The 57,191-nt window shown below is 63.9% G+C and carries 45 protein-coding genes and 1 CRISPR repeat array (1 of these 46 only partly in view); of the genes, 20 read left to right on the forward strand and 25 right to left on the reverse strand.

Going from position 1 to position 57,191, the window contains the following annotated elements:
• Positions 1–49 precede the first annotated feature (49 nt).
• Positions 50–1,297: direct repeats of the CRISPR family, unit length 29 nt; unit sequence CGGTCCATCCCCACGTGCGTGGGGACTCC.
• Between the two features lie 70 nt (positions 1,298–1,367).
• From cas2e to EG19_RS07075, 10 genes are all read right to left on the reverse strand, one after another.
• Positions 1,368–1,712: a type I-E CRISPR-associated endoribonuclease Cas2e gene (cas2e, locus tag EG19_RS07030; RefSeq protein ID WP_038049090.1), complete on the reverse strand. Its 345-nt coding sequence runs from the start codon at positions 1,710–1,712 to the stop codon at positions 1,368–1,370.
• On the reverse strand, positions 1,666–2,643 hold the full coding sequence (cas1e, locus tag EG19_RS07035; RefSeq protein ID WP_038049092.1) for a type I-E CRISPR-associated endonuclease Cas1e: 978 nt from the start codon (positions 2,641–2,643) through the stop codon (positions 1,666–1,668). Before cas1e ends, cas2e begins: the two co-directional genes overlap by 47 nt.
• Positions 2,644–2,649: 6 nt before the next feature.
• Positions 2,650–3,267 (reverse strand): type I-E CRISPR-associated protein Cas6/Cse3/CasE, encoded by a 618-nt coding sequence (gene cas6e / locus EG19_RS07040; RefSeq protein WP_038049094.1) that lies wholly within the window; start codon positions 3,265–3,267, stop codon positions 2,650–2,652.
• Positions 3,257–3,931 carry a type I-E CRISPR-associated protein Cas5/CasD gene (gene cas5e, locus EG19_RS07045; RefSeq protein ID WP_038049096.1) on the reverse strand — a complete coding sequence of 225 codons (675 nt, stop codon included), beginning with the start codon at positions 3,929–3,931 and terminating at the stop codon, positions 3,257–3,259. The genes cas6e and cas5e overlap by 11 nt, the downstream gene beginning before the upstream one ends.
• Position 3,932: 1 nt before the next feature.
• Positions 3,933–5,051: a type I-E CRISPR-associated protein Cas7/Cse4/CasC gene (gene cas7e / locus EG19_RS07050; protein ID WP_038049098.1), complete on the reverse strand. Its 1,119-nt coding sequence runs from the start codon at positions 5,049–5,051 to the stop codon at positions 3,933–3,935.
• Positions 5,048–5,563 (reverse strand): type I-E CRISPR-associated protein Cse2/CasB, encoded by a 516-nt coding sequence (gene casB, locus EG19_RS07055; protein ID WP_038049100.1) that lies wholly within the window; start codon positions 5,561–5,563, stop codon positions 5,048–5,050. Before casB ends, cas7e begins: the two co-directional genes overlap by 4 nt.
• Entirely contained in the window at positions 5,560–7,020 is a 1,461-nt protein-coding gene (gene casA, locus EG19_RS07060; RefSeq protein ID WP_038049102.1) for a type I-E CRISPR-associated protein Cse1/CasA, read from the reverse strand. The genes casB and casA overlap by 4 nt, the downstream gene beginning before the upstream one ends.
• 45 nt (positions 7,021–7,065) lie before the next feature.
• On the reverse strand, positions 7,066–9,858 hold the full coding sequence (locus EG19_RS07065) for a CRISPR-associated endonuclease Cas3'' (protein WP_038049105.1): 2,793 nt from the start codon (positions 9,856–9,858) through the stop codon (positions 7,066–7,068).
• A gap of 393 nt (positions 9,859–10,251) precedes the next feature.
• Positions 10,252–11,397, reverse strand: a complete 1,146-nt coding sequence (locus EG19_RS07070) for a DUF4388 domain-containing protein (RefSeq protein WP_038049107.1) — start codon at positions 11,395–11,397, stop codon at positions 10,252–10,254.
• A gap of 64 nt (positions 11,398–11,461) precedes the next feature.
• A complete protein-coding gene (locus tag EG19_RS07075; RefSeq protein ID WP_053335041.1) occupies positions 11,462–13,093 on the reverse strand; it encodes a S41 family peptidase in 1,632 nt (543 codons plus the stop codon).
• 114 nt (positions 13,094–13,207) lie between these two features.
• On the opposite strand from EG19_RS07075, the gene tatB reads away from it, so the two are divergent.
• Both tatB and tatC read left to right on the forward strand, forming a co-directional pair.
• Positions 13,208–13,546, forward strand: coding sequence for a Sec-independent protein translocase protein TatB (gene tatB / locus EG19_RS07080; protein WP_038049109.1), 339 nt, complete (start codon positions 13,208–13,210; stop codon positions 13,544–13,546).
• Positions 13,543–14,295, forward strand: a complete 753-nt coding sequence (gene tatC, locus EG19_RS07085) for a twin-arginine translocase subunit TatC (RefSeq protein WP_038049111.1) — start codon at positions 13,543–13,545, stop codon at positions 14,293–14,295. The genes tatB and tatC overlap by 4 nt, the downstream gene beginning before the upstream one ends.
• Here the strand turns inward: tatC and EG19_RS07090 are convergent.
• Complete coding sequence (locus EG19_RS07090; protein ID WP_038049113.1) at positions 14,292–15,245, reverse strand: aminopeptidase; 954 nt, start codon at positions 15,243–15,245, stop codon at positions 14,292–14,294. The genes tatC and EG19_RS07090 overlap by 4 nt on opposite strands.
• Positions 15,246–15,288: 43 nt before the next feature.
• Here EG19_RS07090 and uvrC point away from each other — a divergent pair, with 43 nt between their 5' ends.
• The 5 genes from uvrC to EG19_RS07115 all read left to right on the forward strand — a co-directional run bounded on the left by uvrC (position 15,289) and on the right by EG19_RS07115 (position 23,545).
• Positions 15,289–17,100, forward strand: a complete 1,812-nt coding sequence (gene uvrC, locus EG19_RS07095) for an excinuclease ABC subunit UvrC (protein ID WP_161685464.1) — start codon at positions 15,289–15,291, stop codon at positions 17,098–17,100.
• Positions 17,101–17,401: 301 nt separating this feature from the next.
• Positions 17,402–20,305 (forward strand): Ig-like domain-containing protein, encoded by a 2,904-nt coding sequence (locus EG19_RS07100; protein ID WP_038049116.1) that lies wholly within the window; start codon positions 17,402–17,404, stop codon positions 20,303–20,305.
• A 225-nt stretch (positions 20,306–20,530) separates the two neighbouring features.
• Positions 20,531–21,577: a hypothetical protein gene (locus EG19_RS07105; protein WP_038049119.1), complete on the forward strand. Its 1,047-nt coding sequence runs from the start codon at positions 20,531–20,533 to the stop codon at positions 21,575–21,577.
• 33 nt (positions 21,578–21,610) lie between these two features.
• Complete coding sequence (locus EG19_RS07110) at positions 21,611–23,086, forward strand: J domain-containing protein (RefSeq protein ID WP_038049122.1); 1,476 nt, start codon at positions 21,611–21,613, stop codon at positions 23,084–23,086.
• Positions 23,087–23,089: 3 nt separating this feature from the next.
• Positions 23,090–23,545, forward strand: a complete 456-nt coding sequence (locus EG19_RS07115) for an NYN domain-containing protein (protein ID WP_038049125.1) — start codon at positions 23,090–23,092, stop codon at positions 23,543–23,545.
• 4 nt (positions 23,546–23,549) lie between these two features.
• On the opposite strand, the gene EG19_RS07120 is transcribed toward EG19_RS07115, so the two are convergent.
• The 9 genes from EG19_RS07120 to EG19_RS12620 are packed head-to-tail and all read right to left on the reverse strand — an operon-like array spanning position 23,550 to position 33,011.
• On the reverse strand, positions 23,550–24,815 hold the full coding sequence (locus EG19_RS07120; RefSeq protein ID WP_053335042.1) for an acetate/propionate family kinase: 1,266 nt from the start codon (positions 24,813–24,815) through the stop codon (positions 23,550–23,552).
• 50 nt (positions 24,816–24,865) lie between these two features.
• Positions 24,866–25,777: a 3-hydroxyacyl-CoA dehydrogenase family protein gene (locus EG19_RS07125; RefSeq protein ID WP_081800011.1), complete on the reverse strand. Its 912-nt coding sequence runs from the start codon at positions 25,775–25,777 to the stop codon at positions 24,866–24,868.
• Positions 25,778–25,822: 45 nt separating this feature from the next.
• Positions 25,823–26,677 carry a sigma-70 family RNA polymerase sigma factor gene (locus tag EG19_RS07130; RefSeq protein ID WP_038049127.1) on the reverse strand — a complete coding sequence of 285 codons (855 nt, stop codon included), beginning with the start codon at positions 26,675–26,677 and terminating at the stop codon, positions 25,823–25,825.
• Entirely contained in the window at positions 26,674–27,054 is a 381-nt protein-coding gene (locus EG19_RS14275) for a MerR family transcriptional regulator (RefSeq protein ID WP_038049129.1), read from the reverse strand. The genes EG19_RS07130 and EG19_RS14275 overlap by 4 nt, the downstream gene beginning before the upstream one ends.
• Entirely contained in the window at positions 27,051–27,491 is a 441-nt protein-coding gene (locus EG19_RS07140) for an Hsp20/alpha crystallin family protein (RefSeq protein ID WP_038049131.1), read from the reverse strand. The genes EG19_RS14275 and EG19_RS07140 overlap by 4 nt, the downstream gene beginning before the upstream one ends.
• Before the next feature lie 15 nt (positions 27,492–27,506).
• Positions 27,507–29,408 (reverse strand): molecular chaperone DnaK, encoded by a 1,902-nt coding sequence (dnaK, locus tag EG19_RS07145; RefSeq protein WP_038049133.1) that lies wholly within the window; start codon positions 29,406–29,408, stop codon positions 27,507–27,509.
• 60 nt (positions 29,409–29,468) lie between these two features.
• Complete coding sequence (locus EG19_RS07150; protein ID WP_038049135.1) at positions 29,469–30,755, reverse strand: DUF4388 domain-containing protein; 1,287 nt, start codon at positions 30,753–30,755, stop codon at positions 29,469–29,471.
• A 5-nt stretch (positions 30,756–30,760) separates the two neighbouring features.
• On the reverse strand, positions 30,761–32,593 hold the full coding sequence (locus EG19_RS07155; protein ID WP_038049138.1) for a tetratricopeptide repeat protein: 1,833 nt from the start codon (positions 32,591–32,593) through the stop codon (positions 30,761–30,763).
• Entirely contained in the window at positions 32,574–33,011 is a 438-nt protein-coding gene (locus EG19_RS12620) for a DUF1844 domain-containing protein (protein ID WP_053335044.1), read from the reverse strand. Before EG19_RS12620 ends, EG19_RS07155 begins: the two co-directional genes overlap by 20 nt.
• Before the next feature lie 143 nt (positions 33,012–33,154).
• Between EG19_RS12620 and EG19_RS12625 the strand changes: the two genes are divergently transcribed.
• Positions 33,155–34,273, forward strand: a complete 1,119-nt coding sequence (locus EG19_RS12625; protein WP_053335045.1) for a glycosyltransferase family 4 protein — start codon at positions 33,155–33,157, stop codon at positions 34,271–34,273.
• Here EG19_RS12625 and EG19_RS13115 read toward each other — a convergent pair.
• Positions 34,270–34,944: an XRE family transcriptional regulator gene (locus EG19_RS13115; protein WP_152543968.1), complete on the reverse strand. Its 675-nt coding sequence runs from the start codon at positions 34,942–34,944 to the stop codon at positions 34,270–34,272. The genes EG19_RS12625 and EG19_RS13115 overlap by 4 nt on opposite strands.
• A gap of 121 nt (positions 34,945–35,065) precedes the next feature.
• Here EG19_RS13115 and EG19_RS12630 point away from each other — a divergent pair, with 121 nt between their 5' ends.
• Genes EG19_RS12630 through EG19_RS07185 form a run of 3 tightly spaced genes read left to right on the forward strand, consistent with a single transcriptional unit; the run spans position 35,066 to position 40,367 of the window.
• Complete coding sequence (locus EG19_RS12630) at positions 35,066–35,770, forward strand: P-loop NTPase family protein (RefSeq protein ID WP_053335046.1); 705 nt, start codon at positions 35,066–35,068, stop codon at positions 35,768–35,770.
• Positions 35,771–37,240 carry a DNA polymerase Y family protein gene (locus EG19_RS07180; RefSeq protein ID WP_038049140.1) on the forward strand — a complete coding sequence of 490 codons (1,470 nt, stop codon included), beginning with the start codon at positions 35,771–35,773 and terminating at the stop codon, positions 37,238–37,240.
• Positions 37,233–40,367 (forward strand): DNA polymerase III subunit alpha, encoded by a 3,135-nt coding sequence (locus EG19_RS07185; protein ID WP_038049142.1) that lies wholly within the window; start codon positions 37,233–37,235, stop codon positions 40,365–40,367. The genes EG19_RS07180 and EG19_RS07185 overlap by 8 nt, the downstream gene beginning before the upstream one ends.
• A gap of 61 nt (positions 40,368–40,428) precedes the next feature.
• Here the strand turns inward: EG19_RS07185 and EG19_RS07190 are convergent, their stop codons facing one another.
• Positions 40,429–40,836, reverse strand: a complete 408-nt coding sequence (locus tag EG19_RS07190; RefSeq protein ID WP_053335047.1) for a carboxymuconolactone decarboxylase family protein — start codon at positions 40,834–40,836, stop codon at positions 40,429–40,431.
• Between EG19_RS07190 and EG19_RS07195 the strand changes: the two genes are divergently transcribed.
• The 4 genes from EG19_RS07195 (at position 40,835) to EG19_RS07210 (ending at position 47,173) form a co-directional block, all read left to right on the forward strand.
• Positions 40,835–42,148 carry a D-alanyl-D-alanine carboxypeptidase gene (locus tag EG19_RS07195; protein WP_081800015.1) on the forward strand — a complete coding sequence of 438 codons (1,314 nt, stop codon included), beginning with the start codon at positions 40,835–40,837 and terminating at the stop codon, positions 42,146–42,148. The genes EG19_RS07190 and EG19_RS07195 overlap by 2 nt on opposite strands.
• 16 nt (positions 42,149–42,164) lie before the next feature.
• A complete protein-coding gene (locus EG19_RS07200; protein WP_053335054.1) occupies positions 42,165–44,165 on the forward strand; it encodes a gluzincin family metallopeptidase in 2,001 nt (666 codons plus the stop codon).
• Positions 44,166–44,222: 57 nt separating this feature from the next.
• The gene (locus EG19_RS07205; protein ID WP_053335048.1) at positions 44,223–46,262 is read left to right on the forward strand and encodes an alpha-ketoacid dehydrogenase subunit alpha/beta; all 2,040 of its coding nucleotides are present in this window, start codon (positions 44,223–44,225) and stop codon (positions 46,260–46,262) included.
• A 68-nt stretch (positions 46,263–46,330) separates the two neighbouring features.
• The gene (locus EG19_RS07210; RefSeq protein WP_038049146.1) at positions 46,331–47,173 is read left to right on the forward strand and encodes a menaquinone biosynthesis family protein; all 843 of its coding nucleotides are present in this window, start codon (positions 46,331–46,333) and stop codon (positions 47,171–47,173) included.
• Positions 47,174–47,212: 39 nt separating this feature from the next.
• On the opposite strand, the gene mutL is transcribed toward EG19_RS07210, so the two are convergent.
• A complete protein-coding gene (gene mutL, locus EG19_RS07215) occupies positions 47,213–48,883 on the reverse strand; it encodes a DNA mismatch repair endonuclease MutL (protein ID WP_038049148.1) in 1,671 nt (556 codons plus the stop codon).
• 51 nt (positions 48,884–48,934) lie between these two features.
• Here mutL and EG19_RS07220 point away from each other — a divergent pair, with 51 nt between their 5' ends.
• From EG19_RS07220 to EG19_RS07230, 3 genes are read left to right on the forward strand one after another with little or no spacing between them, the layout of a single operon-like run.
• Complete coding sequence (locus EG19_RS07220) at positions 48,935–50,098, forward strand: acyl-CoA dehydrogenase family protein (RefSeq protein WP_038049150.1); 1,164 nt, start codon at positions 48,935–48,937, stop codon at positions 50,096–50,098.
• A 47-nt stretch (positions 50,099–50,145) separates the two neighbouring features.
• Entirely contained in the window at positions 50,146–51,591 is a 1,446-nt protein-coding gene (locus EG19_RS07225; protein ID WP_053335049.1) for an ABC transporter substrate-binding protein/permease, read from the forward strand.
• Positions 51,592–51,593: 2 nt separating this feature from the next.
• Complete coding sequence (locus tag EG19_RS07230; protein WP_038049152.1) at positions 51,594–52,334, forward strand: amino acid ABC transporter ATP-binding protein; 741 nt, start codon at positions 51,594–51,596, stop codon at positions 52,332–52,334.
• A gap of 139 nt (positions 52,335–52,473) precedes the next feature.
• Here the strand turns inward: EG19_RS07230 and EG19_RS07235 are convergent, their stop codons facing one another.
• Positions 52,474–52,932 (reverse strand): Hsp20/alpha crystallin family protein, encoded by a 459-nt coding sequence (locus EG19_RS07235; protein WP_038049154.1) that lies wholly within the window; start codon positions 52,930–52,932, stop codon positions 52,474–52,476.
• Positions 52,933–53,086: 154 nt separating this feature from the next.
• Here EG19_RS07235 and EG19_RS14280 point away from each other — a divergent pair, with 154 nt between their 5' ends.
• Both EG19_RS14280 and EG19_RS07245 read left to right on the forward strand, forming a co-directional pair.
• Positions 53,087–54,829, forward strand: coding sequence for a VWA domain-containing protein (locus EG19_RS14280; protein WP_161685467.1), 1,743 nt, complete (start codon positions 53,087–53,089; stop codon positions 54,827–54,829).
• Positions 54,830–54,873: 44 nt separating this feature from the next.
• Positions 54,874–56,754, forward strand: coding sequence for an HD family phosphohydrolase (locus tag EG19_RS07245; protein WP_053335050.1), 1,881 nt, complete (start codon positions 54,874–54,876; stop codon positions 56,752–56,754).
• Here the strand turns inward: EG19_RS07245 and EG19_RS07250 are convergent.
• Positions 56,751–57,191, reverse strand: partial view of a LysE family transporter gene (locus EG19_RS07250; RefSeq protein WP_038049158.1) — the 3' portion only. Its footprint extends 237 nt past the window's final position; only the last 441 of its 678 coding nucleotides appear in the window; the start codon falls outside the window, past its right edge; its stop codon occupies positions 56,751–56,753. The two genes, EG19_RS07245 and EG19_RS07250, sit on opposite strands and share 4 nt — an antisense overlap.

Below are 57,191 nucleotides of genomic sequence, written 5' to 3' on the forward strand. Positions count from 1 at the left end.
ACGTGCGTGGGGACTCCCTGCAGGACTGGTTCGACTCCCTTGACGAAATCGGTCCATCCCCACGTGCGTGGGGACTCCGCAATAGCCTGGACCGAGTACCGCACCCAGCCGGTCCATCCCCACGTGCGTGGGGACTCCTGACCCAGGGGGAGGAGCTGGACCCATTGCTCCGGTCCATCCCCACGTGCGTGGGGACTCCCCGCACCAGAACACGTTCGGCCTTAGCCCAATCGGTCCATCCCCACGTGCGTGGGGACTCCACCATGAGGGACGCGCTGCTTTTGGAGCTCCTCGGTCCATCCCCACGTGCGTGGGGACTCCTGACCCAGGGGGAGGAGCTGGACCCATTGCTCCGGTCCATCCCCACGTGCGTGGGGACTCCCTTCGGCGCTGCACGGAGGGCGCGTAGGTCATCGGTCCATCCCCACGTGCGTGGGGACTCCCGGGATCTTATCCGGGCTGGAAGGGCTGTTTACGGTCCATCCCCACGTGCGTGGGGACTCCGTACGTGTGCCTGACGGCTACGACTGGCTCGAAGGTCCATCCCCACGTGCGTGGGGACTCCTTCCGGCTGGTCCGCCTCGAGCTTCAGCTTGACGGTCCATCCCCACGTGCGTGGGGACTCCGGACACCACCTGAGCATCGGCCCGGCTCCACACGGTCCATCCCCACGTGCGTGGGGACTCCGTCAATGCAAATGCCAAGCATTTCTGCAACCTCGGTCCATCCCCACGTGCGTGGGGACTCGGAGCTATGAGAACGGAAAAGCGCTGCAAATCGACGGTCCATCCCCACGTGCGTGGGGACTCCATTTCTATTTTCCGCTTGCTTTGTTCCGGATGCGGTCCATCCCCACGTGCGTGGGGACTCCGCAGGCAGGTACGTCCCCTCCGCAACTTTTGCGGTCCATCCCCACGTGCGTGGGGACTCCGCTTTTATCATGACCGCTGGGGGAGCGGTTGGCGGTCCATCCCCACGTGCGTGGGGACTCCGCTCACGGTTCACCTCCCCTCGTAACGCTTTGGCGGTCCATCCCCACGTGCGTGGGGACTCCATTTCCCCCCGCCTGTGAGAAACGCATCGTCACGGTCCATCCCCACGTGCGTGGGGACTCCTTGGCGAACCGACGCGTGTTTTTCTAGATGAAGGTCCATCCCCACGTGCGTGGGGACTCCTAATCCGCCCCCACTGCAGGGCCGCTGCCATGCGGTCCATCCCCACGTGCGTGGGGACTCCGCCGGCAAAAGCCGGGGCCGAACCATCCGCACCGGTCCATCCCCACGTGCGTGGGGACTCCACTTGGTCGCCATTGCAAAAACCCACCCTAACCCGCCTCTATGTGTCGGGCTGGCCCTGAGAAGCGCATATCACCCTCCACCACCGGAACGGGAGCGTTGGGCAAGCCGCTGAAGCTTCTCCTTTTTTCTTATCGCTTCGGAGTTGCGCACGGCCACAAGCACCAGACCATCAAAGTCACGGGGAACCCTGTCCACATAGCCGTGGAGCCGAAGGGCAAAGCCCTGTTCGTTGTTGGTACCCCAAGCCATCGCGCAGCGGCCGCCCCCTGCTTTCTCCACAACCTTCTCCCAAAGAAGCTCCCGCACCAAGGCACTCACCCGCCCCACGAACACACCGGTATCCAGTTCCAGGAGCCAGCGGGTGAGTTCACCCCGAAGGCTCTTCGGTACCCTCTCCAGGATCAGCACCACCATAAGCCACACCGCCTTCCACTTCGCCCTCCAGGTCCCAAAGCCCCCCGGGCCGGCTTGGTTCTTCGTCCTCCACCTCGTCTTCCCCGGGAAGCCCGAGCCCGGAAAAGAGATCCAAAAGGTCTTCCACCATGCGCTCCAGAAGCCTGGCGCGGAGGATTTCGTCTCTGAGCTTGGTCCGTACCCTTCGCTCAACCTCGAGGTTGCCCTCTGCTGCCGTAAGAAAAGCGGCGGGAATCAAAACCTCGGTCTTGTAAAGGTCGGCTACGTCGTAAACGAACGAAAGGAGCTTTCCGGTATGGATAAAGCCCAGGGCCGGGCTAAAACCGCTGGAAACAATGGCCGCATGTGACAAGCCGTAGAGGTAGGCGGCACCCGCAGAGAGCGCCCGGTTCACGGGGTCAGAGGCGACCCAGTTGCGGCGGTCGTAGCTGCGGCCGTGCCACGGGACCCCTGTTTTCTCGCTCCAGCTGGCGTAAGCGGTGCGCACCCGCACGCCTTCCAGGCCACGCAGCCGCTCGAGGGAAAGATCGCTGGGCAAAGGTTCTCGAAAACGCTTGCGATAAAGGCGTAAAACCACCTCCAAATGTAACTTCGGGTCCGCCCAGGCCAGGGCTTGCCGCTGAAGCCGGCGAGCACTACGCGTATCCCCGAGACCTTGAGCGTAAAAGCGCGCCAGCCCTTCGCCCACCCAAGCCACTGTGCATCCGTTGTTGGCTAAGGCGCGGATCGCGGCATGGGTGATGCGGGTGCCCGGCCCGAGGAAAAGCACGCCTAAAGCCGCGACCGGCACCAGCGTGAGGCCCTCTTGGTCGTAAATGCCAATGCCTTGCGCCTCCTGCTCGATAAAGGCGTGCTCCACATAAAGGTAGGACAGGCCATCGCGAAATTTGGGAAGCTCCTTGAGATTGCGGGCGTTGGGGACTGGAGCCATGGCGTGCTAGGGGCACAGCGAGAGCAAGCCCAGGCCCAGGCCCTTGCCCGGGCCAATGCCGGTTTGCAGGGTTTTCAGGGCTTTTTCCGGGTCCACCACTTGAAGGGCGCCTTCAAAGAGCACAGCCTGGACCTGGATCAGGTGCCCGGATTTGCGCGTTTCTAAAAAGGTGTCCTGGCGAATGTGGGCCAGGTAGGCCCCGTCACCCGCCATCAGCCGGAAACCTCCGTCCGCCAGCTTGCGCGCCAACCAGGCGAGCTTTTCCTCGCGGCTTGCCAGCGCCACCCGCTTGCCCTTGTCGCGGGCCCGCTTGCTGGGGTTGGCCCGTAAGCGGAAGCGCAACACCTGCCCTTCGCGGAACAGCGGAAGGAAAGGCTTTGGCGGATAGACCCGGGCGTAGCCTTCTTCCAGGACGCTCCAATCCGGCTGGGTGAGGGTTTGCACCAAGACCACCGGTGGCTCGGTGCTGCGGGTGGGCTCGAGCCGCCATAAAAGCCGCTCCTGCCCTTGCTTGAGCGGTTGGGAAACCGCTCGGCAAAGGGTGCGGTGCATTTCGTAAGGGCTCGCCAGGTCTCTTCGCGCGGTGGGGGAGCGTAAGTCCAGCGCCAGCTTGCTAATCCACATGGTTTTCCTCCATGCTTTTCGCGGCCAACACCTTGACGGAGTCCTGGGGGAGCACCACCTCTTGAACGTAACGGACCCCAAACCGGCGTTGGGCGAAGGGGGCCAAAGGCTGGTCGTAAACCAGGCGCCCTTCCTGGCTCTCGATGACCAGGAGCAGCGGCTCTTTCGGTGTTTCGGGAAGGAGGTAGGGGTAGTGGCGCAGGGCTTCCTCCAACGGTTCCTCCCGCAGGCCGTCCTCCAGGTAAGGGGGAGGGCTGGGCACATACCCTTTGCGGCCCAGGTACAGCACGAAGCGGGGGTTGAGGAGGGCCCGGTGGGCTTCCGCGAGAAGCGAAGCAGGGCCCTCCAGCGCCACCAGGAAAGCGGCGTCGGCAAGGTAGTAGCGCCAACTTTGAACGTTGACCTTTGCCTTCAGGCTTGCCGCGAGGATCTCCCGGGCTGTTTGGTAGTCCACCTGCAGGACCCCCCTGCGGTCCACCCGCACGCCCATGCGCAGGGAAGCCAGGTCCGAAATGTCCTCCTGGCGGTCCCGGCCCAGCGCTGCGGCTAACAGGCCCAGGACCCCGCTTTTGGTGGGGTAAGGCCAGGTGTCGCGGTGGTCAAAACGGCTTCGGGTCCCCCAGGACTGCATTGGCCCCTGCAGCCGTAAAAGCAGCGTGGGCATCCTAGCCTCCCAAAAGCGCCATTAGAGCTTGGCCGGCTTTTTCCTTGAGCTGGGGCATTTGCTCCACCACTGGGATGCCGGGGACCTCCGCCTCGGTGAGGTTTAAAGCAGCTTTCCACTCGGGGTTTAAGGGCCCAAAGGCCCGGTCAAACTTGGCCCACTCCCGGGCCAGGGCCTCCACGGAGACCACGGAAAGGGCCTTGCCATCCTGAGGGCGAAGGGGGTTTTCAAAAGCCGTAGCGAGGTTGCGGGGCAAGCCCTTGCCGGCGCGGAAGGCCAGGAACAGCGGGGGGTTGTGGGCGGCAAAGGTGTTTTGCTTGCCCGACGGCAAAGTGAGCGCAAAGGCTTCAAAGAAAGCCAGGGCCCCTTTGAGGGCCAGCTCCTCATCCTCCTGAAGGTTGGCCACGAGCTGGTCCAGGTTGACCACGGCGTAGCGGTAAAGGGTGGCCGAGGAAAACTCTACGTCGCCCATCATTCCCGCACCGGTTTCTTCTTTGGGGTTGAGGTCGTCCACGGCGGTGTAGAAGTCAAACTCGCGGTCCACCTTGTGGGTGGAAAGGGCATGGGCTACCTGGGCGGCAGCGTCCACGCTGAGTTCGGGCCGGTCCGCCAGCATGCGCCCAAAGAGCGCCAAATCCACCGCTTTGCCGCCGTCCAGGACCTTTTCTAACGCTTCCTGAAGAGCCCCATCCAGCTCGGTCTTTTTCTTCCCCTTGGCGGGAGCCACCGTCAGCTTTTCCAGGTTGTCGCGGATACAGGCCGCAAGCTGTGAAAGCTCTTGGTTCCCCAAGAACAGCAGGTATTCGGTTTTGCCTTCTTGCACTGCAAAACCCAGGGCGTTGAGGGCGTTTTCCACCGCCAAACGGGCCTGGTCCTGGGGAAGGTCGGAGAGCCTTTCCAAAAGGGCGCTTACCAGGCGCTTGGTGCGCACCGCCCGCTCGTTTTCGTTGAGGAGCTGCTGCTGCTGAAAGGCCACCCGCACCGCGCGCTTTTGGGCTTGGCTGGAAATGCGGGCCCGCCGGTAGCCCCCAAAGAGTGCGTCCTTGGGGCTTCCCGTATCGTCCCTGTTTAAGTTGTTTGGACCCACCGTTTGAATGATGTGAATTTCCAAAAGCCTCATGATGTCACCTCCTCCTTTTCCTGTTGCTCGCTTTCTCTGTGCAGCCCGTAAAACTCCTTGGCCCAGCGGACCTGCACCGGCCTTTGGCGGTGAAACCAAAGGGTAAGGGCGTCGAGGAGCTCGGCAAAATCCAGGCCCCCATCCACCAAGTTCACGGCCTGGCGCAGGCGAAAGGCAATTTGGTCACGATCGGCGTCGAGCAGGGCCAGGAAACGCTTTTCCAGGCTTTCCGAACCGCGGCTTTGTTGTGCCTCCCAGAGGGCTTGGGACAACGTGCGACCCTGCTGATGGGCCCCGTCCTTCAGGGCGTACAGCCCCGCCACCAGGTAGTACGCCTCCCGCCTCCAGCCCTCCTCCCCCGCGCGTTGCACGAACGGCTCCACGTAGGGCATGGCAGGGGGGTAAGCCCCGGGGCCAAACGATAAGCTCCTCCTGAGGGCCGCTCGTGCTGGCGTCCAAGCCTTCTGGCCTTTCAAGGACTCCAGCCACTCCACGAACCTTTTGCCGTTCACGTGTTCACCTCCCTTTCCTTGAGCACGGCAAGCGCTCCGGCGAAAGCCCGTTCACCGGCGCCGAGGGCCTTGAGATGCCTTCCTTCCGTGCCGAGAAAACGACGGGTTTCTTCCCATGCACGCACCGCTGCTGTCCTGAGCTGTTCCCGCCAAAACCCCAGCGCCCCTCCCTGGCGAAGGCGCAAAAGGAAGCTTGGGAACTCTAGGTCGAGCTCGGACCAGTAAAGCCTCCGAAGCGGCAACGAGGCGGCAAAGTTCTGAAGCTGGTCTTTTTCTTTGCTGCCCAGGAGCGCTTGGGCGACATGCCAGCTGACGGTTCCCAGGCGCTTGCCGAGGTTTTCAGCGAGCTCCAGCCCTCTCTGCAAGATGATTTGCGCTTCGGCGGAAAAAAGCCCCTGGGGTAGGGGGTAGACCTCTCGGCGGATATCGAGCAGCTTCGCCTGGTCGGAAACCTGCCCCAAAACCCGCAGCGTGTACGAGCTCTCCCCGCGATCGGTAATACTGGAAGCCCATTGCAACGAGCCGGGCCATTGGCCACCGGCGGCGGGGAGCAGGGCGCCAAAGTCTCGCCAGAAGCTTTTCTCGGTGCTGAGCCGCAGGGGTAAGACGTTTCCCTTTGGGTCCTGGCGGTAGGCGGCCATGGGGTCGCGCCATAAAACGTCTAAAGGTTCCACCCCCGGGCCGTAAGCAATCCACCGGACGCCGCCGCCGGAGTCCAAAAGCAGCACCCCTCGGCTGGGCCAGGTAAAAACCCTGGCGCTGCCCTGCAAAGGCCACTTGGTGGCGTAACCGGTGACGTCCCTGGTGGTGAGCGGGGGAGTTTCCCAAATGGGGGGTTCCCTGCAATCGTCCGGCACCAGGTTCAGCACCAGAGTCTGAAAGAGGTTTTGCCCAACCGGCAGAAAGGCGGCCGGACGGGCCAGGGGTGCATCTTTCGCTGACCCCACCCCCAGCCTTCTCAGGAGGCCACCGGGAGCAAAATTTTGATGCACCAAGAGCGCCCGGGCAGCTTGGGCGTAGGACGCTACCGGAGGGTTTTCATCGGTGGTGTGGTCAAAAAGCGTAGGGTTGTTGCCACTGCTGAGCTCAGGCAACAGCTTGGACCAGGGCAGCGCCTCGTCTTGGGGCAAATCGGCAATTTGCCAAAAGGGATGGCGTTCGTGAAAAAGGTAAAAGCGGTCGTGGTAGCGGTCCAGGTAGGCGGCAATGGCACCCCGGTCGAACTCCCCCTTTTCCAGCACATCCATGGCGGCATAGACGTCTTGAACGGGAGGGAGAGCCCGGTATAGCACTGCCAAAAGCAAGCGGTGAAGGGCCGCCTCCTCCAATGGCGAAGCGACCTCTATGCGCTCGATGGTGTGGGCCTCAAGAAGCGCCGCTGCCAAACCGACTTCTGTCACCTTTCCGTCTTTGAAAACAGGGATCCAGGGCTCATCCAGCAGGTTGAACTTCGGCAAGGCGTCACCTCCCGCTTTCGTTTGCGAAGACCATTCCGTGCTCTTTTAGCGCGATTTTACAATTTTGTAAACCACCCCAAGTTCCGGATCGAGGCTCACGGTGATCCGGCCCCGCGCCCCGGGGAACTCCTGTCCCACTTCCAAAGGTCGAAGCCCCCGCAGCACCGCGCTCGCCTGCCATGCAGGGGGCGGGTCCTCTTGGAGCAGGACCTGGGGAATGGGGGGGCGAGAGATGCGGACCACCCGGCTCCAAAGGGCGAGGGTTTCTTCCTTTGTCAGGTTTCCCCTGAGCCTGGCCGGCTGCTGGCCCATGGCATCCAGGAACAACCCGTCGCCACGCCGGTACAGGGGAACCACAGGGACGGAAACATCCCCCAAGCGGGTCAAAAAGCGCTGGGTGCGGGCGTCCTCAGCTTCGTCGTCCAATCCAAAAGCTGCCGCAAGGTCGGTGGCATCGTATTGGCGGAGCAGTTTTTCCAAGCTGGAAAGCGCCAGGTTTTCTGCAGTTTTGCTCTCTTGGCGCCAGCGCTCCACAAGCTCCTTGTGGCTGCTCTCGGCCCTGTCCCTGTGGGCGTCGGGGAAGCGGCTTGGGTCCCGCTCGTAGACCTCCTCCAGCAGGGGCTCCAGGTCATCGGGCAGGTGCAGTTGCCTGCGGGCCTGAAGGGAAAGCCAGGTCGAGAGGAGTACGTAGTCCTCGTAAACCCTGTTCCAAAAGAGCTCGCCGCCAAAATCCGGCTCACCTTTGAGGCCGCCTACCAGCAACGTGGGCGCTCGGTGTCCCTCAGGTCGCTCCCGATGGTGGCGGTGCAGGCGGCCTGCCCGTTGGAACAGCAGGTCAATGGGCGCCAGGTCCGAATAGAGCAAGTCGAAATCCAGGTCCAGGCTTTGTTCGGCAACCTGGGTCGCCACAAGGATGGCCCTTTCCGGCCGCGGTCCGTGTTTGCCGAAAAGCGCCAGGACCACTGTTTCCCGAAGGCTGCGTTCCTCCGCCGGGAAGCGGGCATGGAGGAGAAACACCAGGGTCCCGTCGGGGAGGCGCTTGCCGACGACGAAACTGCCCTTTTGCTCCGGCAAGGAACGCAGCTCAGCCCAGGGTCCGCCGCCGGCATTTCCGTTTGCACTTTCCAGAAGCTTTCCTAGCTGAAGGGGCTCGCCTTCCCCCAGGGCAAGGTAGAGGGCCTGGGCCCGGTCCACGGTGTTGACGATGGCCCCCAGGGCACCGGGGAGGCGAGCGGTTAACAGCTGGGCCAGCCGAGAAACCTCCACCGGTGCATCCTCGATGTTCAGGGTTCGGCTTTGCAAGGGAAGGGTGTGTGCGCCAAGGAGCTTTTCACCCGCAAACACCGCAACCCTGGGGTAAGCAGGCAGGTTGACTCCCTCCGCTCCCCAGGCCGCCAACAGCTCCTGGCGTTTGGCTTGCGGCAGGGTAGCGGTCATGAGCACCACGCTGGAGCCCAAACTTCGAAGCCACAGGAGCAGGGCCCGCAAAAGCCCGGAGGTGTACGTGTCGTAGGCGTGCACCTCGTCCAGGACCACCACCCGGTTCATGAGACCCCAAAGGCGGATGAAGTGGTGTTTGACCTTCAGCACCCCCAGGAGGGCTTGGTCTACGGTGCCCACGCCGTGCCCGGAAAGCATGGCCCGCTTTCTGGCGGAAAACCAAGCCGATGCACCAACGCCTCCGGAGTCGTTGCCAGCTTGAGGCTCCCCGTCGGGGTCGTAAACGCCCGCCGGCTTCACCCGCTCGCAAAGGTCCTGGTAGAGCGGGTTCAGAACGGCGGTGCCGTGCTGGAGCTGCAGTTCCCACCGTTCTCCCTCTGCCAGGTTTTCCAGGAAGCCTTTTACCCTGGGGAACAACCCGTTGGCTGTGGCCTGGGTCGGCAAGGCCAGGTAAAGCCCCCGGTGAGCCAGCTTTTCCCGCAAGAGGTGGAAAGCGTGCAGGGCGGCTTCGGTCTTGCCCAGGCCCATAGGGGCTTCGATGAGGAGCAGGACCGGTCCGTCGTTGACTTGCGAAACCAAGAAAGAGACGGCTTGCTGAAGCGGGTTTGGGGGAAAGGGGAAAAGCCGGTCAAAGCTTTGGGGAGCCCTGGGCGTACGCGCACGCCAACCAACGCGGTTCAAGGCCTCCTGGGCCAGCGCCAGGGCGGAACGCCAGTAGTCTGGGGCCCGAGGATCCCGCCCCAGTGGAAAGAGCTGGGGGTCAGAGGCAATCCAGTCGGCAAACGAAGCAATGGCCATGACCCGCAGGATTGCCGGCGGCGAAACTTCGTTAACGGAAGGCTTCAACGTCGTGGGCATTTCCAACGTATGGAGGAACCGACTAACCAAGAGCTGCCTTACGCTTTTCCAGTTCCGGTCTTCGCATTGAACGTGCCACATTGCGGCGCGGCGTTCCTTTTGGTTGGCCACAAAGCCGTGGTGGGCCCCTAACCCTTGGGCGAGCTTGTCCGCCACCCGCCGGGGAAAACCGAGTTGCAACAAAGCCTCGCCAGCGTACAGCTCGGTAAACACGCCATGGGCCACCCACCCCGCGCCGACCACCTCTTGGTTCCACGCAAGGCCCAATTCGCGCAGCCGCGCGGCCCCCTCTTGCCAACTGGCCTGAAACACCGCGCTGGCCTTCCCCAAATCATGGAGCCCTGCCAGAAAGGCCACAAAGCGCAGGGCTTCCTCGTCATCCAGGCCCCAGTCGGCAGCGTAAAGCTCGCGCGTACGTTGAGGCTCCCGTCGAAGGATCTCCCAGGCCACCGCGGCGGTGTCCAGCATGTGAGCCAAAAGCGGGTGCCAGGGCGTTCCCGCCTTAGCCCAAAGGCTGACCAACGCCTGTTCTAAATCCACGCATTAGATGCTAGCAAATGTTTTCGAGCGCTGGTGTCTCTCAGCCTGGAAAAACACTGACCTGCGAGCTCTTAAAACCACAGTTTCTGACGAGCTTTTGTCAAAAAACGTGCTTGCGGGTTCTAAAGGGTAAAACCAGTCTCCTCGAACCTGCAGCTCCAGCGACGATGAATTCTTCTCGACAAAAAGCGCAACCACCTGGTTCTAATGGAAACGGGGCGTCTTCCAGGGGGGCAGTGCTTCTGCGAACGCCAAAAACGCAAGTGGCAAGCGTTAGCCTATTTTAGGAAAAACTTGACGGTGGAGTTAAAAAGTGGGGAGCGCTAGGAAAAGGCGGCCAACAAGAGATAACGGGTTCAAAGCGGGGGCGATTAACCCATCCCTTACTGCAATCTAGTTTTGCCGATCAATTCGGATTAGACCTTTGGCTTCAAGCTGGGAAAGGATCTCCAGGGCTTTGGCTTGTCCTTCGGGGAAAAGCCTGACGATGGACTTGACGTCCCAACTGCCGTTAATTCTGGAGAGCAGGTAACCCTCTTCCGGTGAAAGCTCCAGCCGCGTGACGGTGGAGAAGTCCACCGCCAAACGCGGTACGCCGTCTAAGGGCACCGTCTCGGCTGGCCGTGGAGAAAGTGGGGGGATGTTGAAGGCCGAGGGGTCGGCGGGGGTGAGGGAGCGCTCGCGCAGGGCGGTGAGGGCCTTGCGGGCTTGCACGTGCACGGGGTTGATGAGCAGCACTGCCTCGTAGGCTTCTTCCGCTTCCTCCAGCCTTCCCGCCAGCTCCGCGCTTTTGGCTTTAGCCAAAAGCTTCTTGACGGTACCCACGGTATCCCCGGGGCGTTCGGCGGCGCCCGGGCTTTTCACCTGCAGCACCTGCTTTTGGACCAGGGAAGCCAGCAGCGTGAAGGCGTCGAAGTCGGAGCAGTGCAGTTCGAAGCTGATGGCTGCGGCAGTGCGGCCTTCGGCCGCCAGCGACACCACGCGCGCTTCGGTAACGTCGGCAGGGGGCACCGGCCCTGGTGCAAAGGTTGTCCTGGGCGAGGGGATGACCTGGCGAATCCGCTCCCATTCGTCGGAGCGGCGGGCCCCTTCCAGGAGCACGCCCATAACGTCCAGGTTGAGCTGCACCGGAAGGTTTTCGGGGATGGGTTCTTCGTGGAAAACGAACTCCCCCTCGTCCCAGAGGAACAGGTCGTAAATGGTTTCTTCGGCCTTTTGTCGCAGCACCTTTTCCAGATCGTCAGGGGCAAGGAGGCCAAGCTCAATGAGGATGGCCCCTAAGGGACGGTGCTCCTGGTCCTGCTTGAGGAGGGCTTGAAAGAGGTGTTCCTCATCCACCAACCCCATGCGCAAGAGGTACTGGCCTAAAAACTCCCGGGGATCGTTGGAGGAAGAGGAGCAAATGGCCCCTTTCCGGAAGTACACGGCTTTTTCCACCTGACCGCGGCGAACCCGCAGGACCCCGGTCCCCCCCATGCGGGCCACCAACTGGATGACCTCAGGGAAGGGGAGGGTTCGCAGGTCGCCGGTAAGTGCCATGGTCCTTTAACTCAACGCCCAAGGGCGAGCGGGCTTTTTCAAGCTTATCACCGCGGGCGCACCCTCAGAAGGTGGCTTTCGGGGGAATGCGCGCGGCTTGCTGGGAGCTCCCCTGTACCCGCTGGTAGAGACGGCCTGCCTCCTCCAGGGCTGCCAGTGCCTCCTGCACCTGCTCGTCGTCCCGCACCAGGACCTTGTAACCCTCGCTGAGGGAAACGCCCACGTTGACCACCTCGGAAGTCAGCAGCACCGAGATGTCCTGCTTGTCAGCCGGCTTGGCTAAGGCCTCCGCCCACTCCTCGGCGGTCACCCACCCTTTTTCCACCGCGGTTTGCCCGAAAGCCTCCAGTTGCTGATCGTCGGCTCGAAAGGCGCGGGCCACAGTCTCTTTGTCCTGGTGCGGGGCGAGGTAGCTCACCGCGTACTGGAAGAACGCCGATTGCGCCAGGAGCTTGCTCACCGTGGCCGAGTACTCCCCGAGCCGGCGGAAGCGATCGGGGAAGATCCCGCCGTTGCCGTAAACCTTGCGGCCGCTGTCGGTGAAGTAAACCTCGCCCGGGGGTGGTGTGGGCGTGGCAAGCGGCTCCGGGCCACCGTTGGCCTTCAGCTCCTCGTGGCTCACGTAAGCAAAGTAGGAATCCCAATCCCGCTGGATGCACCGCCCCGAAGGGGTGTAGTACTTGGCGGTGGTGAGGGCCACACCGCAGTTCTTAACGGGAAAGATCGTTTGCACCACGCCCTTGCCGAAGGTGGGCTCCCCCACCACCAACCCGCGATCGTGGTCCTGAATGGCCCCCGCCACGATTTCTGCCGCCGAGGCGGTGGTCTGGTTGACCACCACCACCACCGGCCCCTCAAAGTGCTGGCCGTCCCGGGGCACCCGGTAGTCCTGGAAGGAGTCGGCGGTGCGCCCGCGGGTGGAAAACACCCTCTGCCCCGGCTGCAGGAGCAAACCGGCCACCTCCACCGCCGAATCCACCAGACCTCCTGGGTTGTCCCGCAGGTCCAGGATGAGGCGGGTGGCCCCCTGGTTGGTGAGGTTTTTCAGGGCGTTGGCCACCTCATGGCCGGTGGTGCGGGTGAACTCGCCAATGCGGATGTAGGCTGTGCGTTCGTCCAGGAGGAACGCGTAGCGGACCGAATCGGTGGGCACCCGGGCGCGGGTGACCTGAAACTCCAGGGGTTCGGGCAAGCCGGGGCGGATGATGGTGACCCGCACGGTGGTGCCCTCAGGCCCCCGCAAGCGGCGGGCAACCTCGTCCAGGTCCATGTCCTCGGTGGATTGCCCGTCCACCGCCTCGATGATGTCTCCGGCCCGCAAGCCCAAGCGGTAGGCCGGGGTGCCTTCAATGGGCGTGAGGATGGTGACCTTGCCACCGCGAATGCCAATTAACACGCCGATGCCGTAAAAGGAGCCCTGCTGGCGCTCCCGCATGGCGGCAAACGCTTCGGGGCGGAGGAAGTTGGAATGGGGGTCCAGGGTCTCCAGCATGCCATCCACGCTGCCGTAAACCAGCTCGCTGGCCGGGACCTCGAGCGGGGCGAGCTCCTGGGTTTTCTCGAGGATCTGGGTGTAACGGGCGAGAAAACCGGTGGCACCACCGTTGCCGGGAGCCTTTTCCCCCACGAGCGCTCCGGTGAGCGCTCCACCGCCCACGGTTACTGCCACCAACAGGGAAAACCCAAGCCGAGCCATGCGACCCTCCGCCAAAACTCTAACACACGAGCAAGACCCGGCTGGGGGCGGCGCGGCGCCGGCATCAGGAAGAGGGGTTGACTATAATCGCTCGGTGCGGCGCCGGGAGGGGTTATGTTTGGCTCAATAGGGTTTCCCGAGCTGGTGATGATTTTTATCGTGGCCCTGCTGTTGTTTGGGCCCAAGCAGCTCCCCCACCTGGGCCGGACCCTGGGTCGCGCTTTGGCGGAGTTCAAGAGGGCTTCCAACGACCTCCAGCGAACCCTGGAGGAAGAGGTAAGGGCGGAAGAGCTGCGGGAGGTGGGCAAGGAAGTAAAGGAAGCCACCCAGTTGCCCCAGGTGCTTTCGCCGGAAGAGCAGGCGCAGGTCATGGGCATGGGCGAGGCGCCAAAACTGGAAGGTGAAACCACGAGCGCGGAAGAGCAAACCAAGCCCCGAGGGGAAGGGCAATGAGCTGGCCCGAAGCAAGGGAAGAAGAGCTGCCGCGCATGACGCTTCTGGAGCACCTGGAAGAGCTCCGGAAGCGGCTTTTGGTTTCCATTGTGGCGTTGTTCGTGGGCTTTCTTTTGTGCTGGAACTGGGCCCGGGAGATCTTTGCCTTTCTTGCCAAGCCTTTGACCCAGTTTTTGCCCGAGGGTGAGAAGCTGGCGTTTACCGGCCTGGTGGACCCCTTCATGCTGTACATCAAGGTGGCGGCCTTAGCCGGTGTTTTCGTCGCGTCCCCGGTCATTCTTTACCAGCTCTGGCTTTTTGTGGCTCCGGCCCTCTACCGCCACGAAAGAAAAGTGGCCTCGCTTTTTCTGCTGGTGACCACCGTGTTTTTTGTTTTGGGCGGTTATTTTGGCTACGCCGTGGCTTTCCCGATGGTGTGCAAGTTCCTCCTGGAAATAGGCCGGGATTTCCGCCAGGTGCTCACCATCAACGAGTACTTCTCCATGGCCTCCAAGGTCATCCTGGGCCTGGGGTTGGTATTTGAGCTGCCGGTTTTGATTTTGTTTTTGGCGCGGCTGGGCGTGGTGACCCACCGCTTTCTCTTGAGGCACTTCCGCTATGCGGTGCTGGCGATCTTTATCGTCGCGGCCATCATTACCCCCACCCCCGACATCCCCACCCAAAGCGTTTTTGCCCTGCCGATGATAGCCCTTTACCTCCTGGGGGTGCTGGTGGCGTGGCTTTTTGGCAAGCGCCCGGAAACCAGCTAAAAGCGGGGTTGGCCGTTTTCCAAAAGCAGCTCACCATCCAGCCATAACGTGGGCTTTAAGAGGATGCCGTCCACGTGGAAGGGAACGTCCACCGTTCCCCCCATGGAAACGTTGTTGCCAAAGGCAATATGCACGGTGCCCAGGACCTTTTCGTCCTCCAGGATGGCGCCGGTGACCTTGGCCTTGGGGTTGGTGCCCACACCCAGCTCGGCCACGTTGCGGGCCAGAGGTCCTACCGCCTCCAGCTGCTGGGCAAACTCCCGGGCTTGCTCGCCCCCCTCCACGCTCACCACCTGACCGTTTTCCACCTGGATGCGCACCGGCTCCCGAAGCAGCCCGATGCCCGCTAGCGCTCCGTCCACCACGATGACGCCCTGGGTCTTGCCCTCCTCGGGCATGAGGTAAGCCTCACCGGAGGGGAGGTTCCCCCACTGCCCGGGTTCCCGGATCAAGCCGGTGGAGGCAATGGCGCGAATGCCGGTAATGGGGAGCGTTACGTCGGTGCCGGCGGGGGTCACCACCCTGGCCACGCTGGCTTTGGTGAGCAGCTCGGCCACGAAGCGGGTTTTCTCGGCAATGGCTTCGTAATCGGCGGTCATGGTGCGGATGAGCATGTCCTCGGTGATGCCCGGCATGGTGGCCACCCGCGCTCCAGCGGCGGTGGCGTCCCGGCGGGCTTTGGTGTGGGTGATGGAGCGGCTGGTGGCGGCCAGCACCGCGTCTACCTTTTGCATGAGGGTTGGAACCGGTTCTGGGGGTTCCTCGCCGTTGCGTGCTCGTTGCCCGTACTCCACGAAAATCACCTCTTTGGCGAGGGTTCTCCCGCCGCGCACAAAGGCGTAAGCGAGATCGTGGAGAGGGGGGTCGGCCAAAACCAAGAGCGTTTCCGAAGGCTTAAGCCCCAGGCAAACCGAGAGGGCCACGTGCACCGCATGCTCGAGCTCGTTCATGGCAGGAGTGTACCAGCCAAAGGGAGTGTGGTTGAATGGGTCCGTGAGCGAGCGGCATCCGTTGTGGGAGTTGGCCAGCCAGGCCCCGGAGCAGCCGGGCGTGTACCTGTTTTCCGACGGCCGCGGCAGGGTGCTGTACGTGGGCAAAGCTAAGGATCTCCGCCGGCGGGTGCTTTCCTACTTTGGCCGGGAGCAGCCGGTGAAAACCGCGCAGATGCTGGCCCGGGCCCGGGACCTCCAGTTTGTGGTGACGCGCACGGAAGTGGAAGCGCTCATCCTGGAAAACCAGCTCATCAAACAGCACCGCCCCCGCTACAACATCCTGCTGCGGGATGACAAGACCTACCCGTACATCAAGCTCACCACCTCAGAATACTGGCCCCGGGCGCTGTTGGTGAGGAAGGTGGAGGCCGACGGGAACGAGTACTTTGGCCCCTTCCTGGGCCACGGCACCGCTGCGCGCCTCATGGACCTCATCCGCATGTACAGCCAGGTGCGCACCTGCCACTGGGATTTAAAACCCGAGGGCACCTTGCCCCGCCCTTGCCTTTACTTTTCCATGGGCGCCTGTCTGGGGCCCTGCGTGGCCGGTCTCACCACCAGGGAAGCTTATCTGGACGCCGTGAGGGAAGTGCGCATGCTGCTTTCGGGCAAGACCGGGAAGCTGGGGAAGGTGCTCCAGCAGCGCATGTGGGAAGCGGCGGAACGGGAAGAGTTCGAAAGGGCGGCCCGCTACCGGGACCTGGAAAGGGCCGTGAAGGCGCTTGCGGAAGGCCAGGTGGCGGAGCTTCCGGGCAAAGGTTCCTTTGATGTTTTCGGCGTGGAAGGCGACGGGCGCGATGTCACCACGGTGGTTTTGGTGTACCGCCAGGGCAAGCTTTGCGACAAGCGGGAATACCACTTCGAGGGGGCGGAGGTGCCGGCGGACGGGGCTTTCCTGTCCGAGTTTGTGCCGCAGTTTTACGAGGCCAACCCGGCCGTGCCGGAGCAGGTAATTTTGCCTTTTGCCGTGGACGAACCCGAGGCGCTGCAGGGATTTTTGGCGGCGAAAGCGGGCAGGGGCGTGGAGGTTCTGGTCCCCAAGCGCGGTGAAAAGCGCAAGCTCCTGGAGCTGGCCCAGGAAAACGCCGGGGAGTCCTTCCGCTTGCGGTTCCGCCACCCAGCCCGGGAAGGGGAGAGGCTGGGGGCGGAAGTGCAAAGCCTCTTCCACTTGCCAAATCCGGTTTTGCGGATTGAATGCTTCGACGTTTCCCACACCGGTGGGGAAGCAGCGGTGGTGTCGGTGGTGGTGTGGGAGAAGGGCAAGCTGGCCAAGCGGGAGTACCGCAGCTTTAACGTCAAAACCGCCAAACCCGGGGACGATCCCGCAGCCATTGCGGAAGCGGTGGGGCGCCGCTTTCGCCGGCTGCTGGCGGAAGGCAAGGCCCTTCCGGATCTAGTGCTCATTGACGGCGGGCCCACGCAGCTGGCCGCCGCCCGCCAGGCCTTGGCGAAGGTGGGCTGCCAGCTGCCGGTGGTGTCCCTGGCCAAGCGCTTTGAGGAAATCTACCAGGACCCCGGCCAGCCGCCGCTTCGTCTCCCCAACAACCACCCGGTGCGTTTGCTGCTGCAGAAAATCCGCGACGAAGCCCACCGCTTTGCCATCACCAGGCACCGCCGGCGTCGGCGGGCCAGGCGGTTGGCTACGCAGCTTTTGGCGGTTCCCGGGGTGGGTCCAACTCGGGCCAGGAAGCTGCTGGCCGCTTTTGGTTCCGTGGACGGGATCCGAGCGGCCTCCGAGCAGGAGCTGGCAACGGTGGTGGGCCGCAAGCTCGCCAAAGCGGTGAAGGCTGCGGTTTCCCGAGAGAAGGCGTAAAAGACCCGGGATTCTGCGCTTAGAACCGGGCGACCACCTGAAAGGGGTGAAACCCAGTTCGCAAAAAGTCGGGCACGTGTTTCTCCAAGCAAAAAATAATTCGGTTTTTCTGTGGTTTTCTTGCGTTTCTTTGAACATCTCGGGCAGCCGCTGGAGTTGCAGCGGGGTGGGTTTTTTGGCTATTATTCTCCGTGCCCACCGTGTTGCGGCCCAGGTACCGGAAGGAAGCGGGTGCCGGGCTTTCTCTCTTCAAAGAAATTTCAAAAAGCCCTGGTGTTCTTGGGCAGGAGGAGGAGACGTGATGCGCAGACCAATTGGTTGGAGGGTTTTGCTTATCTTACTTTTTGCGGTGGCCCTTGGCAGTTGGCAAGCCGCAGCCGCCGAGTACGACGACTGCGATGCCAACTTCATTGCCTTTGTGGGGGCCAGCGCCTACCAGTTCTCTCCCTATGCTCCCGGACCTTTAGGAACCGTTCGACTGTACTCGGTGCTTTCCTACCAGCGGGCGGCCGCTTTAGGGGAGCGGGGTGATGTGAGGTGGAAGCTGGAGATTCGCTCCCCTGAAGGCAGCATCGTGCGGGAAGCGGAAGGGGCGGGCCGGCTGGAGGAAAGCGGGCAGGTACTGGCGGAGTTCTTGTGGGACGGCAAGGACCAGCACGGCAGGATCGTGCCGGAAGGCATTTACACCTACACGTTTCGCGCCTATTTCCTGGCCGACTCCCACGGCAAGCGGTTTGAAAAGTTGGAAGAGCTAGCCTCAGCGCCCATGGTGGAGGAAGCCATGGCCTCCACCGATGAGGTGGTGGTGAACTACACGCTCCCCGACACCGTGGCGCAGCAAATTCGCGTGAGCGCGCTGGCCACAAGCTGCGAGGTGCAGCAAAACGTCCCGCTGGAAGCGGGTTTTCCTTACAACTTTTACTACGGTTCCACCCACAGCCACTCCAACTTTTCCGATGGCGGACAGCCCACCACCAACTGCTCCTCGGGTAACGCCTACGGAAGCGGCACCTTTAACCCCGCGGCGGTCTTCGATTTTGCTCGCTACTCGGCGGGTCTGGATTACTGGGTGGTGAACGAGCACAACCACCTCATCAATGATTCCGTGGCGACCAACAACCCGCCGGTGACCGAAGCCAAGGTAAAGCAACGTTACCAAGACGGGCGGGCGGCGGCTGCGGCAGCCACCGTGGACGGCACCTTTGTGGCCCTTTACGGCATGGAATGGGGCGTAACCACCAACAGCGATCAGGGGCACGTGACGCTTTTGGAAACGCCGGTGCTCTTTGGCTGGGAGAGCTGCAGCAACTGCAACGGGCCGAACCCCGAATGTACCCCGGGAACCGACTGCTACTTTGACGTTTTCACGCCCAAGCGCTATGGCTACCTCACGCTTTACCAGCGCTCGGTGGAAAACCCCTCGCCGGTGGGACCGCTGGGCATCTTTTGCCATCCAGGTACGGGAAACTTCGATAACTACGCCTTCGATGCCAACGCCGACGCTGCGATTCAAGGTATTGCGGTGCGTTCGGGGCTTGCCTTTACCACCTCCACCACCTGCTCCGATGCCAACGTGGCCACCACCGATTACACCCCACGCTGGCGGGAGGCCTTAAACAAAGGGTTCCACCTGGGCCCCACCGCCGATCACGACGCCCACTGCAACAACTACGGCATCGCGCTTCCCAACCGCACCGTTTACTTGCTGCCCAACCAAACCACGCCGGTGCTTACCAAGCAAGCGCTGCTTTTGGCCCATAAACAGCGGCATTTCTTTGCCACCGAAGACCCCAACGCCCAGCTGGTCTTTGCCACCGGCGATGGGGCGCACATCATGGGCGACATCTTTTCCGTGGGCAGCTCGGTAACCCTGCGGGCGGCCGTGTACGACCCCGCGGGGGAAACGCTTTCCCGCATTGAGCTGTGGCGGGGTCAGGTGGGTGCAGGAACGCTCACCGCTCCCTACCTCACCTGGAGCAACCAGGACAGCTTCACGGTCACCGAAAGCTTTACCAGCGGCACCTACTACTACTTCGTCCATGCGGTGCAGGCCGACGGCCACGACCTGTGGTCCTCCCCCATGTGGATTACCTTTGGGGCCGCCTGCAGCGACAGCGACAACCCCACGGTGGCCGTGGTTTCGCCTTCCAGCGGAGCCACCGTTTCCGGCACCGTGACCGTCCGGATGCAAGCCAGCGACGCCACCTGTGGGCTTTCCCGGGTGGAGCTTTCCATTAACGGTGGCCCCTGGAGCCAGGCCAGCTACAACCCGGCCAGCGGCTACTACGAGCTCGCCTGGAACACCGGCGATACCGCCTGCAGCGGTGCCGCCACCTTGCAGGCTCGGGCCACAGACGCTTCCTCCCCCGCTCACACCACCAACTCGGCGTCGGTGCAGGTGACCATTGCTCCTGCGGATACCACTGCGCCTTTGGTGAGCATCGTGGCTCCGGCAGCGGGGTCGGTTATTTCTTGCCAGGACACGGTCATCAAGGTGAGCGCCAGCGATGCCTCGGGGGTTGCTGGCGTGGAGGTGCAGGTGGACGGCGGGGCCTGGACCCCGGCCAGCTTCAACACCGCCACCGGTTACTGGGAGTTGACCTGGGCCAGCAGTGCCGCTCCTTCCGGCACCCACACTATTGCTGCCCGGGCCACCGATGCTTCCTGCGCCGCTAACGTCGGTACCGCCTCGCCGGTTTCGGTCACCGTCAACAACGCCTGCGGTCTGGACGTTTCCAACTACCGTCTGGTTCAGATCAACGCCAGCTTCACCTACACCATCCCCGCCGGTACCCGCATTGCCGACGGTGGCTACCTGGTCATTGCCCGCAACGCTAGCAAGGCGGCGTTTGAAGCCTTCTGGGGGGTGACGCTTCCCTCCAACGTGACGTTCATCAACGCCGGCGGGGCTTTCCCGGTGATGAACGGTGACGAGCAGTTCACGCTTTACGACGCCGCAGGGAATAGGCTGGACGGTCGCACCGTCAAAATGCCCACCGGTGGCGGGTACACCGTACAACGCAAGGACCCCTGTCTGGCAGCGGGTAAGAGCACATCCTGGACCATCAGCTCGGCGAGCTGGGCTACCCCCGGCACCGGCGCCGGCCCGGGGTGCGGCAAGGGCCTGGTGATCAACGAATTTGCCGACCCGGCGGGCAGCGGAGAGTACGTTTACGAGTTCATTGAGCTCCACTACGACCGCTGAGGGCTCAGCACCGGGTTTTTCCGGCTGCTGATGCGCAGTAGCTTTGCCACAACCGAGCAACCCGGGGCCCACCTGGGCCCCGGGTTTTTTGTACCGCCTTGGGCACAGAGTCGGAACTCCCGGTAGCGGGCGGACTGTGAGAAAGGCCTCTTGGCCTTCACCTTCGGCCCGTTGCGGCCGGAGACCCTTTGACTTAGCGGCGGAAGACAGGGTAGCCTTGCGCTGATGGTACGCAACTCGGCGGCTTTGCGCCTGTCTTCGTGGGTTGGGAAGCTGGGACGCGGCTCAGCGGTGCTGCGCTTTGGCGAGCAAAGGCTGGTCCTGCATGTGGATGCCGGGGCTATTACCTCCGTGGAGGGCAACGACGGGGAGATTCTGGCGGCGGCTTTCGGTTTGCCTCCGGAAGGCGATTGGTTTGCCGAAGCCCGCGCCGCGGTGAGCCAGAAGCTGGTGACCCCGGAGGAAGCGGCAGCGGTGTTGAAGCGTGCCTTGACGAGCCAGCTCAAGGCCTTTTTTGCCGATCCCCAGGCCACCCTGGAGCTCTTCCCCGGGGATCCGCGGCCGGCCAGCGGCTTTGTGGTTTCCTACCCCCACGTGGTTTACGAGCTGGTGCTCAGGGAGGGCGGGGAAGGACTGATGCCGGTGTTTTTGCCCGATCCCTCGGCGGTTTTGAAGCGGCTTCCGGGCTTCAGCCGGTGGGTGGGTGAGCTGGGCCTGCCCGAGGAGGCGCTGGCCATCCTGGCCAAGGTAAACGACATGCGGAGCGCGGAGGCCATTGCCGAGCCTTCTCCTTACGGCAAAGACATGGTCTACCGCTTCTTGGGGGCCACCGTGGGTGCCGGGCTGGTGGAAGCGGAGGAGCTTGCTTTGGAGAAGACCCAGCTGGACACCACCGAACCCGAACCTCCGCCCCGGCGCAAGCGCCGCTGGTGGTGGATTTTTCCGGCGGTGCTGGTGGTGGCCGCGGGGTTATACCTCTCCCGGCCTTTCCTCCAGCCCGGACCAAAATCCACCCAGGGGCCGTGGAGCATTGCCGTGGGTGGGGCTTGTCAGCCCGCAGAATTGGAGCAGCTTTACCGCTTGCAGGCCAGGGATAAGGAAAAGCTGCGGGTGGTCCCGTTTGGCGATGCCAGTCAGCCTTGCTACCGGTTGGTTTGGGGGGCCTTTGCCAGCCGGGAGCAGGCGGAGGCCGCTCTGTCCGCCGTGCCTGAGAGCTATCTGCAAAAGGGTTTTCAACCCCACGCTGTGCTTGTGACCGACAACTCCCGTTGATTGGCGGGGGTGGGTGGTATAGACTTACAACAAATGGAGCGGTTGGGTGTTTCCACGGGCCAACTGGGGGCCGGCGAGGTCGCGGGGCTTTTGCGCCGCCTTTACCAGGGCTTAGCCAGCGGCCGTCTGGAGCTGAGAAACCAGCAGGGGGTTCGCTGTTTTTGGCTGGAGGCTGGGCAGGTGCGGGCGGTGGAAAGCGAGGTGGAGGAAGAAAAGCTCGGCCAGTGGTTGGTGGACCGCGGCCTTTTAGAACGTGAACAGCTGGCTCTCACCTTGCTCCGCCAAGAAAACGGCGAGCTTTTTGGCGATTTGCTGTTGCGCCAGGGGGTGGTGGAGGCGGAGCAGCTGCACGAGGAGCTGGTGGAGCGGGCGGCGTTGATTTTGAGCAGGCTGCTTCCGGCTCCGGTGAGCTTCGAGTTTAAACCTGGGGAAAAGGGGGATCCACGTACCTGCGTGTTGGACGTAACCATGGGGGACCTCCTGCTGCGAGCCATCCGCCGCCTTCCCGATGGCGAGATCCTTCAAAAGCTCATCAACCCCAAAGCGTTTGTTTGCGCCCAGAGCGACGTGCTGTTGCGGGAGCAAAAGGTGCACCTGTCGGCCAGCGAGGCGTTCCTGCTTTCGCGGGTCAACGGTCGCACCACCACCGACCAGCTCCGCCGTCTGGTGCCCTTTTCCGAGGAGGACTTCGTCAAGGCTTTGGCCGGTTTGATTACCGCGGGGCTCGTGGAGCTTGCCGATGCCCCGCCGCAAGCCCCCGTGCGCCTGACGCTCACGCAGGAAGAGCCTGAGGTGCGGGTGGATGAAACCGTGGCGTTTGAGCCCCACCAGGCAGCCGAGCACCAGCGGGTGTTGAAGCTGGCCAGTGAAATCGAGCGCCAGCACTACTACCGACGGCTGGGTCTGTCACCGGGAGCTACCCAGGATCAAATTCACGAGCGGTACCGGGAGCTGGCCCGCATGTTCCACCCCGATCGTGCCTCGGAGCCGCACCTGCGCACCCTCCGCTCGGAGCTGGCGCGAATCTTCAACGCGGTCAAAGATGCCTACGATACCCTCTCCGAACCCGAAAGACGGGCCCGCTACGATCAGTTCCTCAGGCAGGCGGAAGCCGGGCACGAGGACTTTCAAGAAGAAGAGCGACGGCGGAAGGCGCAGCTGGAGCTGGCGCGGGCCAGCAAAAAGCAAGCGGACCTGTTGCTGAAAGCGGGAGACTACGGCGGGGCGTTGCCGCTTTTAGAACAGGCTGCCCGCTTTGCCCCCGAAGCCGACACCCTGCTGCTTTTAGCGCGGGTGGAGCTGCGTAACCCCATGTGGGGCCAGAGGGCCCTTTCGCACCTGCGAATGGCGGTGTCCCTGGACCCCCAGCTGACCCCCGCGTGGCTGGAGCTGGCGCGTTTCTGGTTCAAGCGCCGGCAGGTTCAAAGGGCCCTGGCCTGCGTGGAGAAGGTCCTGGAGTACGATCCCAAGAACGCTGAGGCTCTGGAGCTTCGGCGGCAAATGAAATAGGCCATGCCCTGGGTGGTGGACGGGAACAACGTGGCGGGGGGTACCGCCCGTGAGGCTACCCGGCGAGCGGTTCTGGCCCTGGCCCACCGGGAAAAACTCAAGGTCGTGCTCTTCTTCGATGGAGCCCCACCGCCGGGCACACCCGCTGTGGAGCACCTGGGGGCGGTGGAGGTGCGGTACGTGCCGCACGCCGATTCCGCCATCCTGGCCCTGTTGCAGCAGGGTGGCCGGGGGTGGCGGCTGGTGAGCTCGGACCAGGCTTTGGCGAGCAAGGCCCGCAGTTTGGGGGCGGAGGTGGTTTCGGTTGGGGAGTTTTGGCGCAAGCTGGAGGGATGGGAAGCCACGAATAAAGGTGAGCCCAGGTTTTCCGCGGGCGAAGAGATGGACTACCGCCTCGGAGTCACACCGCTGCCCCAGGAGCCCCTTCGGGTTCGGCGCAAGCGACGGAAAAGCTTTTGAAGCGCTACCTGGGCGCTTCGTTGCCGGGAACGGCAAAGCTGGGCATCACACCAGCCAGCACCCGGACGGTGTCCCTGGCAATCACGCGCTCTTCGTTGGTGGGGATTACCGCCACCGCCACCGGGCTTTCCTTTTGCGAGATGAGGCTGGGGGTCTGTGGTTTGACCGCCATGTTGGCCGTGGGGTCCAGCTTGATGCCCAGAAACTCCAGCCCTTGCAGGGACTGGGCACGAATGGCCGGGGCGTTTTCGCCAATGCCGCCGGTGAAGGTCACGGCGTCCAGACCCCCAAGGGCAGCGGCGTAAGCGCCGATGTACTTGCGGATGCGGTAGCAGAAGATTTCCACTGCTAACTGCGCCCGGCGGTTGCCGGCTTCGGCGGCGGCCAGCACCTCCCGCATGTCCGAGGAAACGCCGGAAATGCCGTAAAGCCCCGAGTGCTTGTTGAGCATGGCGTTGAGCTGCGAAAGGGAAAGCTCCTCCACCGCTTGCACCCAGGGCAGGATGGCGGGATCCAAATCGCCACAGCGGGTGCCCATAAGTAAGCCCTCCAGGGGTGTAAACCCCATGCTGGTGTCAATGGAGCGGCCGCGGTCAATGGCCGCCATGGAGCAGCCGTTACCCAAATGGCAGGTAACGATCTTGAGGGTTTCCAGCGGCTTGCCCAACAGCGCTGCGGTGCGGATGGCCACGTAGCGGTGGGAGGTGCCGTGGAACCCGTAGCGGCGGATGCCGTGGCGGGTGTAAAGCTCGTAGGGAAGGCCGTAAATGAAGGCTCGGGACGGCATGGACTGGTGGTACGCGGTGTCAAAGACCGCCACGTGGGGGACGTTGGGCAAAAGCGCCCGGGCGGCCCGCAGGCCCCGGAGGTTGTGGGGGTTGTGGAGCGGCGCCAGAACCACGCACTCCTCGATCATGGCCTCCACTTCGTCGGTTACCAGCACCGAAGAGGCAAACTTCTCGCCCCCATGCACCACCCGGTGGCCTACGGCTTCAATTTGCGAGATGTCGGTGAGCACCCCGTGCTCGGGGTGAACCAGGACCTTAAGCACCTTTTCCACCGCTGCCCGATGTTCCAGGATTTCGCAGATTTCCTGATAAGGCTTGCGGTCAGCTACCTGCAAAACCAACCGCGAATCGGGCAGGCCAATCTTTTCCACCGCACCGCGAGCCAGGGTCTGGTCGGTGTTGTGTTCGATGGCCTCCAGGGAGGTCTCGATGACCTGAAACTTCACGGAGGATGACCCGCAGTTGAGAACCAGGATTTTCATGAGCTCACCTCTTTGCTAGCAGTTTGCCGCAATTTCCCAAGCCAAAAAAATCACGCGAGCTGGGGCACGTCATCGGGCAAGCGGTCGGTGCGGTTGCGGTTTTCGTCGTAGCTGAAAAAGCCCTTGCCCGCCCGCGCCCCGGTGTGCCCGGCCCGTACCAGCTTGCGCAACAGGGGACAGGGGCGAAACTTGGGATCCCCGGTTTCCTCAAACAGGTGCTGGAGCCAGTTGAGGATCTTGTGCAGGCCCACGCGGTCCGCCCACTCCAGCGGCCCCATGCGGAAGTCGTAACCCAGCTTCATGGCCAAATCCACCTCGGCAGCGGAAGCCACCCCTTCCATGACCACGTACATGGCTTCGTTGACCAGGGCCAGCACGATGCGGGTGGTCACAAAACCCGGGGATTCGAACACCTCGATGGGCACCTTCCCCAGCACTCGGGCGAAGTGCCTGGCTACCTCAAAAGCCTCGTTGGACGTCACTTGCCCGCGCACCACCTCCACCACGCGGGTGGTGGGCACCGGGTAAAGGAAGTGCATGCCCAGCACCCGTTCCGGGTACTTGAGCCCGGAAGCCAGCTCGGTAATGGAAAGCGTGGAGGTGTTCACCACGATGGGGACATGGGGAGCGAGGAGCTGGTCCAGCTCGGAGAGGAGGTTTTTCTTGTCCTGAAAGTCCTCGTGGATGGTCTCGATGGCCAGCTGGCAGGCGTCAATGCCGTCGTAGCTGGCGGTGAAGGTAATGCGGCTTAAGATGGCCCGCTTTTCAGCACCGGTAAGGGTCCAGCGTTCCACCTGGTGCTGGAGGGCCTCGTCCAGCATCTTCCGCACTACCTCGGCCCTCTCTGGGTTGATTTCTTTAAGCAAAACGGAAAGGCCGGCTTGCGAGACCTTGGTGGCAATGGACCGCCCCATGATCCCGCCGCCGATGACCGCCACCTGGTGAAGTTCTGGTGTCCCCATACTTGTGAAATATAGAACAAGGTCACCGGAAAAGCAAGGGTGCCTTCAGTTGAGGTAGGAGGCGAGGGCCCGGGCCTTGCTGGAGCGCCGGAGCTTGGCTAATGCGAGGTTTTCAATTTGCCGCACGCGCTCCCGGGAGATCCCCAGCATCTCACCTATTTCCCGCAAGGTGCGGGGCTGGTCGTCCTCCAGGCCAAAGCGCAGGGAGAGGATCTGCCGCTCCTTGTCGCTGAGCTCCTCCAGGGCCTCTTTCAGGGTTTCCTGAAAGGATTGGCGCAGGAGCTCTTCGTCGGCGTCGGGGATCACGTACTGCTCCAATAGGTCCCCGAACTCGGCTTCCTCTTCCTCGCCCACCGGCTCGTTGAGGGAGAGGAAGTTCTGGTTGGAAGCCAAAAGCGTGCGCACCTCTTCCACCGGCAAGCTCATCTCTTCCGCCAGCTCCTCCTCGGTGGGAGCCCGCTCCAGCTCGCGACCTAAGGCCTGGCGGGAGCGCTCCAGGCGGTACAGCACGTTGGCCTGCTTCTGGGGCAGGCGGAAGCTCACCCCGTGCTCGGAAAGGGCGTGGAGGATGGCCTGGCGGATCCACCACACGGCGTAGGTGATGAACTTCACGTTCTTTTTGGGGTCGAACTTTTTGGCTGCTTGAATGAGGCCAATGTTGCCCTCGTTGATGAGGTCCAAAAGGCTAATACGCGAGTGCCGGAAGCGCTTGGCGTAGGCCACCACAAACCGCAAGTTAGCTTCCACCAGCTGGCGGAGGGCTTCGGCGTCGCCCTTTTGAATGCGCTCGGCCAGCTCCCGTTCCTCTTCCGGTGTCAATTGCCGGAAGCGGCCAATTTCCTGAAGGTAGCGCCGCAACAGCGCCGCCTCAGGGTCGTAGCGGTGCTCATCGTGGGTCATTCGTCCTCGCTACGGACCAAGCCGTGGTAAGGGCGGGGCACCAGGGCGTGCTCCCGCGCCACCCCGCCTTTCTTGGCCAGCTCCCGCTCCAGCGCTTCGGCTAGTCGGCTCACCTCCGCCTGGAGGGCGTCAATTTGGTCCTTCATCCTCAAGATAACCTCGACTCCTGCCAAGTTTACTCCCATGTCGCGGGTGAGGGTGAGGATGAACTCCAGGCGCTCGCAGGTGGCTTCATCGTAAAGACGGGTGTTGCCCTCGCTGCGGGCTGGGCGAATGAGGCCTTCCCTTTCGTAAAGGCGCAGCGTTTGCGGGTGGATGTTGTAGCGCTTGGCCACCCACGAGATCATGTGGTAGCGACGGGGAGCTTTGGCGCTCATGTGGCCTCCCGAGCAATGTGGATGCTCCGGGCGGAGCCTCTGGGCTTGGGCAGGCGAACCGCAAGCACGCCCCGGGATAGGGTTGCCTCAAACGGGGGCACCACCGGCGAGGGGAGCGGAACCACCCGGTGAAAACGGCCGCGGGGCCGTTCCATGCGCAGCAGCGTTTCTTCTGTGTCGCCGCTGTCAGATCCCATGACGCCAAAGATCACGAGCCTTTCGCCTTCCAGCTCCACGTGCACGTCCTGGGCAGCCACGCCGGGCAGCTCCGCTTCCACCACGACTTCGCTGTCGGTTTCGTACACATCCACCGGTGGGAAGGTAACGGCACCGGAGGTCAAGCGCGAGGGAGCTAGAAAGGCCGATTCCAGCAGGGCCTGCATCCTCTCGGAAAGGCTTTCCAGCTCGCGGAAAACGTGCCAGTCTAGCTCCCTCATGGCGTCTCTCCCATTTTAGTTGGGACCCTTGGTGTCCACGTCCACGTATTCGGCGTCCACGACCTCACCTTCAGTGGGTGGCGGGGTGGTGGCTTGCGCGGTCTGGGAGGCCGCGGCCCCGGCGTGACGGTAGATCTCCTCGGCAAGACGGTGCGAGGCCCGGGTCAGCCGTTCGTGAGCCTTTTCCATGACCTCCTTGCGACCTTCCTCCAGGGCCCGCTTGGCTTCCTTGAGCGCCTCTTCGGTTTCGGTGACCTGCGCTGAAGGCAGTTTCTCCTTGTTTTCGGAAACCAGCTTCTCGGTGGAGTAGACCAGGCTGTCCAGGCGGTTCCGCAGCTCGGCTTCCTCCCGCCGCCGGCGGTCCTCCTCGGCGTGCTGTTCGGCCTCCCGCACCATCCTTTGGATTTCCTCCTCGGAAAGCCCGGAGGACGCGGTGATTTGGATCTTCTGCTCCTTGCCGGTACCCAGGTCCTTGGCCGACACGTGGAGGATGCCGTTGGCGTCAATGTCGAAGGTCACCTCAATTTGCGGGATGCCGCGGGGTGCCGGAGGAATGCCCACCAGGTGGAACCGACCCAAGGTGCGGTTGTCCCGGGCCATGGGCCGCTCCCCCTGCAGCACGTGGATTTCCACTTGGGTTTGGTTGTCCTCGGCGGTGGAGTAAATCTTGGACTTGCGGGTGGGAATTGTGGTGTTGCGGGGGATGACCACGTCCACCACACCGCCCAGGGTCTCCACCCCCAGGGAAAGCGGCGTCACGTCCAAAAGCAAGAGGTCGCGGACTTCGCCCTGGAGCACGCCGGCTTGCACCGCGGCCCCTACCGCCACCACCTCGTCGGGGTTCACGCCCTTGTGGGGCTCCTTGCCGAAGAACTCGGCCACCAGCTGTTGCACCCGCGGAATGCGGGTGGAGCCACCCACCAGCACCACCTCGTCCACGTCTTTGGGCTCGAGGCCGGCGTCCTTCAAAGCCTGGCGGCATGGCCCAATGGTGCGCATGATGATGTCTTCCACCAGCTGCTCGAACTTGGCGCGGGTGAGGCGGATGTTCAGGTGCTTGGGACCGGAAGCGTCAGCGGTAATGAACGGCAGGTTGATTTCCGTTTCCTGCACCGAGGAAAGCTCGCACTTGGCTTTTTCCGCAGCTTCCTTGAGCCGTTGCAGCGCCATGCGGTCCTTGGAGAGGTCAATCCCCTGGTCCTTCTTGAACTCCTCGATGAGCCATTCGATGAGCCGCTGGTCAATGTCATCCCCACCCAGGTGGGTGTCGCCGTTGGTGGACTTCACCTCCACCACGCCTTCGCCTACCTCCAGGATGGAGATGTCGAAGGTACCGCCCCCGAAGTCGTAAACCGCGATGATTTCGTTCTTCTTCTTGTCCAAGCCGTAAGCCAGGGCTGCGGCGGTGGGCTCGTTAACCAGGCGCACCACCTCCAGGCCGGCAATCTGGCCGGCATCCTTGGTGGCCTGGCGTTGCGCGTCGTTGAAGTACGCGGGGACGGTAATGACCGCCTTTTCCACCTTTTCACCCAGGTAGTCCTCGGCGGCGGCCTTCAGCTTCTGCAGGATCATGGCCGAGATTTCCGGCGGGGAATAGACCTTGCCTTCCACCTCCACGCGCGCGGTGTCGTTTTCCCCGCGCACCACCTTGTAGGGCACCATCTTGATTTCGCCAAGCACCTCGTCATAGCGACGCCCCATGAAGCGCTTGATGGAGTAAATGGTGCGCTCGGGGTTGGTGATCGCCTGGCGCTTGGCCACCTGGCCCACCAGGCGCTCACCGTTCTTGGCGAACGCCACCACCGAAGGCGTGGTGCGGCTGCCCTCCTGGTTTGGGATCACCACGGGCTTGCCGCCCTCCATTACGGCTACCACGGAGTTTGTGGTTCCCAAATCGATTCCGATGATCTTGGACATTGACTAAACCCTCCTCAGGTCATACGACCAGCCATAATATAAGACCTGAGCGAAGGATTGTCAAGGACTGGCCAGCTCCACCCCCTTGACCCCCTCCGCACCCTCGGGGCCTGAGGGTAGGCTCTGCACGATCACCAAGTTGGGGCTGGGCCGGCGTTGCGGTCCATCGCCGGCCAACAGCAACGACCGCTCCCGAAGCACGTAGCGGTAAGGCTGTCGCCAGGGATCGTGGAGCTGATCGGATGTGAGGTAGCCCTGTTGGGTGAGCTCGGAAAGGGAGTCGGGGTAGGAGCCGGTGAGTTGGGAAACGCCGTGAAGGATTTGGGCAAGGCCCCAGAGACGGACAAAGGAGGCCGCTTCCTGCAGGTGCGGAAGGGGCGTTGGGGCAGGGCCCAAGAGGCAGTTCACGGGGTTTTTGGTGGCCAAGAAGAGGGAAGCCGCCAACAGAGGTGCGAGCACCGCCGCAAGCCACGGGATTCCCACCCGCTCCACCACCACCGGCAGCTCTTGCTCCGCCAGGGTGGCCTGGGCTTGCGCCAACTCGGCGCGGGAAGCCTTGCGCACCAGCCCGCGGTTGAGAAGCGTGTAAAGGGCCTTACAGGTTTCGAACTCCCCGTACATGGAAAGCCGCACCACATCGTCCACGGTGTGGATGCCGTTGAGGAGCTGCAACACGTGGTGCTCCACCGGGGTGACGCGAATGCTCGCTTGGGTTGGCTTTTCCTCCACGGGCAGGGGAGCCTGTTCAAACTCGAAATCAATGAGTTCTTCCAGGTCCTCCTCGGGGGCAACCTCCACCTTTTCTGCAGCTTTGGTGGGAAGGTAAACGGCGGTACGGTCGGAAATCTTCTTTTCGATGATAGGCCATTCGTCCAGCATCCTCGCCCCTTCCATGAGGATGCTTTCAATGGGCATGGGAACAACCAGCTCCTGGTCGTAATCCACCGAGGTTTCTTGGGCAAAGTGGTAGTCACCATCCTGCCAGCGGAAGGTCCGGTAAATGATTTGCAGGATTTGCTGCTGCAGGGCGTGGGACAGCTCTTCCTTGGTTAACAGGCCGTGGGCCAGCAAGATGTGGCCCAAGCGCTCCAAAGTTTCTCGCTGGACAGCTAAGGCCCGTTCCAGCGCTTCTCGGGAAATAGCCTTGCTTTTGAGCAAGACCTGCCCTAAGCGGTCTTCCAAGCGCTTGTTGAGGGAGTCGGCACCTACGATTTTGCCGTCCAGGAAGGAAACGGTGACCACGTCTTCCTGGGAGCGAAGGGTGAGGACACCGGTTTTCCTCTGCAAGCCGATGAGCTGGAAGATATCGGCAAGGGAAAAGTCGCGGAGCGTTCCTTCCAGGGCCATGGCGTCTACCTCTCCGGGTGCCTTTGCAGCTGGGCAAAAACCAAAAGGGCAAGCCACAGCAGGGCCAGAAAGACCCTGATGGGCAAGAGCTCAGCTTGCAGCACCAGCGGCTGCACAAAGTGGGGAAGCCACAAGGTGGAGGCCGTGAGCAGGAAAGCCGCGGGGATCATGAGGAGCACGCCGACCAGCGGTCGCCCGTAAAAGGCCTGGCCAAATCCGGGCAGGAAGAAGTCGAAAAACCGGCGGAGGGTTTGGTGCACAATCTGGCGCCGACGGAGCTGTCTGTGCTTGGCAATTTGCAGCTCCGGTGCCACCATGTCCCGCTTTAAGAAGATGTTGACGCACTGCGTGCAGTAGGTTTGGCTTTCCCGCGACAGCTTGCAGCGGGAGCAGAAGGTCCGGCCACACTTGGTGCACGCGAGGGCAAAGCCGGTGCGGCGGGAACGCACCAGGTAGTGCAAGAGCGCCAGCACCAGCGCCACCACCGGCGCCAGGGTTAACGGCGAAAGCAGCGTGCGCTCGCGGCTCAGGGGCGGCGGCAAAAAGCCGCGATTGAGCAGCAAAACCGGATCTTTGCGGGCAAGAATGCCCTCCGCCTCGTCCAGCGACACACTCTGCAGGATCACTTGGTTGTCGCGGCCGCGGGTGAGCTGGCGCAGGCGGGATTCCGAGGCCTTGCGGGCGGCGGCGATGGCTTCGTCGCTGTCCCGGAAGTTGTAAAGGTGCGCGAACGCTAAAGAAAGGTTGAAGTTCACCACCACGGGATCGAACCCCCGGTCCCGGGCCTCGCTCAGGAGCTGCACCGCCGCCCCGTAGTTGCCCTGAAGGTAGTGCACGGTGCCGGCGGCAGCCAAAAGCGCCGGCTCCTGGGGGCTATGCCGCAGCCCTTCCTGGTAGGTAAGCAGGCTGGCCTCGTAAAGGCCGAATTGCCGCTCCAGATCGCCCTTAAGCCGGTAAAAGTGGGGATCGTCGGCAAAGAGGTCGGCGGCCTCCTCTAGCTCCACCAGGGCCAGGGGGTCGTAACGGTGTTCCTGCAAGGCCCAGGCAGCGCGGGTTACCGGATCGGTGGGGTGGGTGAGGTTGCGGGAGGCCCTTTCCAAAAGGGTGGGAAAAGCGGCAAGGAATACCAGAAGAACGCCACCAATCACCTTGGCGCTTTCCGAAAAATAAGCCCACGCCAAAGCGAACAGCCAAAACAAAACCCATAAGGGATCCAGGGCCAAAAACAGCGGAAGGCCCACAACGAAGCAGGAAAACACCCAGGCGTTGGCACCCAGCTTCCAGGCGCCGCCAAGCTCCATGAGGTCGTGCCACAACCGGGGGAATACGCGAGCTAACGACGCCAGACCCCAGACCACCCCCAAAAGCCCAACAACCAGGACCCCCAACAGCAGCAAAGCGCCCCGTCGGAAATTCACCAAGCGGCCATCGGCCCCGTACGCGGCAAAGGCCTTGAGGGTGGTCCAAATCCCAGCCACGGAAAAGCTCTTCAGCTGCAACGATGCCAGGGCGAAAAGGGCCTCCGGCGATTTCGGGTCCAAACGGAGGGCCTCCCGGAGAACCACTTCCTTCCTCTCGGGCGGCAAGGTGCGAGACCGCAGCACCAGGGCCTGGGCATAAGGGCTCAAGCGCTTGAGCTCCAGGCGGGAGGCTACCTGCAACAGCTCGTCGGTGCGGTCACGGAGAGCGGAAGGGTTGAGGGGATCCAGCGTGCCCGTAAGGCGAAACCAGGCTTGTTCGATTTCCGCCGGAACCATGCTTCTGGGGGCTGCCAGCGCTGCCTGGCTGGCCAGGAAAAACAAGCCAATGCCCAGAAGCTTAACGGTTTGCTTGGACATAGAGGGCCCGGAGCTGGAAAAGCACGTCATCCAGGTACCTGGCTTCCTCGGGCGTAAGCTGGGCCGCCGTTTTTTCCTGAACCACTCCGAGGAGGTCAATGAAGTACCTGGCGGTCTCAGGATCACGGCCGCGGCCGGGGATTTGCCCGGACAGAAGCGCCAGGGCTTGCTGGGCGAAGAAATCCACCAAGTCAAAAAACGAGAGGCGGTTGGGGAGATGCACGCCTCCCCGGCCTTTTTGCGGTTCCTCCTTGGGCACTTCTTGGGTTTTCGGTGCACTTTGCTGCTGCGGGGTTGCCGTGGGTTCGGTGCTGGCGGGAGGTGCCGGGGGCAAATCCTCCCGGAGCTCGCCATCAGGCGTAAACCATCGGCGATCAATGACCTTGACTGGCTTTTTCTCTTTTTCTTCCTCGCTCACCGCGCCCTCCTGCAAGCCATCTCATCTTAGCGCGGAATAAGGTACGAAGCCAACGTTCTTGTTGCAAGCCGCGACATTTCCGTTCAGGGGCTTTGCCCGCGTCGCACTTTTGGGTTGTGCGCTCCATGGTAGGCTGCCCTCCGATGAAGGTACTGGTGGTGGGACCATCATGGCCGTTCCGCGGGGGCATTGCCCGCACCACCACCAGCTTAGCCGAGGCGCTGGCCAATCAGAACGCTTTAGCCGGTTTCTGCGTGCCGTTCCGCCAGTACCCCCGCTGGCTTTACCCCGGGGGAGAGGATCGCGACGAGGCTGCGTGTCCGCGGCTACCGCAGGCCAATGCCTGCTTTTCGCTGTTTGATCCGCTTTCCTGGCGGTTTTTGCGGCGGGCGATCAAGGACCTTGCTCCACAAGCGCTGGTGCTGCCCCACTGGACCGCAGCCTGGGCGCCTCTGGAGCTGTTCCTGGTGCGACAGGGGGTGCCGGTCTTTGGGGTGGTGCACAACCCCTTTGACCACTCCGGGGCGGCTTTGAGTCGCTGGGCCAGCCGGGCGGTGCTGGGCCGCTTTCGCGGGTTTTTGACCCACGCCAAGAGCGTGGCTTGGCAGCTTTCCCGCTGGTTTCCCGAAAAGCCCCTGCGTGTTCATCCGCTGCCGCCACCGCAGGTGACGCCGGTGGCCAGGCATCAGGCGCGGGAGAAGCTGGGAATAGCGCAAGACGCGGTGGTTTTCCTGTTTTTCGGTTTGGTGCGGCCCTACAAGGGGCTGGACGTGCTTTTGGATGCGGCCCGCTTGCTTCCCGAGGACCGCAAATGGACGCTGGCGGTGGCGGGCGAGCTTTGGGGTGAGGCCGGGGAGCTGGAGGCGCGCCTTGGCGATGCTTTTTGGCGGGAGAGGCTGCTGTTTCACCCCCAGTGGGTTCCCGAGGAGGAAAGCAAGCTCTGGTTTTCGGCAGCCGATGTGGTGGTTTTGCCCTACCGCCGGGCCACCGGTTCAGCGGTAGCGGCGCAAGCACTGGCGTACGGTTTGCCGCTGGTGGCCACCCGCACCGGCGGGCTGGAAGAGGTGGTGGAGGAGGGAGTCAACGGGCTTTTGGTGGAGCCTTCGGATGTGGAGGGGCTGGCAAAGGCCCTGGAGCAGCTTCTGGACCCGGAAAAACGGGAGCGCCTGGCGACGGGTGCGACGCTCCTGGGCCGTCGCTGGAGTTGGGATTCCTACGCTTCCTGCCTTCTGGACCTCATCCGCGAGGGTCTTGCTGTTTAGGGGCCGTGCTTTCCTGGCATCCACCACACCACCCGCCCCAAAACCACCTCCGACAAAGGCTGCCCTGGGCGCAGGCGAATGGCCCGGGGGAGGTGGGCGGGGTTGTCGGAAAGCAAAATCAAAACCCGTGAGGAAGGGTCCAGGACCAAGCGCTTGATGGTGCAGCCCAAGCTGTCCCCGGCTTCCTCCCGAACCGCGTAGATTTGCTTAGGGGTAATGTGCTCCACTGGCGTGAGATCGAGAAGCACCGTGGCCCCCGGGGGGATGGTGTCGGCCATGGAGTCCTGGTCTTTGCCCAGCCGCACCAACACCGCCCGGGAGGGTTCCACCCCGAGGGTTTTCAAGAGGGTTGCGGGGAGCGGTTCGTAGCCTTCCACGTGGTCGTTCACGAAGGCCGGTGGGCCAGCGGCAATGCGGTCGGCCACCAGGGGGACGGGCACGGTTTCGGCGGAGGGGGCAGCGGGGGGCTCTTCCCCTAGGAGATGGGCCACGGTGGTTCCCAAAGCCGAAGCGAGCCGGCGGAGCACGGCAACCGTAGGTAGCGACTGGCCCCTTTCAATTTGCGCCAGGAAGTTCCGGGACACCCCGGCGCGGCGGGCTAGGGCTTCTTGGGAGAGCCCCGCCAGCTTCCGCAGGTGCCGGAGTCGCCAGGAAAGCTGTTCTGTGGTCATTTGACCTCCACAGTGGTCAATATCGTGTGTGGTTCGAAGTTTGTCAACTATAGTGGTTGACATCTATAGAGGTCAGCCTTACATTAGGGTTGACCACGATGGTGTTCCATCGGGGGTGGTTATGAGCGCTCGTCCCGTCCTCCTGCCGCTTGGGGATGACCCCTCCTGGCGCCAGCTTACCCAGCGCTGGCGCTTCCAGGAGGAGCACCGTCCCCGCTTGAGCACCGGGGAGGAAACCATGGATGCCCTGCTGGCCGGAGGGTGGCCGGTGGGCAAGGTGGCGGAGCTGGTGGGGGCGGCAAGCTCGGGAAAAACCAGCCTGGCGGTAGCCACCGTGGCGGCGGCCACGGCCCGCGATGAGCTGGCTCTGTGGGTGGATGCTTCGGGGCAGTTCGATGCTGCTTCCCTGGTGGCTGCGGGGGTGCGCTTGGAGCAGCTGCTGCTGGTCCAGGCTGGGGAACCGGGGCAAGCGGTGCGGGCGGTGGAGCTGGTGCTGGAGGCGGGGGGGTTCACGGTGGTGGTGGTGGACCTGGGAGGGGAGGAACCCCGGGAGGGCAGGGGCTTTCGCCAGGAGGAGCGGGCCCGCTTGCCGCTCCGTTTGGCACGGGCGGTGGAGCGGGCTGGAGTGGTGGGGCTGGTGCTCACCCCCAAACCGTGGGTGGGGACCTGGGCAGGGGTGCAGGTGGTGTTTTCTCCGGGCAAGCCCCGATTTGTGAAGGAGGAGGGGGCTGGTTTTTGGTTTGCCGGTTTCACGGTGCAAGCCCAGGTGGAGCGGGGAAAGGGGCAGCAGGTGGGGCGGAGGGTGGCGTGGGTGGCGGGAGGGTAAATGCGAATCGCAAGCCTCCTGGTGCCCGATTTTCCGCTGGCGGCGCTCATCCGCAGCTTTCCTGAGCTGCGGGAACGGCCGGTGGCGGTGGCGGCAGGACCCTCTCCCCGCGACACCGTACTGGCTGCCAGTCCGGAGGCGCAAGCCTTAGGGGTGAGTGCGGGGATGACCGCCGCCCAGGCCCGGCAGGTGGACGGGAGGGTGGCGGTGAGGACGGTGCCCAAGGAGGTGCAGGCAGCCGCCAGCGCTGCCCTGGTGGAGGTGGCGGGGAGCTTTTCCCCTCACTTGCGCCAGGTCCAGCCGGGTCTGGTGTGGTTGAAGGTGGACGGCCTGGAGGGCCACTTTGCCGAAGAGCAGGCCTTGGCTTTGGAGATCTGGCGCCGCTGTTTCCGGGTAGGGCTGGCAGCGCATGTGGGCATTGGCAACAGCGGCCAGCTGGCCACGGTGGCCGCCCGCACCGGTGAGGTGGTGGTGGTGCCCCAGGGGGCCGAAGCTGGGTTTTTGGCGCCGCTGGCGGTCACACTGGCGGAGCCTTCCGCCGGGTGCGGGCACACGCTTGCGCTTTGGGGTGTGCGCACGTTCGGGGCTTTGGCCAAGCTGCCCCGAGAAGAGGTGGTGGCCAGGCTGGGAGAAGAAGGGCTGCGGCTCCACCGCCTGGCCTGCGGCGAAGGGGAGGATTTTGTTCCCGATCCCCCTGGCGAGGAGCTGAGGGAAGGGGTGTGGCTGGAGGAAGCGGTGCCCTCCCTGGAAGGGTGCCTGTTTGTGCTGCACGGGGTCCTTTCCCGCCTGGCCGAGCGGTTGCGGTTGCGGGGGGAGGGGTTTGCCCGGGTGAGGGTGGAACTGGCGCTGGAAGGCGGTGGAAAACGGGAGTACCGCCTGCCGCTTCTGGCACCCACCGACGAAGTGCCGGCCCTGTTGGCCTTAGCCCGCCTGATGTTTGCAGCTGCCCCACCGGGGGAAGCGGTGGAGGGGGTGGTGGTGGAAGCGCAGGGAGGTGTGGTGCGCTCGGTGCAGGGCTCGCTTTTTGGCCCACCCCGCCCTCACCCCGGTTCGCTGGCGGCAGCGTTGGTGCGGCTTTCAGCCATCGTGGGGCCGGAGCGGGTGGGGCAACCGCAGCTCGCCAACTCCCACCGCCCCAGCGCGTGGAAGCTGGTGCCCTTTGCGCTCAGTTGGGAAAAGAAAAAAGAAAGCCCGTTGCCAGCGGAAAAGCCTCCGGTGCTGCGCCTCTGGCAGCCACCAAAGCCGGCCCAGGTGACGGTGGTGGGAGGCAAACCGGTGGCGGTGCGGGTGAACGGCAGCGGGGGCGTGGTGGTGGCGTGGGCGGGGCCTTACCGGTGGCAGGGGGAGTGGTGGGGAGAGGGCGCTTTTGACCGGGACGATTACGACGTGGCCACCGCGGACGGGGCGGTTTGGCGCCTTTTTTACCACCGCAAGGAAAAGCGCTGGTACGTGGACGGGGTTTATGACTAAGGTTTTGCCTTACTGCGAGCTCCACGCTCACTCGGCCTTTTCCTTTTTGGAAGGGGCCTGTGAGCCCGAAACCCTGGCCGAAAGGGCACAGGAGCTTGCTTTGCCGGCGGTGGCCCTGGTGGACCGCGGTGGGGTGTACGGCTTGCCGCGCTTTGCCAAGGCTTGCCGGGAGGTGGGCGTAGAAGCCCTGGCCGGTGCTGAGGTGCCGCTGGAGGACGGCTCCCGTTTGCCGCTTTTGGTGAGGGATCCCAGAGGCTGGTCCAACCTTTGCCGGCTGCTCACCACGGCTGCGCTGGGCCGCCCCAAGGGACAGGCGGCCGTCAGCTGGGAGCAGGTCCAGCACCACGCTGCCGGGCTTTTGGCCCTCACCGGTTGGGAGGAAGGGCCTTTGCTGCGGGCCTGGCGCCGGGGTGGGGAGGAAGCAGCGGGTAGCCTGCTTGCCCAGCTTGTGGCTTGCTTTGGCAAGGAAAACCTGGCGGTGGAGGTTTGCCGGCAGCTGGTGCGGGGGGAGGAAAGGGCCATTGCCGCCGTGGTGCGGCTGGCCCGCCGGTTTGGGCTGCCTCTGGTGGCAACGACCAACGCGCTTTTGGCTCGCGAGGAAGACGGGATGGTAGCGGATTGCTTTACGTGCCTTAAGGAAAAAACCACCTTGGATCAGGCTGGAAAGCTTCTGGCCCCCAACCGGGCGAGGGTTTTGCGGGGTGCCCAAGCCATGAGCGCGCTTTTTTCTGAGCTGCCGGAAGCGGTGAGCAACACCGTGAAGGTTGCCGAACGCTGCACCTTCCGCCTTTCCCAGTTGCCCTACCGCTTCCCCCGGGCGGAGGTGGGCCCCGGGAGAAGCGAAGCCGAAGAGCTGCGGGCGCGGGTGTGGGAGGGGGCAAAAACCAGGTACCGGCAGATCACACCCCGGGTGCGGGCGCAGCTGGAGCGGGAGCTGGCGCTCATCGAAAAGCTGTCCTTGAGCGGCTACTTCTTGGTAGTGCACGACATCGTGCGTTTCTGCCAGAAAGAAGGAATCATGGTGCAGGGTCGCGGTTCAGCTGCCAACTCTGCCGTGTGTTACGCGCTTTCCATCACCAACGTGGATCCCATTGCCTATGACCTGCTGTTCGAGCGCTTCCTTTCGGAAGAGCGGGGGGAATGGCCCGATATTGACCTGGACTTGCCCTCGGGTGACGAACGGGAAAAGGTCATCCAGCACGTGTACCGCACCTACGGTGAGCGGGGGGCGGGGATGACGGCAGTGGTGGTTTGTTACCGGGCGCGGGCGGCGGTGCGGGAAGCGGGAAAGGTGCTGGGGTTTGATCCCGAACGCTTGGAAAAGCTTTCGGCCATGCTTTCGGGGTGGGGCTTTGAGCGCGATCCCCGGGAAGAGCTGCCGCAGCACATGCGGGCGGTGGGGTTGGATCCCGAGGAAAGGCGGGGCCAGCACTTCGTGGAGCTGGTGGCGCGGCTTTCCGGGCTTCCCCGCCACTTGGGGCAGCACACCGGTGGCATGGTGCTGGCGGCAGGACGATTGGACGACGTGGTGCCGCTGGAGCCAGCTTCCATGCCCGGGCGGGTGGTGATCCAGTGGGACAAGGACGACTGTGCGGATTTGGGGATCATCAAGGTGGACCTTTTGGGCTTGGGCATGATGCAGGTGCTGGAAATGGCGGTTCCCCTCATCCGCCAACACGAGGGGGTGGAGGTGGACTACGCCCACCTGCCGGCGGACGACCCGGCGGTGTACGACATGCTGTGCCGCGCCGATACGGTGGGGGTTTTCCAAGTGGAAAGCCGGGCGCAAATGGCCACCCTGCCCCGCATGCAGCCCCGGCGCTTTTACGACTTGGTGGTGGAGGTGGCCATCATTCGCCCGGGCCCCATCGTGGGCAAGATGGTGCACCCGTACCTCAACCGCCGCTTGGGCCGGGAACCGGTCACCTACCCCCACCCCGACCTCCAGCCCATCCTGGAGCGTACCCTGGGTGTGCCGCTGTTTCAGGAGCAGCTCATGCGGGTGGCCATGGTGGCGGCGGGCTTCACCGGGGGTCAAGCGGAGGAGCTGCGCCGGGCCATGGGGGCCAAGCGCTCCCTGGAGCGCATGAAGAAGCTGGAGCGACAGCTGCGGGAGGGGATGGCCGCTCGCGGCATTACCGGCAAGGCCGCCGACGACATCGTGCAGGGCATTACCTCTTTTGCCCTTTACGGCTTTCCCGAATCCCACGCCGCTTCCTTTGCCCTCATTGCCTACGCTTCGGCCTACCTCAAGGCCCACCATCCGGCGGCGTTTTACTGTGCTCTGCTGTCGGCCTGGCCCATGGGCTTTTACCACCCGGCCACCATCGTCCAGGACGCCCGGCGGCATGGGGTGCGGGTGTTGCCGGTGGATGTCAACTGCTCCCAGTGGCTTTGCACCCTGGAGCGGGATGATCAGGGGAAGCTGGCGGTGCGGTTGGGCTTTAAGTTCGTGAAGGGACTGCGGCGGGAGGTAGCGGAAAACCTGGCGCGGGAAGCGCAAAAACAACCTTTTGCCAGCGTGGAAGACCTCCTGCGGCGGGGTGGGCTCAACCGCCGGGAGCTGGAGGTTCTGGCCAGCATTGGGGCCTGTGCCAGCCTGGGGGAAACCCGGCGGGCAGCGCTCTGGCAGGTCAGCGCCTTTGACGGCCGTAGTCGCCCGTTGCAGCAGGCCATGGGGTGGGGGAAAAGCCCCAGCCCGCTGCCGGACATGGACTTGCGGGAACGGTACGTGGCCGATTTTGAGGGTACGGGCTTAACCGTAGGCCGTCACCCCCTGCACATGTTTCGCTCCGCCCTGCAAAAGCGAGGGGTTTTGTCCGCTTGTGAGGTGGCCCGGTGCCGTCATGGGCAGAGGGTTAAGGTAGGCGGCGTGGTCATCGTCCGGCAACGCCCCAGCACCGCCAAGGGGATGTGCTTTGCCACGCTGGAAGACGAAAGCGGCTTCGTGAACGTGGTGTTTGCCCCCGATCTCTTCACCAAGGAACGGGCAACTATCACCACCTCGGCGCTTCTGGAGGTGGATGGCGTCGTGCAGAGCCGGGACGGCGTTTTGACCGTGCGGGCCCTGGCCGCTCGTCCGCTGGTGCTTCCCACCCCGGCCTGTGACTCCCGGGATTTTCACTGAACCCCTTACCTTGCTTCAGCTCCAGCTATGGAACAACCCGCCCTTCAAGCTGCCGGGGCGTTCAGGAAGCAAGCTCCCCGCGCTCCTCCAGGGTTTTGAGCGTTAGCGCAGCGTGTCGGAGGTGAGGGATGACGATGGAACCACCCACCACCAGCGCCACGTTCATGGCATCCACCAGCTCCTCCTTTCGCCACCCCGCCTTAGCGCACTGGATGAGGTGGTAGTCCACGCAGTCGTTGCAGCGCAGCACCAGCGAAGCCACCAGCCCCAAAAGCTCTTTAACCTTTGCTGGCAGAGCCCCGTCGCGGTAGGTGTTGGTGTCCAGGTTGTAAAAGCGCTTGATGCCCAGATGGTCGAGGTCCAAAACGGCCCTGTTGCCTTCTTCCCTGCGGGATTGAAACTCATCAACGCGATCCACGGCGCACCTCCTGAAACGTCCCCTCGCTGCAAGCGTACAATACCGCGCCATGGGGCGGCGAATACTGGTTTCCCTTTTGCTTATCCTCTGGTGCGTACCGCTTACGGAAGCATCCCCCAATCGTCGCCGGCGCCCTGTGCGGCCGCCGCTGCAACTGGTCTGGCATGTGGAGGACGCCCAGGGGACGGTGATTTCCAGCCAGCGAGGGGAAGAACCCATCAACCCGGCCTCGGTGGTGAAGGTGGCCACCAGCCTCTGGGCTCTGGAAAAGCTGGGGCCTCAGCTTTCGCTGGAAACCCGCTTTTTTGCCCGCGGCGGGGTGGACTGGCAGCGCGGGAGGGTGCGGGGTGACTTGGTGGTTCAAGGCTCCGGTGATCCGGACTTCCAGGTGGAAAACGCGCTTCTGGTGGCCAAGGCGCTCAACGACATGGGCATCAGGGAAGTCCACGGGGCGGTGGTGGTCAACGACCGCTTTTGGATGGGATGGGAAAACGGCTCGGCCGGGACCGAGCCGGATCCGGTGAAGCGGGGGCTTTTGATGGCCACCCGCCTGCGGCAAGCCTTGGACCGCCACCGCTGGAACGGGGTGATTGCCAGGGTTTGGCGGGAGCTGGCCCAACGCCGGGGGTGGCCGGAGAACGTGCCGCCGGGTGTTCGGGTTTCCGGCGGCGTGGGGGCCGATGGCCGCTCCAACCTGGGGGAGCTGCTTTTGGTGCACCGCTCCAAGCCTCTGGCTTTCGTGTTGCACCGCTTCAACGCCTTTTCCAACAACGACATCGAAAGGCTGGGGGTGCTCTTGGGCCCCCCTTCCGAGCTGGCCGGCATGCTCAAGGCCCGGCTGGAGCTGGCAGGGCCCGAGCCGAACCTGGAAACCCTCTCAGGATTAGGGGAAAACCGGCTTTCGCCGCGGGCGGTGGTGCACCTCCTGCGGGAGCTGGTGAGCAGTTGCTCGGCACGAAATTTGAACCCGGGCCATGTCCTGCCGGTGGCGGGTTGCCACCCCGGGACGCTGGAGAAATTCTTTGAGGTGCTTTCGGCGCCGCCTTACGCGGGCTCGGTGGTGGGCAAAACCGGGACCCTTACCACCACCGACGGGGGCATCGCCGTGCTGGCGGGGATCGCCAAAACCACCCAGGGCGACTTTTACTTTTGCCTGGCGGCACCCGAAGCTCACGGGCGTTTGCGGGAAGCCAGGAGGCTGCAGGAAGCTTGGGTTGTGCGCTTCATAGATGAGCACGGGGGCCCGAGACCGGAGCCCTGCGATGCCGGGTTGGTGGAGCCCGACGAGGGCTCGGTAATCATCAAGGTGGCGCAGGCACCCGGTGGGGATCCGGTGGTGGGAGGCAACGGTGAGCGGCGTTAAGCTCTGGGGAGCGGCCATGGTGTTGGCAGCAACGCAAGCGTTGGCGCAGCAGGCAATAATTGATTCACAAACCAAAGAGCGCGTCATTGGCGAGCTGCTTTCCCGCTTTGGGGCCGCCGAAGAAGCGCGCATCCGCCGGGGGGTGGAACAGGTGGCCGCCCGCTGGTGGGAGGAGGACGGGGACAGCAACGCCTTTGCCACCTTTTGCCGCGACAACTTCCTGCCCAGCGGCGAGCTGGGGCCTGCCTTTGCCCGCCTGGAGGCGGCCCTGGAGCAGGTGGAAGGCCACCTGCACGAAATTCGCCGGGAGCTCACCACCCCCCTGGATCTGGATACCGGCCCGGTGATGCGGGTGGATGAGCTTTTGGCCAGACTGGACTTGGGCAGCCACCTTACCGAGGATTTGTTCCGCACCAAGGTGGCCCATTGGGCGCTTTTGAACTTCCCGGTGCATTCGCTGGCCGAGCGGTTGCAGGACGGTCCCGCCTGGGACCGGGAAACCTGGGCACGCTCCAGGCTCATGGACCGCTTTGCCCTGCGGGTGCCGGCACCGGTGGCGCAAAAGGTCACACAGGCGCTTTTGGCTGCCGATCAGTACATTGCCTCCTACAACATCCCCATGGACCTCTTGCGCGATGGCTCAGGAACCCCGCTTTTCCCCAAGGGCTTGCGCCTCATCAGCCACTGGGGGCTGCGGGACGAGCTGAAATCCTGGTACGGACAGCCGGGTGGTTTGCAACGGCAGCGGGTGATCCAGGAGCTCATGCTGCGCATCGTGCGGCAGGAAGTTCCCCAGGGGTTTATCAACTCCGAGCGCCTGCTCTTTGACCCCTTTACCGGCAAGGTGCAGGCCGCCAACGGCTTTTCGCCAACCCCCGAGGAGCTTTCCTTTGAGCCCAACACCCGCTATCGGCTTTGGCTTGCCAACTTCCACGCCTTGCGCGGGGTGGACCCCTACAGCCCTACCGCGCCTACGGCCATTGCCCGGACCTTCGAGCTGGAACGGCAAATCCCCGAGGCCGAGGTGGAAAAGGTGCTCACCGAGGTGCTTTCGGCCCAGGAGGTGCGGCGGCTGGCCAAGCTCATTGCCACTCGCCTGGGCCGCCCGCTGGAACCCTTTGACCTCTGGTACGCGGGCTTTACCTCCCGCGCCGGGCTTTCGGAAGACGAGCTGAACCGCAAGGTTGGCGAGCGTTACCCCACGGTGGAGAGCTTCCAAAAGGATTTGCCAAATATCCTGCAGAAGCTGGGGTTTGCCCCGGAAACCGCGGCTTTTCTGGCCGAGCGCATCGTGGTGGACCCGGCCCGGGGCGCCGGCCACGCCCTAGGGGCGGTGCGCCGTCAGGACAAAGCACACCTGCGCACCCGCGTGGGGCGCTCGGGCATGGACTACAAGGGCTTCAACATCGCCATCCACGAGCTCGGCCACAACGTGGAGCAGGTGTTTTCCCTGCACCGCATGGACCGCTGGGCTCTGGCCGGGGTTCCCAACAACGCCTTCACGGAAGCCTTTGCCTTTGCCTTTCAGGCCCGGGATCTGGAGCTTCTGGGCCTGGGCAAGACCCGCGGGCGCCAGGAAGAGGTGCTGGGCACGCTCTGGGCCACCTACGAGATTGCCGGCGTTTCGCTGGTGGACATGAAGGTCTGGCGCTGGCTTTACCAGCACCCCGAGGCCACCCCTGAGCAGCTGAAGGAAGCGGTGCTGACCGCCGCCCGGGAGGTTTGGAACGCTTACTTTGCCGATGTCTTTGGCCGGCGGGACTGCGAGCTTCTGGCCATTTACTCCCACATGGTTGCTTACCCCATGTACCTGCCGGATTACGCCCTGGGGCACCTCATTGCCTTCCAAATTGGCGAAAAGCTGCGGGGGCCCGACTTCGGCAAGGAGTTTGAGCGCATGGCCCGCATTGGCCGGGTGACTCCCGATTTGTGGCTGAAGCAAGCCGTGGGGGCGCCTCTTTCAGCGCAACCTCTGCTGCGGGCGGCCCGGGAAGCTCTGGCCGATCAGAGTCATTAAGCTTTTCACCGCCTGCTACAATCCACCGAGTTTGTGACCCATTCGCAGGAGCGGGGCATGGGGAGAAAACTACAAACAGCGGCGGCAGGGGAAAGGCGGGCCTTTTGGCTGGAGGTGGCGCGGCTGGCTCTGTCTTCGCGCTTGCTGGACGAGCTGGAGGAGCGGGAGCTTACCCCGCAAGGGCTTGTGAAGTACCAGTTCTCGGCCAAAGGCCACGAGCTGGCCCAGGTGCTTTTGGCCAAAAGCCTCAACCACCCCCACGATGCTGCGGCCGTGTATTACCGTTCCCGTCCCTTTGTACTGGCCTGCGGTTTGAGCCTGGAGGAAGCCCTGCGCTCGTCCCTGGCCCGACAGGGCTCCATGAGCCAGGGGCGGGATGTGGGGGTGATGTTCAACCTCCCGTCCCGGGGCGGGGCCACCATCCTCCCCACGGCCGGTGATGTTGGGTCGCAGTACGCCCCGGCGGCGGGATGGGCGCAGGCGGTGCTCTACCACACCCGGGTGCTGGGGGAAAGCCAGTGGGAAGGGGCTATCGCCGTAGCCTGTGGCGGGGAGGGCTCGGTGGCGGCCAACGGCTTTTGGGCTGCGCTGGTGATGGCCACCACCTTGCAGCTCCCCATGCTTTTTCTCATCGAGGACAACGGCCGCGCCATTTCCGCGCCCTCCAGCCTGCAAACCCCCGGGGGCAACATAGCCGCTAACCTGAAAAGCTTCGGGAACCTCAAGGTGCTGGACGGGCCCGGCTTTGAGCTGGAAGAAACGGCTCAGCTGGTGGAGGAAGCGGTGCGCTGGGTGCGGGAGGGCCGCGGCCCGTGCCTGCTGCGGCTGGAGGTGCCCCGCCTTTCCGGTCACACCTTCATTGACACCCAGGCCTATCGGGACCCGGAAGAGCTGGCCAGGGAGCAGGGCAAAGACCCCCTCCTGCGCCTTCGCCAGCAGGTGGGGGAGGAAACCTGGCGGCAGCTGGAAGCGGAAGCGGAGGCGGAAATCCGGCGGGCCCTGGACAACGCCTTGGCCGCTCCCACCCCGCCGCCGGAAAGCGCCGCCACCGGGGTTTTCGCCACCCTTCCTCCCGGGTGGCAAGGCCAAAAGCGGCCGGTGACGGCAGCACCGGCAGAAGGGCCGCGGATCAACCTGGTGGAGGGGGTGCGGAGGACGCTGGCTTTTGAGCTTGCCGCCAACCCCCGGGTGCTGGTCTTTGGAGAAGACGTGGGGGTGAAGGGCGGGGTTCACGGGGCCACCCTGGACCTGCAGCGGCAGTTTGACAAGGAGCGGGTCTTTGACACCTCCCTTTCGGAGGTGGGGATCCTGGGTCGTGCCCAAGGCATGGCCATGGCGGGGCTGCGGCCGGTGCCGGAAATTCAGTTCCGCAAGTACGCCGATCCGGCTTACGACACCCTGGTGGACATTGGCCTGGTGCGCTGGCGCAGCGCGGAGAGGTTTTCGGCGCCGGTGGTGGTGCGCATGCCCTTAGGGGTGAGCCGCAAAACCGGCGATCCGTGGCACTCCTTTTCCGCCGAGGCCATTTACGCCCATACCCTCGGCTGGCGCATGGCTTTCCCCTCCAACGCCGCCGACGCGGTGGGTTTGCTGCGGGCCGCCCTGCGGGGTGAGGACCCGGTGCTTTTCCTGGAGCACCGCGCGCTCCTCGATAGCCCCGAGGCCCGCCGTCCTTACCCCGGGGATGATTTCGTGCTGCCTTTTGGCGTGGCGGAAAGGCTCCTCGCAGGGGATCGGGTCACGGTGGTGACCTGGGGGGCCATGGTGTACCGCTGCCTGGCAGCGGCGCAGGCGTTTCCGGGTCAGGTGGAGCTTTGGGACCTGCGCACGCTTTCCCCCTGGGACCGGGAAGCGGTGGTGGCTTCGGTGAAGAAAACCGGCCGGCTGTTGGTGGTGCACGAGGACACGCTCACCGCCGGCTTTGGCGGTGAAATCGTGGCGAGCGTGGTGGAGGATGCTTTCCCCTATTTGGATGCGCCTCCTCTGCGCCTGGCCAGCCTGGATTGCCCGGTTCCCTACGACGCCGGTCTTACCAACGCCGTCATCCCCAGCGAAGAGCGCATTCAAAGCGCCCTGGCCGAGCTTCTGCGCTTTTAAGGCGTAAGTCAGGCAGCATCCCAGGTCATTGGGTACAATCCCTTGCCCGTTGGGGCAGCGAGGTGCCCATGGAAACCATCCGTGTTGCTCATTCCCCCGATGCCGACGATGCCTTCATGCACTACGCGGCGGTGCAAGGGCTGGTGGACACCCGGGGGTTGCGTTTTGAAGAGGTCTTGGCCGACATTGAGACCCTCAATCAAGCGGCGCGGGAGGGGCGGTACGAGGTAACCGCCATTTCCATCCACGCTTACGCCTACGTGGCCGATCGCTACGCCCTGCTTTCATCGGGAGCTTCCATGGGCGATGGCTACGGGCCGGTGGTCATTGCGCAAAAGCCCCTGACCCGCTCCGAGCTCCGCGGCCAGCCCGTGGCGACCCCCGGCCGCTGGACCTCCGCACGCCTGGCGCTTAACCTCTGGCAGCCGGAAGCGCAGTGTGTGGACGTGCCCTTCGATCAGGTGGCGGCGGCGGTGCGCGGTGGCCGCGTGGTGGCAGGGGTGCTCATTCACGAAGGGCAGCTCACCTACCGGGATGAGGGCTTTCAGTTGGTGGTGGACCTGGGGGCCTGGTGGCAGCAGGAAACGGGCTTGCCGTTGCCGCTGGGGGGCAACGCCATCCGGCGGGATCTGCCCCGGGAGGTTGCCCGGCGGGTGGCGGCGGTCTTGTGGGATTCCGTGCGCTGGGGGTTGGAGCATCGCCCGCAAGCCCTGGCCCACGCTTTGAGCTTTGCCCGCGGCTTGAGCCAGGAGAAGGCCGATCGCTTTGTGGGCATGTACGTGAACCGCTGGACCCTGGACTACGGCCCCCAGGGCCGGGAAGCGGTTCGCCGTTTCCTGGAGGAGGGGGCCCGGGCCGGGCTGGTTCCCGCGGTGCCGGCGCTGGAGTTCGTTTACCCGGAGGAGACCTAGGACCGCAACGGGGCCTTGCCAGCGTCGAGTGGCAAGCTCTTAGTTTCGGCGCCCAATGCGGCGCTCGATTTCCGCGTGGGGCAGGGTCAGGAGCACCGGGCGGCCGTGGGGGCAGCGGTAGGGGTCCTGGCAGCGGGCCAAATCGGCCAGCAGCTGCTCGGCTTGCAGGGCGGCCAGCGGCGTGTTCTTCTTGATGGCCGCCCGACAAGCCAGGGACGCTGCGGTTTTTTCCTTCCACGAGCGGCCTGGAAAGGCATCCTGGGCCAGGTCCTCCAGCAAACCCAAAACGAGCTCCTGGGCTTGCCCCGCGGAAACCGCCTGGGGCAAGGCACACACGCGGAGAGCGCCGCCCGACAGCGGCTCCAGCTGCACTCCCAGCTCCGCCAGCTCCTGCAGGTGCTCGCTGGCCAGGGCGTGCACGGCCGGGCTTACGGTGAGGATTTCGGGAAGCAGCAACGCCTGAGCCGGAGAAGGCCCCAGGTTCCCCAAAAGCTTTTCGTAAAGCACCCGCTCGTGGGCCACGTGCTGGTCCACCAGCTTGAGCCCTTCTTCGTCTTCCACCAGCAGGTAGGTGTGCCGGTACTGTCCCAGGTAGCGACCCCAGGGGGTGGTGGGCCGGCTTTGGGGGAGGACCTGCGGCGTTGGTGTGACTTCGGCTGTTCGTGCAGCCTCCGCCACCTGGAAGGCAAGGGTGGGTTGATGGCCGGAGCTGGTGGGCGGCGAGGGCAAGCGCACGGGCTGGGCGCCGTGCTGCTTGGCCAGGGCGGAAGCCAGGGTTTCGGCAAGAAAAGACGTCACCGCGCCGGGGTTGGCAAAGCGCAGCTCGGTCTTGGCCGGGTGGACGTTGAAGTCCACCTCCTGGGGCGGGAGCTCCAGATGGAGGAAGAGGTCGGCCTGCCACTCCCCCTTTACCGAGCGCAAAAGGCGGGAGAGGGTGCCGGAAAGCAGACGGTCCTTAACGAGGCGCTGGTTGACCGCCACCACCACGTGGCGGGCGGGTGTGGGGGGAAGCAGGAAGGCTTCCAAACGCAGCAGGCCGCGCTGGGTCACGATGGGGGGCTCGGGGTTTTTGCCGAGAATCTGGAAGAGCCTCTCGGCTCGCGAGCTGGCCGGGGAAAAATGGGCCAGCTTCCGCCCGTCGTGCCAGAGGGTAAAGGCCACCTGCGGATAGGCAAAGGCAAACCCCTGGATGAGCTCCACAATGTACCGCAGTTCCGTGGCTTCCGAGCGCAGGAACTTGCGGCGGGCGGGGGTGCGGGCGAAGAGGTGCTCCACCGTCACCTTGGTGCCCCGGGGTCGCCCGCAGGGCTCCTGCCCCAGCACCCGCCCAAAACGTACCCGCACGCGGCTCCCCTCCCCGGGGGCGGGAGCTGTTTCCAGGGTCAGCTCGGAAACTGCCGCAATGGAGGGCAAGGCCTCACCGCGAAACCCCAGGGTCTGCAGGCGCTCCAGGTCTTCGGCGCTGGCAATCTTGGAGGTGGCGTGGCGCTCCAGCGCCAGCAGGGCGTCATCGGCATCCATGCCGCAGCCGTCGTCTTCCACCTGAATGAGCTCCCGGCCGCCTTCCGCAAGCCTTACGGTGATGGTTTGGGCTTGGGCGTCCAGGGCGTTTTCCACTAGCTCCTTGACCACCGAGGCGGGCCGCTCCACCACTTCTCCGGCGGCAATTTGGTTGATCACCGAGTCGGGCAACAGGCGAATGCGTCCCATGGCTAGAAGACTAGCGCAAGAACCCCTAAACTTCCCGCGGGGAGGGTTGGCATGGACTTTGGGTTTTCGGAGCAACAGCTCATGATCCGCCAGATGGTGCGGGAGTTTGCGCGAGAACGGGTGGCACCGGGGGCCAGGGAGCGGGACGAAAGCGGTCAGTTCCCGTGGGACATCTTCAAGGAAATGGCGGGTCTCGGGCTTTTGGGCATGGTTACCCCCGAGGAGTACGGAGGCTCCGGGTTGGACGTGCTTTCGTACCTCATCAGCATTGAGGAGCTGGCGTGGGCCGACGCTTCGGTGGCGGTGGGGCTTTCCGTACACAACTCGGTGTGCCAGTGGCCCATCGTGCACTTTGGCAGCGAGGAGCTGAAGCGCAGGGTCCTGCCGCCCCTGGCGCAAGGGGAAGTCCTTGGGGGCATCATGCTCACCGAGCCCGATGCCGGCTCGGACCTGGCCTCCTTGAGCACCACCTACCGGCGGGTGGGGGATGAATTTGTGCTTTCCGGGGCCAAGATGTGGATTACCAACGCCGGCATTGCCAAGTACTTCGTAATCCTCGCCACCAGGGACAAAAGCCTCGGCCACAGGGGAATTTCCGCTTTTGTTTTGGACGCCGAGCAACCCGGGGTGCTGGTGGATCCGCCGGAAAAGAAGATGGGGTTGCGGTCCTCGGTTACTGCTGGCGTGACTCTGGAGGAAGCTCGGGTGCCGGTGGAAAACCTTTTGGGGAAAGAAGGAGAAGGGTTCAAGATTGCCCTGGCCACCCTGGACCACTCCCGTCTGGGGATTGCCGCCCAAGCCATAGGCATTGCCCAGAGGGCCCTGGATGAGTCGCTGCGCTACGCCAAGGAAAGGGTGCAGTTTGGCAAACCCATCATCCAGCACCAGGCCATCGGTTTCCGCCTGGCCGACATGGACACCGAGCTGGAAGCCGCACGCTGGTTGACCTACCGGGCGGCCTGGCTTTCCGAACGGGGGGGCAACATCTCCCGCACCTCGGCGCAGGCCAAGCTCCTGGCCACCGAAACCGCCAACCGCATTTGCAACTTTGCGGTGCAGGTTTTTGGTGGCTACGGTTACTCCCGGGAGTACGTGGTGGAGCGGCTCTACCGCGACGTGCGGGTCACCACCGTGTACGAGGGCACCAGCGAGGTGCAACGCATGGTCATTGCCCGCGCCCTCGAGCGCCTGGCCTCCACCGCCCCAGAATGCTGAGGCGTTTTCTTGTAGCTATCGCACTCTGGCAGCTGGCTGCAGGGCCCGTGGGAGGGCAAACGGCGCCCCTGGTTTGGGGTGCGGACGCCGAAGGAGGTGCTCCGTACGTCTTTTACCACCGGGAAAGCGGGGAGCTGGTGGGGTTCGAGGTGGACCTGGCCCGGGCCCTGGAGCGCCGTCTGGGCCGCCCCATCGTGTTCCGCCAGTACGATTTCAAAAGGCTGGTGGATGGCCTCGAGCGAGGGGATTTGGACCTGGTGATGAACGGTCTGGAGGTCACCCCCGATCGTGCCAGGCGCGTGCGCTTTACCCGTCCTTACTACGTCTTTCGCCTGCAGCTGGTGGTGCGAAAGGGGGAAAGCAGGTGCGGGGATCTGGCTTGCTGCGTGAAGGCCGCCGCTCGCATTGGCACCCTGGAAAACAGCGCGGCCTCCCGGCTGCTGGCCGACCTTGGTGCGGTAGCGCTGCTGTACGACAGCCAGGTGACGCCCTTTGAGGACCTGCAGCTGGGGAGGCTGGATGCGCTGCTGCTGGACGTACCCATCGTTAGGGCGTTTTTGCCCCATTGGCCGGATCTGGTGGCGGTGGAACCGCCCATCCCCGGCCGGGGGTTTTACGCCATTGCCGTAAGAAAGGAAGATGAGGCTCTAGCGGCGCAGCTGGACGAAGCGCTGGCTTTTCTGGCCGCCACTGGCGAGCTGCGGGCCATCCTGGAGCGCTGGGGGCTCTGGGATCAGGGGCAGGAGGAGCTTTTGCCGCCGGGTTTTTCCGGCTCCCTTGCGGTTTCGCAGGGAAGCTCACCCCCTGCTGGTGCTTCCCCGCGGCGGCTTTTGACCTTGGCGCTTTTGGCAAAGGCGGCGCTGGTGACGGTGGCGCTTTCGCTGGCCAGCATGGGGTTGGCGGTGCTTACGGGGCTTGGGGTGGCGGTGGCACGGCTTTACGGGCCGGGGTGGCTGCAAGCGGGGGCCCTGGTTTACGTGGAGTTTTTCCGGGGTGTGCCGGTGCTCTTGTTGCTTTACCTGCTTTACTTTGGCTTGCCGGCGGCGTGGGCTGCCCTCACCGGCACGCCAGGGCTTTACATTTCACCCTTCTGGACGGCGGTGGTGGGCTTGGGTCTTACCTACGCCGCGTACGAGGCGGAAATTTACCGCGCCGCGCTGCAAGCCATCCCCCCCACCCAGTGGGAGGCGGCGGCAAGCCTCGGTCTTTCGCCAAAACAAACCTTTGTGCACGTGGTGCTGCCCCAGGCCTTGAGGCTGGTGTTGCCCCCTTCCACCTCGGATTTCGTGGCGCTTTTTAAGGACACCAGCCTTGCCGGTACCATTACCGTGGTGGAGCTGGCCAAGCAGTACCAGATCATCTCCACCTCGGGAGCGGATTTTCGGGTCTTGGTGGAGGCCGGTTTGATCACCGCCTGCCTGTACCTCTTCATGTCGGTGCCGGTGGGGCACCTGGCCCGGCGGTGGGAGCGGCGCCTGGCATCGGCGAGGTAGCCATGGTGCGGATCCTCGTGCGGGGCTTGAGCAAGTTTTTTGCTTCCCGTGCCGTTCTGGAGGATGTGTCGCTCAGCGTGGAGCCCGGTGAAACACTGGTGGTGCTGGGTCCCTCGGGAGCGGGCAAGTCCACGTTGTTGCGTTGTGTGGCGGGACTTTCGCCTTTTGACGCCGGCGAGGTGCAGGTGAACTCCTGGGTTTTGCGCCCGGGGGCCCAGGGGCTTTCTGCGGGCGCCGCCCTCCGCCAGCGGGTGGGGTTTATCTTCCAGGATTTCGGCCTTTTCCCGCACAAGCGGGCGTGGGAAAACGTGGCGCTGGCACCGCGTTTGGTGCGCAAGCTGGAGGCCGAAACGGCCCGGGAGCAGGCGCTGGAGCTTTTGGCCAAGGTGGGCCTGGCCGCGCGGGCCGAGGCTTATCCCCACCAGCTTTCCGGTGGGGAAAAGCAGAGGGTGGCCATTGCCCGGGCGCTGGCCATGGCACCGGCGGCGCTTCTGGGCGATGAGATCACCAGCTCTTTGGACCCCGAGCTCAAGTGGGAGGTGGTGGAGACCCTGCTGCGGCTCAAGGGGGAGGGGCTCACCTTGCTTTTGGTAACCCACGAGGTGGGGCTGGCCCGGCAGGTGGCGGACCGGGTGCTGCTGCTGGTAGAAGGGAAGGTGGTGGAGGAGGGTCCCACACAAACGCTTTTGTCCCGGCCCAGGACCCCCCGTGGCCAGCAGTTCCTCTCCCGGTTGTTGGTGTAGCAGCATTTAGCTCCAGAATGGGGCAAACTGCGGTTTCTCTTCTTTCTGCTGCAGTTTGCCTTTGCAAAAAGCACGACCCCAGGCGCAAAAAAGAAAAAAGCGCCGGCGAACCGGCGCCAGAGGCCACGCGGAGCGGAAGTTACTTCTCTTCCACCTTGACCGGAATGGCCTTGGGTTTGGCCTCCTCGCGCTTGGGCAGGGTCAAGTGGAGGACGCCCAGCTTGTAGGAAGCGCTGATCTTGTCGGGGTTGACGTTGGAAGGCAAGGTGAAGGTGCGCTCGAAGGAGCCGTAGGACCGCTCCACCCGGTGGTAGGTTTCGCCCTCCTCCGCCTTCTCGAACTTGCGAGATCCGCGGATGGAGAGCACCCCACCTTCCACCGTCACCTCCACATCCTTGGGATCAACGCCAGGAAGCTCTACGGAAATCTCCAGGGCGTCCTTGCTCTCCTTCACATCCACCGCGGGCAACCAGCTGCCGGTGATGTAGTCCTCCTCCACCCGGCGAGGACGGCCCCAGATCTCGTCAAAGAGCCTGCTCATCCGCTCCTGCATGGCGGCCATTTCTTTGAAGGGATCCCAACGAACCAGGCTGGTCATCGTTCTTCCCTCCTTTCTGGAGATCGTTTCCCGACCTCCGGGCAATAATATAGGACCTTAGTGTAAGGTTGTCAAGTACCGGTGCCAATGCGATACAAAATCTGCTAATCCTACGCTAAATTGGATGACCTTCGCCTTCTGCTACCCTAAGACCGTGACACCGTGGTTGATTCTGCTGGCGGCGGTAAGCCCTCTGGCCTTGCGCGTTGAGGTGGAGCCTCTGGGCAAGGGAGCAACAAGCACGGTGGTGGCGGTGGCCGTGCAGGTGGCCCCGGAGGAACGGGAGCAGCTCGGTCCGCGCGTGCGGTTTCACGTGGAGTTTTGGAAGGGGTCCCAGAAGCTGGACGACGGCAGCGGGGTGGGGGAGCTGGCCGGGGATGGCAGCTTCCTCCTTTACCGGGAGTGGCCCTCGGGGGAAGGGCTCCTGCGGGTGGAGGTGAGCTCGCTGGATGGCTCAAAGGCAGGGGTGGTGGAGCGGAAGGTGGTGGTGCCGGTGCTGGACAAGCCCTTTGTGGCGCCGGAAGGGGCACCGCCGGACGCTACGGCGCTGGCGCCCTCGCCTCCGGCGGAGGAAGCGGTGCGTTTTGCCCGCCCCCGCCTGGGAACGGTCGTGGGCACCGTGGAGCTTACCCTGGAGGCGCCGGAAGATACGGGGGAGGTGCGGTTCTTCCAGGACAACCAGCTGGTGGTGGTCAAAAACCGCCCCCCCTGGCAGCTTTCCCTCTCCCTGGGGGCTACGCCGCGAAGGACCGTGGTCCGCGCCGAAGCGTGGAGCCGCGATGGGCGCCTTATAGGGGAAGACGCGGTGGTGCTCTCGGGCAGCGAAAACCGCCTGGAGGTGCAGATCCTGCTCCGGGAGGGCAAAGGGCAGGACCAACCCACCAGGGTCACGGTGGCGGTTTCACCCCCCGGTCTTGAGGAGGAGGTGGTGCTCCGGGTTGACGACCGGCCGGTGGCCCGCTGGCTGTCCTGCCCCTGTGTCACCGAGCTTCCGGCGCAAGCACTCCGTTCCGCGCGGATTCTGGTGGCGGAGGCGCGGGGCGGGGGGAGGGAAGGGGAAGCGGTTTTGGCGGTGGGAACCGGGACGCTCCTGGAGACCGCCAGGGTGGACGTGGTGGAGTTGCCGGTGGCGGTGCTGGATGCCGCGGGAAGACCCGTTTCGGATTTGCGCCCGGAGGACTTTCACGTCTGGGAGGACGGTCAACCGGTGGTCGTGGACTCGCTGGGACGCAGTGAGGACCTGCCGGTGCTCTTGGGCCTTGCCGTGGACGTTTCCGGCTCCATGGAAAAGGACTTTCCGCTGGTACGGCAAGCGGTGGGCGGGTTCCTGGCTGATTTCCTGCGGCCTGGGGATCGGTTTTTCCTGGGCACCTTTTCCTGGGAATTTAGCTTGCTGCTGCCCTGGGGTTCCGAGCCCCGGTTGGCGGTGGACCGTTTGGCCGGGGTGCGGGTGGAAGGGGGTACCTCCCTTCACGATGCGGTGATCAAGGCCCTGGAGCTGTTTCGGGGGAAGAAAGGCCCCCGCGGGCTGGTGGTGATTACCGACGGCGAGGACACCACCTCCCGCACCGGCTGGGACGCGGCTTTGCGCTACGCCCGCACCATGCGGACCCCTATCTTTCCTGTGGGTATTCGCGTTTCGGTGCTGGACTTTGTGTTCCGCAGCAGGCTTTCGGAGTTGGCCGCCGCCACCGGTGGCGAGGCGTTTTTTGTGGGAAAGCCCGAGGACCTGCCGGCGGTTTATCGGCGCATTGGCGAGCAACTGCGCCAGCAGTACGTGGTGGTTTACCGCTCGCCGGCCAGCTCCGCTGGCGATGCCTTTCGACAGGTCACGGTGAAGGTGCAGAGGGAAGGCGTCACGGTGAGGACCATCCCCGGTTACTTTCCGAGCCCCTGAAAGCGGGGAAGCTCCCAGGAGCAATTGGGGTTATAGTGGGTGAGATGGCCCAGGGTTTTTACGTCACCCCCGAAGTGGCTGGCCGTTCGGGCCTTTCGGAAACCGTCATCCGGCCGGGGCCGGTGGCCGGCGGCTCGGTAATCCTCACCTCGGTGGACACCTTGAAGACCTGGGCGGCCCCGCTGCCCTCCGGGGTGCTGTGGCTGGTGCTGGGGGATCCTGGGGATGGCGAGCTGCCGGTGGACCCTTTCATGGTGCTTCCCCCGCACGCCCCGGCTTCTACCGTGCAGAGGGCGGTGCTGGCGGCTTTGGAAACCGCCAGCCTTCGGCTCAAGCTGCAGGACCTGCAAAGCGAGGTGCACCTCGCCCAGGAGCGGCAGCTGGAGCTGGCCCGCATTGGCATTGCCCTGGTGGCGGAGCGCGACCTGGAAAGGCTTTTGGAGCGCATCCTTTCCAGCGCCCGGGAGCTGGTGTGCGCCGATGCCGGTTCGCTTTACCTTTTGGAAGAACGGGACGGCGACAAGCTCTTGCATTTCATGCTGGCGCAAAACGATTCGGTACCGGTGGCCTTTTCGGCGTGGTCGGTGCCGGTGGATGAGAGCTCCATGGCCGGTTACGTGGCGGCTTCCGGGGAGTGCGTGAGCGTGGAGGACGTGCGCTACCTGGCCAAAGATGCCCCTTACCACTTCAACCCCAGTTTTGACGAAGCCTCCGGGTACCACACCCGCTCGCTTTTGACGGTGCCCATGGCTACGCGCACCGGCGAAATCGTGGGGGTTCTCCAGCTCATCAACCGGAAACGGCAAAGGCAGGCCAAGATTACCTCCAGCGCCGAGGCCGATCGCTGGGTGGTGCCCTTTTCCCAAGCGGATGTGGCGGTGATCCGGGCTATGGCTGCGCAGGCGGCGGTGGCCATTGAAAACAGCCGTCTGGTGGCGGAAATCGAAAGGCTCTTTGAGTCCTTCGTGCGTGCCTCGGTGATGGCTATCGAGCAGCGGGATCCTTCCACCCGTGGGCATTCCGTGCGGGTGGCTCACTACACCTTGGGTTTGGCCCGGGCGGTGGAGCAAAACCCCCCCGAGCCGTACCAGGGCCTGCGGTTTTCCCGGGACGATTTGCTGCAGCTGCGCTACGCCGCGTTGCTCCACGACTTCGGGAAAGTGGGGGTGCGGGAAGCGGTGCTCACCAAGCCCAAGAAGCTTTACCCTGAAAGGCTGCAGTTGATCCTGGAGCGCTTCCGCCACGCCCGCCGTGCCCAGGAGGTGATGCTCTTGCGCAAGCTCCTCCAGCGGCTGGTGGCGATGGGTTTGCCCCCCACCGCCGAAGACCTCAAAGCGCTGGAAGCGGCCGTGAGCCAGATGCGGGCGGAGTTTGACGAGAAGCTGGCCAAGGTCTTGGAAGCCAACGAACCTACGGTGCTGGCGGAAAGCACCGCCGGGCTTTTGCAGAAGCTTTCAGGAGCGCAGTTTTTAGGGGAAAACGGCGAGCCTTTGCCACTTTTGACCCCCGAGGAGCTGCGCTGGCTTTCCGTCCCCAAGGGCAGCCTGGACGAGGAGGAGCGCCGGGAGGTGGAATCCCACGTGGTGCACTCCTACCAGTTCCTGCTCACCATCCCCTGGCCCAGGCGGCTCGCCCGGGTCCCGGAAATTGCCTACGGCCACCACGAAAAGCTGGACGGTCGGGGTTACCCCCGCCGCTTGCGGGGGGAGCAAATCCCGCCGGAAGTGCGGATGATGACTATTTGCGACATGTACGACGCCCTCACCGCTGCCGACCGGCCCTACAAGAAAGCGGTCAACCCCGAGCGGGCCCTGGGCATCCTGGAGGAGGAGGTCAGGCAAGGGGGGCTGGACCGGGACCTCTTCCGGGTGTTTTTGGAAGCAAAGATTTACGCCAGCCCGCCTCCCCAGGACGCCTGGTCTTAACCGGGAAGGCCCCAGCGGAGCCCCAAACGGTACCCACCCAAGCCCACCAGCCCCAAACCCAGGATCACGAGCACCACCGCCAGGACCCTCACCACCAGCGCTTCGGTTTTGGGTGAAAGGAGCGTTTTTCCGTGGTGGAGGGCGTAAAGCAGCGGTGCGTACCAGCACACCACCCCGCCGATGAGCGCCCCCAGCATCCACAAAAGCCCCGGTTCGCCGTAGGTGCGGGCCGCTTCCACAAAGGCAAGACCGGCGGTCACCCACCAAAGCCAGTAGTGGGGGTTGGCCAGGGAAACCCCCATTCCCAAAAGCAAATAGCGAAACCGCGGCCGGCTGTTGCTGGTCCAGTTGGGTTGGGGTTCGCGGCTGGGCCGGTGACGGGCCGAGCTCAAGCCGCCCCACAAAAGCACCAGCCCACCGGCAATTTCCACCGCCGG

The sequence above is a fragment of the Thermoanaerobaculum aquaticum genome (genome assembly GCF_000687145.1).
Taxonomy (GTDB): Bacteria; Acidobacteriota; Thermoanaerobaculia; order Thermoanaerobaculales; family Thermoanaerobaculaceae; genus Thermoanaerobaculum; species Thermoanaerobaculum aquaticum.

Bases quoted from the DNA above. Each gene is read 5' to 3' on its own strand.
- cas2e (WP_038049090.1), bottom strand. From the start codon at position 1,712: ATGGTGGTGCTGATCCTGGAGAGGGTACCGAAGAGCCTTCGGGGTGAA.
- cas1e (WP_038049092.1), bottom strand. From the start codon at position 2,643: ATGGCTCCAGTCCCCAACGCCCGCAATCTCAAGGAGCTTCCCAAATTT.
- cas6e (WP_038049094.1), bottom strand. From the start codon at position 3,267: ATGTGGATTAGCAAGCTGGCGCTGGACTTACGCTCCCCCACCGCGCGA.
- cas5e (WP_038049096.1), bottom strand. From the start codon at position 3,931: ATGCCCACGCTGCTTTTACGGCTGCAGGGGCCAATGCAGTCCTGGGGG.
- cas7e (WP_038049098.1), bottom strand. From the start codon at position 5,051: ATGAGGCTTTTGGAAATTCACATCATTCAAACGGTGGGTCCAAACAAC.
- EG19_RS07070 (WP_038049107.1), bottom strand. From the start codon at position 11,397: ATGGCACTTACCGGCGACCTGCGAACCCTCCCCTTCCCTGAGGTCATC.
- EG19_RS07075 (WP_053335041.1), bottom strand. From the start codon at position 13,093: ATGGCTCGGCTTGGGTTTTCCCTGTTGGTGGCAGTAACCGTGGGCGGT.
- tatB (WP_038049109.1), top strand. From the start codon at position 13,208: ATGTTTGGCTCAATAGGGTTTCCCGAGCTGGTGATGATTTTTATCGTG.
- tatC (WP_038049111.1), top strand. From the start codon at position 13,543: ATGAGCTGGCCCGAAGCAAGGGAAGAAGAGCTGCCGCGCATGACGCTT.
- EG19_RS07090 (WP_038049113.1), bottom strand. From the start codon at position 15,245: ATGAACGAGCTCGAGCATGCGGTGCACGTGGCCCTCTCGGTTTGCCTG.
- EG19_RS07100 (WP_038049116.1), top strand. From the start codon at position 17,402: ATGCGCAGACCAATTGGTTGGAGGGTTTTGCTTATCTTACTTTTTGCG.
- EG19_RS07105 (WP_038049119.1), top strand. From the start codon at position 20,531: ATGGTACGCAACTCGGCGGCTTTGCGCCTGTCTTCGTGGGTTGGGAAG.
- EG19_RS07110 (WP_038049122.1), top strand. From the start codon at position 21,611: ATGGAGCGGTTGGGTGTTTCCACGGGCCAACTGGGGGCCGGCGAGGTC.
- EG19_RS07115 (WP_038049125.1), top strand. From the start codon at position 23,090: ATGCCCTGGGTGGTGGACGGGAACAACGTGGCGGGGGGTACCGCCCGT.
- EG19_RS07120 (WP_053335042.1), bottom strand. From the start codon at position 24,815: ATGAAAATCCTGGTTCTCAACTGCGGGTCATCCTCCGTGAAGTTTCAG.
- EG19_RS07125 (WP_081800011.1), bottom strand. From the start codon at position 25,777: ATGGGGACACCAGAACTTCACCAGGTGGCGGTCATCGGCGGCGGGATC.
- EG19_RS07130 (WP_038049127.1), bottom strand. From the start codon at position 26,677: ATGACCCACGATGAGCACCGCTACGACCCTGAGGCGGCGCTGTTGCGG.
- EG19_RS14275 (WP_038049129.1), bottom strand. From the start codon at position 27,054: ATGAGCGCCAAAGCTCCCCGTCGCTACCACATGATCTCGTGGGTGGCC.
- EG19_RS07140 (WP_038049131.1), bottom strand. From the start codon at position 27,491: ATGAGGGAGCTAGACTGGCACGTTTTCCGCGAGCTGGAAAGCCTTTCC.
- dnaK (WP_038049133.1), bottom strand. From the start codon at position 29,408: ATGTCCAAGATCATCGGAATCGATTTGGGAACCACAAACTCCGTGGTA.
- EG19_RS07150 (WP_038049135.1), bottom strand. From the start codon at position 30,755: ATGGCCCTGGAAGGAACGCTCCGCGACTTTTCCCTTGCCGATATCTTC.
- EG19_RS07155 (WP_038049138.1), bottom strand. From the start codon at position 32,593: ATGTCCAAGCAAACCGTTAAGCTTCTGGGCATTGGCTTGTTTTTCCTG.
- EG19_RS12625 (WP_053335045.1), top strand. From the start codon at position 33,155: ATGAAGGTACTGGTGGTGGGACCATCATGGCCGTTCCGCGGGGGCATT.
- EG19_RS13115 (WP_152543968.1), bottom strand. From the start codon at position 34,944: ATGACCACAGAACAGCTTTCCTGGCGACTCCGGCACCTGCGGAAGCTG.
- EG19_RS12630 (WP_053335046.1), top strand. From the start codon at position 35,066: ATGAGCGCTCGTCCCGTCCTCCTGCCGCTTGGGGATGACCCCTCCTGG.
- EG19_RS07180 (WP_038049140.1), top strand. From the start codon at position 35,771: ATGCGAATCGCAAGCCTCCTGGTGCCCGATTTTCCGCTGGCGGCGCTC.
- EG19_RS07185 (WP_038049142.1), top strand. From the start codon at position 37,233: ATGACTAAGGTTTTGCCTTACTGCGAGCTCCACGCTCACTCGGCCTTT.
- EG19_RS07195 (WP_081800015.1), top strand. From the start codon at position 40,835: ATGGGGCGGCGAATACTGGTTTCCCTTTTGCTTATCCTCTGGTGCGTA.
- EG19_RS07190 (WP_053335047.1), bottom strand. From the start codon at position 40,836: ATGGCGCGGTATTGTACGCTTGCAGCGAGGGGACGTTTCAGGAGGTGC.
- EG19_RS07200 (WP_053335054.1), top strand. From the start codon at position 42,165: ATGGTGTTGGCAGCAACGCAAGCGTTGGCGCAGCAGGCAATAATTGAT.
- EG19_RS07205 (WP_053335048.1), top strand. From the start codon at position 44,223: ATGGGGAGAAAACTACAAACAGCGGCGGCAGGGGAAAGGCGGGCCTTT.
- EG19_RS07210 (WP_038049146.1), top strand. From the start codon at position 46,331: ATGGAAACCATCCGTGTTGCTCATTCCCCCGATGCCGACGATGCCTTC.
- mutL (WP_038049148.1), bottom strand. From the start codon at position 48,883: ATGGGACGCATTCGCCTGTTGCCCGACTCGGTGATCAACCAAATTGCC.
- EG19_RS07220 (WP_038049150.1), top strand. From the start codon at position 48,935: ATGGACTTTGGGTTTTCGGAGCAACAGCTCATGATCCGCCAGATGGTG.
- EG19_RS07230 (WP_038049152.1), top strand. From the start codon at position 51,594: ATGGTGCGGATCCTCGTGCGGGGCTTGAGCAAGTTTTTTGCTTCCCGT.
- EG19_RS07235 (WP_038049154.1), bottom strand. From the start codon at position 52,932: ATGACCAGCCTGGTTCGTTGGGATCCCTTCAAAGAAATGGCCGCCATG.
- EG19_RS07245 (WP_053335050.1), top strand. From the start codon at position 54,874: ATGGCCCAGGGTTTTTACGTCACCCCCGAAGTGGCTGGCCGTTCGGGC.